47 protein-coding genes (2 of these 47 cut by a window edge) are annotated in these 57671 nt (G+C 53.1%); 25 read left to right on the top strand and 22 right to left on the bottom strand.

Annotated features, from left to right (window positions below):
* The 10 genes from CCY01nite_RS01370 to CCY01nite_RS01415 form a co-directional block, all read right to left on the bottom strand.
* Positions 1-452, bottom strand: partial view of a RagB/SusD family nutrient uptake outer membrane protein gene (locus tag CCY01nite_RS01370; RefSeq protein ID WP_146857511.1) — the 5' end (the start) only. Its footprint begins 1294 nt before the window's first position; only the first 452 of its 1746 coding nucleotides appear in the window; its start codon is at positions 450-452; its stop codon lies off the left edge, out of view.
* A gap of 9 nt (positions 453-461) precedes the next feature.
* The gene (locus CCY01nite_RS01375; RefSeq protein WP_146857512.1) at positions 462-3512 is read right to left on the bottom strand and encodes a SusC/RagA family TonB-linked outer membrane protein; all 3051 of its coding nucleotides are present in this window, start codon (positions 3510-3512) and stop codon (positions 462-464) included.
* A gap of 24 nt (positions 3513-3536) precedes the next feature.
* A complete protein-coding gene (locus CCY01nite_RS01380) occupies positions 3537-5228 on the bottom strand; it encodes a RagB/SusD family nutrient uptake outer membrane protein (protein ID WP_146857513.1) in 1692 nt (563 codons plus the stop codon).
* 10 nt (positions 5229-5238) lie between these two features.
* On the bottom strand, positions 5239-8016 hold the full coding sequence (locus tag CCY01nite_RS01385; protein ID WP_146857514.1) for a SusC/RagA family TonB-linked outer membrane protein: 2778 nt from the start codon (positions 8014-8016) through the stop codon (positions 5239-5241).
* A 219-nt stretch (positions 8017-8235) separates the two neighbouring features.
* Positions 8236-9432 (bottom strand): Gfo/Idh/MocA family protein, encoded by a 1197-nt coding sequence (locus CCY01nite_RS01390; protein WP_146857515.1) that lies wholly within the window; start codon positions 9430-9432, stop codon positions 8236-8238.
* Between the two features lie 238 nt (positions 9433-9670).
* A complete protein-coding gene (locus CCY01nite_RS01395; RefSeq protein ID WP_146857516.1) occupies positions 9671-10738 on the bottom strand; it encodes a LacI family DNA-binding transcriptional regulator in 1068 nt (355 codons plus the stop codon).
* A 298-nt stretch (positions 10739-11036) separates the two neighbouring features.
* Positions 11037-11933 (bottom strand): DUF5017 domain-containing protein, encoded by an 897-nt coding sequence (locus tag CCY01nite_RS01400; protein WP_146857517.1) that lies wholly within the window; start codon positions 11931-11933, stop codon positions 11037-11039.
* Between the two features lie 25 nt (positions 11934-11958).
* Positions 11959-13524, bottom strand: a complete 1566-nt coding sequence (locus CCY01nite_RS01405) for a RagB/SusD family nutrient uptake outer membrane protein (protein ID WP_146857518.1) — start codon at positions 13522-13524, stop codon at positions 11959-11961.
* A 14-nt stretch (positions 13525-13538) separates the two neighbouring features.
* Positions 13539-16964, bottom strand: a complete 3426-nt coding sequence (locus CCY01nite_RS01410) for a SusC/RagA family TonB-linked outer membrane protein (protein ID WP_246129818.1) — start codon at positions 16962-16964, stop codon at positions 13539-13541.
* A gap of 187 nt (positions 16965-17151) precedes the next feature.
* A complete protein-coding gene (locus CCY01nite_RS01415; protein ID WP_186830843.1) occupies positions 17152-18093 on the bottom strand; it encodes a FecR family protein in 942 nt (313 codons plus the stop codon).
* A gap of 149 nt (positions 18094-18242) precedes the next feature.
* Between CCY01nite_RS01415 and CCY01nite_RS01420 the strand changes: the two genes are divergently transcribed.
* From CCY01nite_RS01420 to CCY01nite_RS01435, 4 genes are all read left to right on the top strand, one after another.
* A complete protein-coding gene (locus CCY01nite_RS01420) occupies positions 18243-18773 on the top strand; it encodes an RNA polymerase sigma factor (RefSeq protein ID WP_146857520.1) in 531 nt (176 codons plus the stop codon).
* Between the two features lie 67 nt (positions 18774-18840).
* Positions 18841-19500: a (4Fe-4S)-binding protein gene (locus CCY01nite_RS01425; RefSeq protein WP_146857521.1), complete on the top strand. Its 660-nt coding sequence runs from the start codon at positions 18841-18843 to the stop codon at positions 19498-19500.
* Between the two features lie 69 nt (positions 19501-19569).
* The gene (locus CCY01nite_RS01430; protein WP_146857522.1) at positions 19570-20208 is read left to right on the top strand and encodes a type IV toxin-antitoxin system AbiEi family antitoxin domain-containing protein; all 639 of its coding nucleotides are present in this window, start codon (positions 19570-19572) and stop codon (positions 20206-20208) included.
* The gene (locus CCY01nite_RS01435; RefSeq protein ID WP_146857523.1) at positions 20205-21059 is read left to right on the top strand and encodes a nucleotidyl transferase AbiEii/AbiGii toxin family protein; all 855 of its coding nucleotides are present in this window, start codon (positions 20205-20207) and stop codon (positions 21057-21059) included. The genes CCY01nite_RS01430 and CCY01nite_RS01435 overlap by 4 nt, the downstream gene beginning before the upstream one ends.
* A gap of 83 nt (positions 21060-21142) precedes the next feature.
* Here CCY01nite_RS01435 and CCY01nite_RS01440 read toward each other — a convergent pair whose 3' ends face one another.
* The 6 genes from CCY01nite_RS01440 to CCY01nite_RS01465 all read right to left on the bottom strand — a co-directional run bounded on the left by CCY01nite_RS01440 (position 21143) and on the right by CCY01nite_RS01465 (position 29973).
* On the bottom strand, positions 21143-21724 hold the full coding sequence (locus CCY01nite_RS01440) for a hypothetical protein (protein ID WP_146857524.1): 582 nt from the start codon (positions 21722-21724) through the stop codon (positions 21143-21145).
* 38 nt (positions 21725-21762) lie between these two features.
* Positions 21763-23070 (bottom strand): DUF4302 domain-containing protein, encoded by a 1308-nt coding sequence (locus CCY01nite_RS01445; RefSeq protein WP_146857525.1) that lies wholly within the window; start codon positions 23068-23070, stop codon positions 21763-21765.
* A gap of 6 nt (positions 23071-23076) precedes the next feature.
* Positions 23077-23976: a zinc-binding metallopeptidase gene (locus CCY01nite_RS01450; protein ID WP_146857526.1), complete on the bottom strand. Its 900-nt coding sequence runs from the start codon at positions 23974-23976 to the stop codon at positions 23077-23079.
* Positions 23977-24070: 94 nt separating this feature from the next.
* Positions 24071-25519: a RagB/SusD family nutrient uptake outer membrane protein gene (locus CCY01nite_RS01455; RefSeq protein ID WP_146857527.1), complete on the bottom strand. Its 1449-nt coding sequence runs from the start codon at positions 25517-25519 to the stop codon at positions 24071-24073.
* A 10-nt stretch (positions 25520-25529) separates the two neighbouring features.
* Complete coding sequence (locus tag CCY01nite_RS01460; RefSeq protein ID WP_246129819.1) at positions 25530-28901, bottom strand: SusC/RagA family TonB-linked outer membrane protein; 3372 nt, start codon at positions 28899-28901, stop codon at positions 25530-25532.
* A gap of 205 nt (positions 28902-29106) precedes the next feature.
* Positions 29107-29973, bottom strand: coding sequence for an alpha/beta hydrolase (locus tag CCY01nite_RS01465; protein WP_146857529.1), 867 nt, complete (start codon positions 29971-29973; stop codon positions 29107-29109).
* A gap of 68 nt (positions 29974-30041) precedes the next feature.
* On the opposite strand from CCY01nite_RS01465, the gene CCY01nite_RS01470 reads away from it, so the two are divergent.
* On the top strand, positions 30042-31808 hold the full coding sequence (locus CCY01nite_RS01470) for an ABC transporter ATP-binding protein (RefSeq protein WP_146857530.1): 1767 nt from the start codon (positions 30042-30044) through the stop codon (positions 31806-31808).
* On the opposite strand, the gene CCY01nite_RS01475 is transcribed toward CCY01nite_RS01470, so the two are convergent.
* Positions 31805-32278, bottom strand: a complete 474-nt coding sequence (locus tag CCY01nite_RS01475; RefSeq protein WP_146857531.1) for a YbhB/YbcL family Raf kinase inhibitor-like protein — start codon at positions 32276-32278, stop codon at positions 31805-31807. The two genes, CCY01nite_RS01470 and CCY01nite_RS01475, sit on opposite strands and share 4 nt — an antisense overlap.
* 44 nt (positions 32279-32322) lie before the next feature.
* Between CCY01nite_RS01475 and CCY01nite_RS01480 the strand changes: the two genes are divergently transcribed.
* The 6 genes from CCY01nite_RS01480 to CCY01nite_RS01505 all read left to right on the top strand — a co-directional run bounded on the left by CCY01nite_RS01480 (position 32323) and on the right by CCY01nite_RS01505 (position 37534).
* Positions 32323-32694 (top strand): DUF2784 domain-containing protein, encoded by a 372-nt coding sequence (locus tag CCY01nite_RS01480; RefSeq protein ID WP_146857532.1) that lies wholly within the window; start codon positions 32323-32325, stop codon positions 32692-32694.
* Between the two features lie 70 nt (positions 32695-32764).
* Entirely contained in the window at positions 32765-33463 is a 699-nt protein-coding gene (gene pxpB / locus CCY01nite_RS01485; RefSeq protein ID WP_146857533.1) for a 5-oxoprolinase subunit PxpB, read from the top strand.
* A 39-nt stretch (positions 33464-33502) separates the two neighbouring features.
* Complete coding sequence (locus tag CCY01nite_RS01490; RefSeq protein WP_146857534.1) at positions 33503-34474, top strand: 5-oxoprolinase subunit C family protein; 972 nt, start codon at positions 33503-33505, stop codon at positions 34472-34474.
* Positions 34475-34487: 13 nt separating this feature from the next.
* Positions 34488-35231 carry a 5-oxoprolinase subunit PxpA gene (locus tag CCY01nite_RS01495; protein WP_146857535.1) on the top strand — a complete coding sequence of 248 codons (744 nt, stop codon included), beginning with the start codon at positions 34488-34490 and terminating at the stop codon, positions 35229-35231.
* Positions 35228-36403 (top strand): NRAMP family divalent metal transporter, encoded by a 1176-nt coding sequence (locus CCY01nite_RS01500; RefSeq protein ID WP_246129820.1) that lies wholly within the window; start codon positions 35228-35230, stop codon positions 36401-36403. The genes CCY01nite_RS01495 and CCY01nite_RS01500 overlap by 4 nt, the downstream gene beginning before the upstream one ends.
* A 48-nt stretch (positions 36404-36451) precedes the next feature.
* A complete protein-coding gene (locus CCY01nite_RS01505) occupies positions 36452-37534 on the top strand; it encodes an acyltransferase family protein (protein ID WP_146857536.1) in 1083 nt (360 codons plus the stop codon).
* On the opposite strand, the gene CCY01nite_RS01510 is transcribed toward CCY01nite_RS01505, so the two are convergent.
* The 3 genes from CCY01nite_RS01510 to CCY01nite_RS01520 form a co-directional block, all read right to left on the bottom strand.
* Entirely contained in the window at positions 37529-38032 is a 504-nt protein-coding gene (locus tag CCY01nite_RS01510; RefSeq protein ID WP_146857537.1) for an SRPBCC family protein, read from the bottom strand. The two genes, CCY01nite_RS01505 and CCY01nite_RS01510, sit on opposite strands and share 6 nt — an antisense overlap.
* Before the next feature lie 68 nt (positions 38033-38100).
* The gene (locus tag CCY01nite_RS01515) at positions 38101-38469 is read right to left on the bottom strand and encodes a nuclear transport factor 2 family protein (protein ID WP_146857538.1); all 369 of its coding nucleotides are present in this window, start codon (positions 38467-38469) and stop codon (positions 38101-38103) included.
* A gap of 14 nt (positions 38470-38483) precedes the next feature.
* Entirely contained in the window at positions 38484-38951 is a 468-nt protein-coding gene (locus CCY01nite_RS01520) for an SRPBCC family protein (protein WP_146857539.1), read from the bottom strand.
* 124 nt (positions 38952-39075) lie between these two features.
* Here CCY01nite_RS01520 and CCY01nite_RS01525 point away from each other — a divergent pair, with 124 nt between their 5' ends.
* A complete protein-coding gene (locus CCY01nite_RS01525) occupies positions 39076-40068 on the top strand; it encodes a GlxA family transcriptional regulator (RefSeq protein ID WP_146857540.1) in 993 nt (330 codons plus the stop codon).
* A gap of 62 nt (positions 40069-40130) precedes the next feature.
* Positions 40131-40709 (top strand): RNA polymerase sigma factor, encoded by a 579-nt coding sequence (locus CCY01nite_RS01530; protein ID WP_146857541.1) that lies wholly within the window; start codon positions 40131-40133, stop codon positions 40707-40709.
* Between the two features lie 15 nt (positions 40710-40724).
* Here the strand turns inward: CCY01nite_RS01530 and CCY01nite_RS01535 are convergent, their stop codons facing one another.
* Both CCY01nite_RS01535 and CCY01nite_RS01540 read right to left on the bottom strand, forming a co-directional pair.
* Entirely contained in the window at positions 40725-41048 is a 324-nt protein-coding gene (locus CCY01nite_RS01535) for a nuclear transport factor 2 family protein (protein WP_146857542.1), read from the bottom strand.
* A 78-nt stretch (positions 41049-41126) separates the two neighbouring features.
* A complete protein-coding gene (locus CCY01nite_RS01540) occupies positions 41127-41921 on the bottom strand; it encodes an SDR family oxidoreductase (RefSeq protein ID WP_222614292.1) in 795 nt (264 codons plus the stop codon).
* Positions 41922-42042: 121 nt separating this feature from the next.
* Here CCY01nite_RS01540 and CCY01nite_RS01545 point away from each other — a divergent pair, with 121 nt between their 5' ends.
* The 12 genes from CCY01nite_RS01545 to CCY01nite_RS01600 form a co-directional block, all read left to right on the top strand.
* Entirely contained in the window at positions 42043-42444 is a 402-nt protein-coding gene (locus tag CCY01nite_RS01545; protein ID WP_146857543.1) for a winged helix-turn-helix transcriptional regulator, read from the top strand.
* A gap of 168 nt (positions 42445-42612) precedes the next feature.
* Positions 42613-43776 carry a FecR family protein gene (locus tag CCY01nite_RS01550; protein ID WP_146857544.1) on the top strand — a complete coding sequence of 388 codons (1164 nt, stop codon included), beginning with the start codon at positions 42613-42615 and terminating at the stop codon, positions 43774-43776.
* 173 nt (positions 43777-43949) lie between these two features.
* A complete protein-coding gene (locus CCY01nite_RS01555) occupies positions 43950-47237 on the top strand; it encodes a SusC/RagA family TonB-linked outer membrane protein (protein ID WP_186830844.1) in 3288 nt (1095 codons plus the stop codon).
* Positions 47238-47252: 15 nt separating this feature from the next.
* Positions 47253-48737, top strand: a complete 1485-nt coding sequence (locus CCY01nite_RS01560; protein WP_146857546.1) for a RagB/SusD family nutrient uptake outer membrane protein — start codon at positions 47253-47255, stop codon at positions 48735-48737.
* Between the two features lie 10 nt (positions 48738-48747).
* Complete coding sequence (locus tag CCY01nite_RS01565) at positions 48748-49515, top strand: DUF4397 domain-containing protein (protein ID WP_146857547.1); 768 nt, start codon at positions 48748-48750, stop codon at positions 49513-49515.
* A gap of 14 nt (positions 49516-49529) precedes the next feature.
* Entirely contained in the window at positions 49530-50450 is a 921-nt protein-coding gene (locus CCY01nite_RS01570) for an ABC transporter ATP-binding protein (protein WP_146857548.1), read from the top strand.
* Between the two features lie 43 nt (positions 50451-50493).
* Entirely contained in the window at positions 50494-52863 is a 2370-nt protein-coding gene (locus CCY01nite_RS01575; RefSeq protein ID WP_146857549.1) for a Gldg family protein, read from the top strand.
* A gap of 1 nt (position 52864) precedes the next feature.
* Positions 52865-54151 (top strand): MutS-related protein, encoded by a 1287-nt coding sequence (locus CCY01nite_RS01580; RefSeq protein WP_246129821.1) that lies wholly within the window; start codon positions 52865-52867, stop codon positions 54149-54151.
* A 7-nt stretch (positions 54152-54158) separates the two neighbouring features.
* Positions 54159-55487: a MutS-related protein gene (locus tag CCY01nite_RS01585; RefSeq protein ID WP_146857550.1), complete on the top strand. Its 1329-nt coding sequence runs from the start codon at positions 54159-54161 to the stop codon at positions 55485-55487.
* 65 nt (positions 55488-55552) lie between these two features.
* Entirely contained in the window at positions 55553-56305 is a 753-nt protein-coding gene (locus CCY01nite_RS01590) for an HmuY family protein (protein ID WP_146857551.1), read from the top strand.
* Between the two features lie 7 nt (positions 56306-56312).
* Positions 56313-57293, top strand: a complete 981-nt coding sequence (locus CCY01nite_RS01595; RefSeq protein ID WP_146857552.1) for an SGBP N-terminal domain-containing protein — start codon at positions 56313-56315, stop codon at positions 57291-57293.
* 29 nt (positions 57294-57322) lie between these two features.
* Positions 57323-57671, top strand: the 5' portion of a protein-coding gene (locus CCY01nite_RS01600; protein WP_146857553.1) for an SGBP N-terminal domain-containing protein. Its footprint extends 608 nt past the window's final position; 349 of the gene's 957 nt are visible here — the first part of the coding sequence; the start codon lies at positions 57323-57325; the stop codon falls past the right edge of the window.

Consider the following 57671-nt stretch of genomic DNA (forward strand, 5'->3'; position numbering starts at 1 on the left):
TAGAACCATGCCCGTAAGAAGCGGGCTTCGGCTTTGGAGGAACGTTTCAGTGCGTCGGAGAGCGGCGACTGCCCTACTTTTGCGAGGTAGAGGTTGGCGCGGCGGATGTTGCGGTAGCCCACGGTCCAGGGATCGGTAATCGGCGGGGCCCAGATGGAGCTGGACAAAGCGCCGTTGATCGGGTAATGGAACGTCTGGTTGGAATACCGGTTCACCGATTCATCACAGGCGTCGGAGAATGACCCGCGTACCTGCGGGCGGCGGTAGTATTGCCAGTTGTGCGCGATATCGGCATAAATGCCGAAAAGAAAATCCACGGTTCGCGCACTGTCTGAAAAGACGGACTGTTCATTCAGGTCTGTATTGATCTTGGCGTCCAGCAGATCGGTCTGCCTGCAGGAGAACAATGCGGTGGCGCAAATCAAAACAGAATATATTACCAGCTTTTTCATATGCTTGAATTAAAAGGATACTTGTAAACCGAAGTTGTAGATCTTTTGCTGCGGGTACGTCATTTCCTGCGTAGCCGTGGGGCTTTCAGGATCCAGGTCGTAGATGTTCTCGTCCACGAGCATCCAGGTGAAAAGATTGTACCCGTTCGCGTACACACGCGCGTTGCTGATGCCGATGCGGCCGAACCATTTCGACGGCAGCGTGTAGGCGATCTCCGCATTCCGCAGGCGGAGGTAATCTCCTCTCCTGTTCCAGAAATCGGATACGCTGTTCCACGGGTCGTTGATGGTGCTCTTCCAGTCCGGGGACAAGCGCGGGAGCGCGGGACTGGTGTTTTCCGGCGTCCAGGTGTCTTTGTGTATTTCGCGGAGGTTGTTGGCGAAAGGAATGATCTGGATGCCGGTGTAGCGGAACGTGAACTGTGTGGCGGCCTGCAGGGAAATGCCGATGCTGAGGCCCTTGTAGTTCGCGCCTAGGTTCAGGCCGTAGACCATCGCCGGCACATTGGCGTAGGGCAGCAACATCTGGTCGTTGATGTTGATCACGCCGTCACCATCGAGGTCTTTGTATTTGAGATCGCCGGGTTTAACGGTAGTCGTGGGCTTCGGCACTTTCGGGTCCGCGATATCCGCTTCACTGTAAAATCCTTCGTATACATATCCTCTCGTCCGGCCGTACGTACCGCCGGTTTCAGCGAGCCAGGGGAAAGCCGGCGAAGGTTCGTCTATTTCCAACACCTTGTTTTTCGTCATGGTCATGTTACCGTTCACCGTATATCCTACCTGACCGATGCGGTCGCTCCAGGTCAGGTCAAACTCCACGCCTTTGTTGCTCATCCGGCCCATGTTCACCGGCGGTACGGCCACGCCGCTGTATTCGGGAACGCTTCTCCTGTTCAGCAGGATGTCATACCGGTAACGGTCGAAATAATCAGCCACCAGCTTCAGCTTTCCCTTGAACATGTTCACGTCTATGCCGAGGTCCATGGAGCGTTCTTTTTCCCAGGTCACGTTCAGGTTGGCGAGCGTTCCCTCACGGATGCCTTCCAGCGCGCGGTGGGCTTCACCTATGGAGTATACGCCGCCGCGCTGATAGATCTGTTCGTAGATGTAACGGCCGCCGCTGCTGATCTGGTCGCTGCCTACGATGCCGTAGCTGCCGCGGAGTTTGAACAGATTGATGAAGGGCAGGGCATTTTTGAAGAAGGGCTCTTCAGAGATGTTCCAGCCGGCGGATACCGCGGGAAAAAAGCCATAACGCTCGCTTGCCTTGAAGCGGTCGGTGCCGTTGTACCCCGCATTGAATTCCAGCAGATATTTCTGGCGGTAGTCGTAACCCGCGCGGAAGCTGTATCCCCTGAAATTTTCCGGTTCTCCGGCGCCTGCCGCATAGGTGAACTGGTTCATTAACGCCAGCGCATACACGTGATGCGTTTTGTTGAAAGTGCGGTCATAGTCGGCGGATACCTGGAAGTTGACGCGCTTCCGCATGCTGCCGGCGGAATAGCTCAGGCTGTAGGGCGGCGTTCTGTACAGGTCCGGTTCATACGGCGTATAACTTTCATCCTCCGGATCGTAGATGAAGGAGGGGAAGTTGGGACGGGTGAGGTCGCGGGAATAGCTGTTCAGGTTCGTATACCCTACCAGCGCCCGGACGGAAAGGCCCGGCGTGATGATGTCCAGGTCCTGTTTGGCTTTCAGGTTCAGGATCATTTCATTGGAAAAATCGCGGTTGTATCCTAGCATGGACAGGCGGCCGATGACGTTGCTGGAGCCTTGCGCCAGGGTGGACGTGCGGTTGCCGCCGAAAGAGCCGTCAGGATTGTAAATAGGATAAGCGTATGGCGGAAGGAAAGAAAAGTCGCTCAGCTCAAAGAAGATATTGCCGGTGCGGCCCTGCGAGTTCGGGATGTTCTGCTCCCCGAACTTCCCGGTAACATCCAGCGCCAGCGATAATGATTTGGTGGCCTGTACATCGATGTTGGAACGGAAATTATAACGTTTGTAATAAAAGTTGGTGTTCACATCGGAGGCGGCGGTGCTGAAATCCTTGATAATACCGTTCTGATAAATATATCCCAGCGACGCAAAGTACTTCACCTTTTCCGTTCCCCCGGAAATGTTGAGGTTATTGCGTTGCTGCACGGGCGTGCGGCGCAGCAGTTCTTTCGTCCAGTCGATGTTCGGATGGCCGTAAGGGTCGCTGCCGCTTTTGAAAAGCTCCAGGTCTTCGGCCGTAAATTCCTCCGGCAGTCCGTCGTTGACAAGCGCCTGGTTGCGCAGCTTGGCGGTTTCGTAGGAATCGAGGAATTCGAGCGGGTAAACAGGCGCCTGCAGTCCGGTTTCCGAGCGGAAAGTAATAGCAGGGCGGCCGCGTTTGCCACGGCGGGTAGTGATCACCACTACGCCGTTCGCGCCCTTGATACCATACACCGCGGTAGATGCCGCGTCTTTCAGTATCGTGAGGCTTTCTATCTGGTCCGCATCAATGTCGGAGATCACACCGGAATATTCCACATCATCCACAATGATCAGCGGCGAGCTGCCATTGAAGCTGCTCACCCCGCGGATGTTGAAGATCGCGCCATCGGAACCGGGTTGGCCAGAGCGCTGCTGCGAAATAAACCCCGGCAGGCGGCCCATCAGCGCGTTCTGCAAGCTGGCGCTCGGGCTCTGGCGGATCTTGTCGCCACTGATGGAGCTGATCGCGCCGGTATTGGTGATCTTTTTCTGTGTACCGAAACCCACGACCACTACTTCCTCCATGCCTCTCGCGTCCGGCTGCAGCTGCACTTCCAGGTTGCCGGAGGCGGGCACCGTTATTTCACGGGAAAGATACCCGATGTAGGTAACCACCAATGTGCGGGCGGTTCCCTGTAAAGTGAGGCGGAAGCTGCCGTCCGGCTCGCTGGAAGTACCATTGGCCGGCACTTCTTTTTCGTAGATGGTAGCGCCCGGCAGCGGCCCGTTCTGGTCCGTGACCTTGCCGTTGACGGCTTTCTGCTGCCCGAATACATGCAACGCACAGCAGCATATGATGGTGATGAAAATATATTTCATAAGAATTTCCTTTATTGGTTAGTACTACCAGCCGCTGTTCTGCAGGAGGTTGGCATTCTTTGATATCTCGCTGAAAGGGATCGGGTAGAGATACATGTGCGGTGCGAACATGACCTTGCCCGCCGTTACTCTTTCATAGGAGAACCCGCCGCCGTCCAGCGCGGTGATCTTCATGCCGGTCAGGTCTTTGTTCAGCTCCTGCTCCGCGGTCTTCCACCGGCGCAGGTCCCAGTAGCGGTGCTCTTCGAAAGCCAGTTCCCTGCGGCGTTCGCCGCGGACCGCTTCGCGCATGTCTTCCTTGCTCATGTTCTCTTCCAGGCCGTACATGTTGTCCGCCCCGGCGGTGATACCGCCGCGTTTGCGGATATCTTTCAGCTGCTGGTATACTTCATCAGAAGGCCCGGCAAATTCGTTCAGTGCTTCGGCGTAACCCAGTACCACATCCGCATACCGGAAAATGATGAAGTTGTGCGAGGTGTTGGCGTATTGCGTGGCGCTGGTGAAGTTGCCCATGAACTTGCGCAGGTAGTAGCTCGTCTTCGTCTGTATCACGTTCCTGTCCGGCTTGTCAAGCCCGCCGTCAAACGTTTCCAGCGGCCTGTTGAGCCATTTTACGCCGTTGTAAAGAACGGTGTGGCCTAAACGCGGATCGCGGTTCACATACGGGTTACCGGGATCGTAGTCCGCTGCCTCCGCGATCGGCGTACCGTCTTTCATCGGGAAAGCATCCACCAGCTCCTGTGTGGGGCTCGTACGGCCTTCACCGTTAGCCTGGTTCGCGAAGCCGATGGGGCCGTTGTTTCTTTCTACGTCCGTAGTGGAATTGCGCAGGAAGGCAAGGATCACTTCCGGCTTTGCGGCGGTGCTTCTGCGGGTGGTGAAAATGTTGAGGTAGTTGGATTCCAGTCCGTAGATATTCAGATCGATCACATCCTTGCAGGCTTTGGCGGCGGCATCCCAGCGGTTTGCGTCGTAGGACGGATAGCCCTGCAGCGCGGCCCGTTGCGGGTCGGTGGTCACCACGCCGCCGTTGAACAGCGGGCTGGCGGCGTACAGCAGCACTCTTGCTTTCAGCGTCATCACAATGCCTTTGGAGGCGCGGCCCCAGTCGTTAGTGCTCAATGGGTCGGGGCGCACCAGGTCTTTTATCGCATCACATTCCTGTACGATGTAATCCACGCATTCGGCGAACGTATTGCGTTCATAGCGGAGATCGTCTGTATAATTGAAAACAGTATCGCCTACCAGCGGTACGCCGCCGTAGCGTTTCAGCAACTCGAAGTAGAACATCGCGCGGAGGAAGCGGGCTTCGGCTTTCCAGAAGGAGCGCACTTCGGCGGCGTTGCCTGTTCTGTCTACTTTCGACAAAAAGAGGTTCGCTTTCCGGATGCCGGTATAATTTTTCGCCCAGGCGTCGTCAGGATGCGAACTGGCGCTCACCCTGCCTTTGGAGAGGTTTTCGATGCTGGTGCCGTCCTGCGAGGAAATGGCATCGTCTGTGGACGCATCCAGGAAATTGCCGCCGACCCTGTTAAAGCCGGTGGGCAGGCTGGAATAGATGCCGTTGAGGAATTGTTCGGCGTAGGTGCCGGACCTGTCCACCGGATCAAAGATCAGGTCTTCGGTCAGCAGTTCCTTTGGCTCTTGCTCTATATCTTTTTTGCAGGCTGCGGTAACGCATACCATGATCAACAAGATGTAGCTTATATTTTTCATGCCTTTGTATTTAGAGTTTGATGTGGATGCCGGCATTCAACACTTTCTGAATGGGATATAATGCCAGGTTAGACGCTTCCGGGTCCACGCCTTCCAGGGATGTGAGCGTAAAAAGGTTGGTGGCGTTGAAGAACACCCGCACGCTGCCCACTCTCACGCGGCGAACGAGGTGCGACGGCAGCGTATACCCCACTTCCAGGTTCTTCAGCCTCGCGTAGTCGCCGGACTTTATCCAGTAAGAGGAGGTCTGGTGGTTGTTGGGATTGGCGCCGATGGACAACCGGGGATAGGTGGCCGTTGCCGCGGTCCCGGGCGTCCATCTTCCGAGATGATGTGCGTAAGCCTGGCTCCTGCCGGCGCTCTGGAATTCCCACTGACCGTTGCCGGTGAGCAGCAGATCGCGGTTCTCCACGCCCTGCAGCAGCGCGCTGATATCAAAACCTTTCCAGCCCGCACCGATGGTGATGCCGTAATACATCATCGGTTTTGTAGTGCCGATAGCGGCCTGATCAAACTCGTTGATGATGTTATCGCCATTGAGGTCTTTGTAGCGGATATCTCCCGGCACCGGCGTGTAGCCGGCAGGTTGAGGTGATGAACCGATCTCCGCGTCTGACTGGTAAAGACCTTCCGCGATGTAGCCGAAGCGCTGCCCAACGGGCATGCCTGTACGCTCCATCCATCCATATGGACGGAACACTTCATCACTGAAAACAACTTTCGATTGCAGCAATGAAACGTTCGGCGCCACGAAATAGGTGAAGCTGCCTTTCCCGCCCTGGTAGAGCAATTGCAGGTCGACGCCGGTATAACGGTTGATGCCGAGGTTTTCCATGGGGAACGTCATACCCGCCATGGCGGCGGAAGCGCCGCGGGTTTGCAGCAGGTCGTAAAACTTGTTCGAGAAGTATTCCACGTTGAAAGAAAGGCGGTTGGAGAACAGCGCGCCACTGATGCCGGCGTTGAACTTGTCCGCTTTCTCCCAGGTGAGATAGGGATTGGCGATGTCGCCTTCCACAATGCCCGGCGCGGCGGTTTGCGTATTGCCGAAATTATAGGAACCGCCGCTGGCGTAATATTGATTATAGGCAAAGTACCCTGCGTCCAGCGCATTGCCGGTTTTGCCATAAGAAACACTGAGGCGAAGATCATCCAGCCAGGCAGCTTGCCTGGAAAGGAAGCTTTCTTTGGAGATCACCCACGACGCGCCTACTGCCGGAAAGAGGCCGTAGCGGCTGCCGGAAGGATAGCGGTTGGTGCCGTTGTAACCGGCTGCCAGTTCCGCGAGGTATTTACCGCGGAAGTTGTAGGATATACGGCCGGAAAGACCGCGGAAGTATTGCGGCAGCTCATTGCCGAAGCGGCGGTGATCGTTGTTCGCGAGCACCAGCACTTCGAGGCCATGTTCATTTATCTGCCGGGTATAGCCAAGGGCCAGCTCGGTATAAAACTGCATTTCACGGAAGCTGATGCTGCCGGAATTGCTCTGGTCGCCGGTGGTGCCGAATTGCTGGTACACGTCTTCGTGACCGGGCTCTGATATCTTCTGGTACACAACGAGCGCCTTGCTGCGGTTGATGGTTTCCGTCAGAAAGGTTTTATAGGAAGCCGTGCCCCTGATCCACAATCCTTTCACCACATTATCCAGGTTGCCTTTCAGGGCAAGGTCCGCTTTAAAATCGGTGGAAGTGGAAGGGCGGTAGCCGGATAAAACGGACTGGCCGTAAATGTTATTGGCGTAATCCGAGTTTCCGCCCAGCGATCCGTCGCTATTGAGCATGGGATAAGCGTTGTTCGGTGTGGCGAGGAAGTTGCTGAAGATGCTTTCCGTAGTAGCGCCGGGCTGGTTCATATTATGGATCTGCCCGAAAACATTGATGTTGGCGGTCAGCATTTTATGGAGGTCCATTTCCACGTTGGAGCGGAAGGTATAACGTTTGTAATCCGCGTTCGTATTGTATTTGTTGAACGATGCGGTTTTGAACATCCCTTCCTGGTCGAGGTAATCCAGGTTCACGAAATAGCGCGCGGCATCGCCACCGCCGGAAACGGTCAGGTCATAGCGTTGAAAGCTGGTCTGCGGTTTCAGTATTTCGTTTTGCCAGTTCACGTCCGGGTAGCGGGAAGGATCAGATTGCGTGCGGTAAGCGTCCAACGCTTCGGCTGAATACACCGGCGCTTTCCCGTCGTTGGCGAGCGCTTCATTGTAGAGGCGTGCAAAGTCATATGCATTGAGAAACTCCGGCTGGCGGATGGCCTGCTGTATGCCGGCCATTGCTTTGAAAGATATCTGCTGCTTGCCTTTCACCCCCCTTTTGGTGGTGATGTTCAGCGCGCCCCTTGCTCCGCGCATACCCAGCATGGCAGTTGCCAGCGCGTCTTTCAGCAGGGTGATGGATTCGATCTGCTCGGGGTTGATGTAGTTGATCTGTTGCGGTGTGCCGTCTACCAGAACAAAAGGCGTTTGCCCCCGCAGCAGGAGGCTGTACAGATCGTTACCGGGCTCGCCGGTGGATTGCGTGGCGTACAATCCCGCGAGGTGGCCTGCCAGCAGTCCGCCGAAAGAAGCGGAGGTCGTTTTTTCGAGTTGCGGAGTGCGTATCTCCGATGTGGATTGCACCAGGCGGTGCTGCTGTTGTGGTACGAATAAGACTTGGCGGAGGCTGTCCGTTTCCGGTGGAATAGAATCCGGAGCTGCGGGCGACTGGCTGTGGAGGCGGATTGGCGACGCCATCATCAACAGTAAGAGGACCGGCAGCATGCTCCATTTCAGGCAAAGCTGTTCCATAAAGAAGTGTTTGAATTTAGCGTTTCTTAAATCATAGATACTAACCCGTTTTCGTGGCGCCCGGGTGCGCGCAGATAATGGTCGTCCATATTCAACATTTTTAATTTTCTGGTTGATCTGTCATTCGTATTCAAAAAAAACGTGCACGTGCCCGTAATTTGTGTAAATGATAACGTGGATTTATTTTATCGATTAAAAAATTTGTTCTTATTGAGATGTTCAGGCCGAATATTCTGGCTTCCATAACTGCACCTGTCCTGTTTCCATAGCGGCATTGCCCATATGCACGGCAATCGCGGCATCCCTGCCGGTCTGCACGTTGGAAGCGGGTTGTTTCCGTTGCTGCACGCTGGTGGCAAAGCCGAGGAGCGCATGTGCGGTAGGATCTTTCCTGTCGTCCTGAAATGCCAGCAGTACGCCGTCCCCATGCGTCCATGCTTCCACGGTGGCGCCTGTTACGCCGTCTACTGTTCCCAGTTGCTTTTTACCGGCTTCGGAATATAAAAATGCTTTCTCGCGTTGTATTTCAATGGTGGCTTTCGAACCGAGGATGCGCATGGAATAGCCTTTGTATTCGTTCATCAGGAGAGATGTAACACTGGCTTTCACGCCGCCGGGGTATTCATAAAGCAGGCGTACGTTATCATAGGTTTCGCGGCCGTCTTTCCAGAAGTCGATGCCGCCGAAGCCCGTTACTTTTTCAGGATGCGCGTTCACGAGCCAGTTAACGATATCGATCTGGTGCGCGCAAAGCTCTGCCACCAGACCGCCGGAATATTCTTTATACATGCGCCAGTTGACCAGCCGTTCCTGCGAGGGATCGGCTACCGGCCTGCGCCAGTTGGCGTTGCGGTTATACTGGCATTCGAACTGCGTTACCTTGCCAAGCCATCCTTTGGCGATCACTTCGGCTACTTTATGGTAGAGTGCGTAATAGCGGTATTGGTGGCCTACCTGCAGGATGCGGCCCGAGGCATTGACCTTTTGCACGAGGTCCAGCGCCTGCGGGATATCGTAGGTCATTGTTTTTTCCAGGTACACGTGCTTGCCTGCGCTGATGGCGTCTACCGCCATGCTGTGATGCAGGTGCAGCGGTGTGGCGATGATCACGGCTTCTATGCGCTTGTCTTCCAGCAGGCGGCGGTAGTCGCTGTATGCTTTTGCGTTCTTTGCGGCGGACTTCATGCCGTTCTGCAGATTCTTTTCAATGATATCACAGCAAGCGGCCAGTTCCAGTTGCGGCAAGTCTTTCATCACGGAGGCTATTCCACCGCCCCTGCTGCCGCAGCCTATGAGTCCAACCCGCAAGGGGGCGTCTGCGGCGAACCTTTTCAATCCTGCGCCCATAGCGGCGTAGCCTGCGAGTGTGAGCGCGCTGGTGGTAATAAATTGTCGGCGGTGAAGTGAAGTTTTCATGTTGATTGAAAAATTACGTGCACGTGCCCGAAAATATATCTTATTATTTAGAACGGAAAGGATTTTGCGATTTTTTTTGAAAAAAAGGCGCCGGTTTACCGTTAATTCCGGAAAAGGTGACGGGAGGGTTAATTCAGTACCGGCTTGCGTCTTCGCCGGTTGGGCAAAAAGTGCGGCAGGGGCTGCCTGATGCCAGCCGGCATTCACCAGGCGTGCAAAAGCACGGCCGGCGTTTACATCAATTCTTATAAAAGGCGTAGTTCTCTCTTGTGAGGATGTCGATCGGCATGTGATATACCTTTTCCGGCGTGGCGCCCATGGCGAGGTGCTGATACAACGTCATCACGCCGCGGTAGCCTTGCTCCTGGGGTTTCTGGCAGATCAGGAAATCCACCGAGCCGTTCTTCAGGCAGGTAATGTTGTCTTCAATAAAGTCATACCCGATAAGCAGCACATTCCCCTTGCCGATGGTTTCCAGGTAATTTGCCACCACGGCCACTTTTGAGTTGGTCACGAAAATCACGCCGATATCCGGGTGCTTTTCCAGCAGCGGCGCCAGGCTCTTTTTCACAGCGGAATGATCGGCATTCCGGATCTCCACGGTAATGATCTCGTTATTCCTCCCGTTATCTTTAAAATACGTCCGGAAGCCTTCTTCCTTGCGGCGGATGTGGTGATTGTATTCAATTTCACGCGAGATGTTGAGCACCAGCACCTTGCTTTGAGCGGTCACCAGGTAGCTGACGAGGTGGCCGGCGAGGTAGCCGCTGCGGTAGAGATGGGGGCCGATGTAACACAGACTGTCACGGTCCGGTATGTCAGAGTTGATAAAAACGTAGGGGATCTTCTGCTGCTGGCAGATGCCGGTAAAACGGATGGATTCCTCGATAAACGAAGGGGCCAGCAGAATGCCGTCCACACCGCTTTTCAGGATCAGTTCCGACTGTTTTACGAAGGATGCCTTGTCATTCTGATCGAAGAAATATTTTTCGATCTTGATACCGAACTGGCGGATCTCTGTTTCGGCCTGCTGGATGCCGTTCAGCGGGGCTTCCCAGTAAGCGGTTTCGGTGGATACCTTGGGGATGAGCGTGGCGATGCGCCAGGTCTTGCCGGAGGCCAACTGCCTTGCCAGCAGGTTGGGCTGGTAGTCCAGCTCCTTGATGATCTTGTTGATCTTGTCGCGCGTCTTGGCGGAAACGCCTGGTCTTTTATGGATAACACGGTCCACTGTGGCGAGGGACACATCTGCCCTTCTTGCAATTTCCTTTACACCGTACAACTGTGTGCTGTTCTCTTTTTTCATGTCTGTATCCTGGAAAAAAACTTTGGATGAATAAAGGTAATGATAAAAAGTGCACGTACACGCATCGGCTGGTAAAAAAGGGTATTGGCGTATGTACGCATTTTGCGCGGCGGCGCCAGGGGCAAAAAAGGCTTGGGTTGTCTTTTGTGTGAAGACGCCAGCAAGGCACATAAAAAAGCCCTCCCGGTAAACCGGAAGGGCTACTCATCCTATATAGTGTTATCATAGCGGTCAGCGGGTGATGGAACAAAAGAAGCTTCCCATCTGCACCATAGCGGTCAGCGGGTGAAACGCGCCGTCAGGGCGTAATCGTCACCGGTACTTCCTTCACCGAAGTTTTGCTTTCATACACCGTTGTGTTCGATACTTCGAAAGTGGCGGTGTAGGTACCCGGGTTGGCGTAGATATAATAATGGGACGCCAGTGCGTTCGCAGCCATGTTCTTGATGGGCTTGCCCTTATCGGGTGTAGCCTTGTTCAGCACCAGTGCTTTGGTGATCACCCAGCTTTCGGCCTCTTCGCTACCCGCCGCGCCGCCGGTGACCTTCAGGTTGGTTGCGGATATTTTCCATTGCACATTCGCGTTTTTTATCTTCACCACGGCCCAGGCGGCGTCCGCTACACTGGCAGCTACCGGCATCTTCCGGTCGTCCTCTTCCAGCACATTGGTAACGGTGAACAGCGGGATCGTCCAGGTGCGCTGTGCCACGTTGGTGTTCTGGCCGGTGTATTTGTACGCGATGTATACGGGCTTCCCGTCGTTCAGAAAATCTGACAGGTCCACAACGCCGGATTTCGTGTTGTTCGAACCTGTGGAAAGGGTCGCGCGGTCTGTGATGTCCGTCCAGTGGGTGTTTTCACTGTAAACGCTGGCGGAATCATAAATACCGGGGAAGTCCGTAGAGATCATCAGCTGCAGGGAATTGTCCTGGTTGCCGCCCTGGCGGTAGGAAGTAAATTCGAGCTGCGGCGTGCCGGCGGCGGTGATCCTGTTACGGTACCGGTACTCGGCGCCCTGTTCACCGGAATAGAAGGTGATGTAATACGGGTTGCCGGTGAAATAAAAGAAGGAGGAATCGCCCAGCGCATAGTTTTCGCTGCGCGGGGTCACGGCAAATTCCGGCTCTGGCACGTCTTTCGTGCTGCAGGCCGTTATAAAAGCCATCCCTGTCAATATATAAAGTAGTTGCTTCATAAAAGTATTTTAATGTTCTGGAGGGTTACCATCCGGGATTTTGTACCATCGCTTTGTTCAAAGACATTTCGCCGGAGGGCACGGGATACAGCAGGTGCCTTGATGCTGCGCGGCCCGCGGCCTGCGCGGCGTACTGGAAGGTGGTACCGCCATGCGCCTGGATCTCCAGCGCCTGATCAGCCATCTCGTCCAGGTAAATTCCCCAACGGATCAGGTCCTGCTTGCGCAAACCCTCGAAGCAAAGCTCCCGCGCCCTTTCGTCGCGGATGGCCTGGCGGAAGGACAGCTGGTCCAGCCCCGCAAGGTCCACCGCCGCATCGGGCGTATTTACCGGAAGGCCGTATCCCCTTCTTCTTACCATATTAATATATTGATAAGCGTTAGCCGGGCCTGCCACTTCATTCTCCGCCTCCGCCAGCATCAGCAATACATCGGCATACCGGAGAATGGGAAAACCGGTGGGCGTGTAGTTCTTGTTCAGCGGGCGTACCAACTCATATTCGCGGCGCCATTTGGCACAGTTCCTTTCATAGATCTTTGTGGCGGCGAGTTGCGTTTTCACACCGGCGGCGTTCATGGTATATGTGGAGATCGCCCAATCCCGGCGCAGATCGCCATCTTCATACAAATGATACAATTTATAGCTGGTGCTGATAAAACCGTAAGCATAACCCAGGGTGGTAGGATCGCTGGCGGAGCACTTCACGCCGTTTTCGTTGCCGATACGGCCGCCGATGCGGTTGGCGTCGTTGTTATTGCCCCAGTTGCCGGTTTCCCAGATGCATTCTTTCCATTCGCTGATGTCCTGGCATTCGTTGATGTAGATCTGGCTGTAATCGGGATTCAGCTCGTGCACGTTCGGCTCCAGCACTTTCAGCGCCCAGGTGCGCGCTTCGTCATATTTGGAGGCATCTTTGAACGGCTCGCCGGCCCATTTGAGATATACTCTCGCGAGGATACCGCGCACGGTGGATTTGGAGATGCGTTCCGTGTTGTTGATGTCGGTTACGTCCTGCACCAGGGTTTCCGCTTCCTTCATGTCCTTTTCAATCTGCACGAGCACGTCCAGCGCGCGTGTTTTGGCAATGTCCACATTATTCACCGAAGCGGAAGGCGTGAGCTTCAGCGGCACGTCGCCCCAGTATTGCACGAGCGTGAAATAGTAGAAGGCGCGGAGGAAAAGTACCTGTCCTTTCACGATGGACCTTTTCGCGTCGTCCAGGTTGGCTTTATCGAGATTGGAAAGCAGTACGTTCGCCCGCTCAATGCCCGCATAGAGCAGCGTCCACATCTCGGTGACCAGCGGATCGGAGGCATCGTAATTGAACCAGAACGGCCCTGTGGGAAAGCTTTTGTAGGACAGAAAAGATTCGTCCGTACTGGCATTGTGACGGATGGGGATCCTGCCGCCCCACATAAACTCGCTGCTGAGCGTGCTGTATACGCCGGCCAGCGCGGAATTTACTTCGGCTTCATTATTATAATAGTTGGAAGGAGAGACAGTGGAAAGCGGTTCCTTATCCAGGAACTTGCTGCATCCTGATACCAGTACCAGTGCAGTAAGGCAGGTGATGGAAAATATATGTTTCATACACTGATATTTAATTATAAGGAAAGATTAAGACCGAGCGTAAGGGTGCGCGCCCTCGGATAGGAAGAGTAGTCGAACCCGGGCGTGAGCGCCGTATAACCGATGCCTACTTCCGGATCGGAGCCGGTGTATTTCGTCCAGGTGAAGAGGTTCTGTGCGGACGCATATACGCGCAGATTCTTGATCTTCGCTCTTTTCAGCATGGCAGACGGCAGGTTGTATCCCAGCGCTACGGTCTTCAGGCGCAGGAAAGAACCATCTTCCAGCGTCCTGGTGGAATACACGTAACCGAACTGGCCGCCGGCGCGGGGCATGGTGGTGTTGGTATTTTCCGGCGTCCACCTGTTCTCGAAGCTCTTGTACTGGTTGAGGTACACTTTATTCCCGTTCTCGAAGTTGATGCGGTTGGCGTTCATCACCTGGTTGCCGTAAGACCACTGGAAGAAAACGTTCAGATCGAAATTCTTGTAGCGGAAGTTGTTGGAGAAGCCGCCGATATGCACGGGCAGGCCGCGTCCGATCACGGTACGGTCGTCAATGGTCACTTCCCCGTCTCCGTTGATGTCGCGGTACCTGATATCGCCGGGTTTGATGTTCGCGCGGGTGTTGCCGTTCGTGGGCACGTCGTCTTTCAGCAGGTAACTGCCGTTGGGGAGCTGGTTGAAGTCGTCGTACTGATAAACGCCATCCCAGATATAGCCGTAGAATTGTCCGAGCGGTTCACCGATCCGGGCGATGTACATCGGCACGGAGGCGTACCAGGAATCCCAGCTCATGGAAGAGGTGAGCGCTTCCTGGTTCTGTGTGAGGCCGAGCACTTTGCTCCTGTTGAAGGAGATATTGAAGGAGCTGCTCCAGGTGAAGCCGCTTTTCGTTTGTACGTTCACGGTATTCAGCACCAGTTCCAGCCCTTCGTTGCTGGTCTTGCCCACGTTCTTGTAAGCGGAGCCGTATCCCACGGTTGGCGGGAGCCTGGCCAGCAGCAGCAGGTCGGAGGTGGTTTTCTTGTAATAGTCCACGGCCAGGGATATCCTTGATTTAAAGAAGGAGATGTCCAGCCCAACGTCCGTTTGCGCGGTGTTTTCCCATTTCAGGTCTTCACTCGCGAGCGTGGTGGGGATGGCGCTTTGCTGCAGTTCGTTGCCGAATGAATAGTAGGTATTCCTGGTGGAGAAGTCCAGCAGCGCATAAGTAGCGTAATCGCTTACGCGGTTGTTGCCGGTGATGCCCCAGCTGGTGCGGATCTTGGCGTCGGAGATGAATTTGATGCTTTTCATGAAAGGCTCGCTCTTCAGCCGCCATGCGAATGCGCCGGAGGGGAAGTAGCTCCACTGGTTGTTGCCCCTGAAGCGGGAAGATCCGTCTGAACGGAACGACGCGGTGAACAGGTATTTTTCCCGGAAGGTATAATTCACTCTCGCGAGGAAAGACGCCAGCGCCCATTCTGATTCAGAGGATGTCACCGGCTGCGGTACGCCCTGGCTCAAACCGTTCAGCCCGAGCTTTTCGTTCGGCAGCTGGTTGGCGGACATGCCGTGCACCTTGCTGTTATTTCCCTGCAGCGTTAAGCCGCCGAGCACGTTGATGCGGTTGTTTTTGTTGAACTTCTTGTCGTACGTAAGCGTGTTCTCGTTCAGCCAGGTGCTGGATTCGTAATAGATGATGGAACCGTTCACACCGTACACTGTGTTGGGATTTCCACTGCGGGTCTGTGAGTTGTTGAATGCATCGTTACGACGGATATTCTGGTTCAGGCCGCCGCTGATGCGGAGCTTCAGTTCCGGCATAATGGCATACTCCGCATATCCGTTCACGATGAGATTGTTTACGTTACGGAGCCGGTATTCGTTCGTTGCGGTGAGATACGGGTTGATGCGGTAGTCCGTGCCGGAGTTCACCATGTCATCGATCAGATCTTCTTCCCAATCCTGGTTGACGGGTTTGGATGAATTGAGCGGAGAAACAGGCCGGTAGCCCCATGCGCTGTACAGCAGGTTGTTCATGGAAGATCCGCTGAGCGATGAAGGGGAAGTACCGGAGGTCTGTGTATTGGTGTACATGAGGTTGCCGCCTACCTTCAACCGCTCGCCGATCAGCTGGTCCAGGTTCATTTTGCCCTGGTAGCGCTTGAATGCGGAGTTGATGATGGTGCCCTGCTGGTCCAGCAGCTGACCGGATACGGAATACTTTGTTTTTTCCGTGCCGCCGCTCATGGAAACGGAGTGGCTTTGCATGGGCGCGGTGCGGTACAATTTATCCTGCCAGTCGATGCTTTCCACATTTTTGTAGTCGTCGAGCGTAACGCCGTTGGCGAGATAGGTCTCATCCAGGTCGCCCACGTTGATCTCCTGCTGGAGCTTTACAAATTCGTAGGCGTTCATCACCGGTATGCGCTGGATGTTTTCCTGCAGGCCATACCAGGCGTTGTAGCGGATCACGGGCGTGCCTACCTTTCCTCTTTTGGTGGTGATGATGATCACGCCGTTAGCGCCCCTGGCACCGTAGATCGCGGTGGCGGAGGCGTCTTTCAGCACGTCGATGGATTCGATATCATCGGGATTGAGCACGTTGTTATCGGCATTCTCTATCGGGAAGCCGTCGATCACGTAGAGCGGATCATTGTCCTGCGTGAGGGAGTTGTTGCCGCGGATCACGATCTGCACGGCGGCGCCGGGCTGGCCTTCGCGGGAAGACACCTGCACGCCGGCCACGCGGCCGGCCAGCGCTTCATCGAACGAGGTGACGGGCGCTTTGCTCATATCTTCCATGTTCACGCTGCCCACGGAGCCGGTGAGGTCTTTTCTTTTCTGCGTGCCGTAGCCTATTACAACGGTTTCGTTCAGGTTGCTGGCGGTGGCTTCAAGGGATACCTGCAGGTTCGTTCTGCCGCGCAGTGATTCTTCGTGCCGGCTGAAACCGATGATGGAAAACACCATTACGGACTGCGGTGGAACGCCGGCCAGCTCAAATTCGCCTTTGTCATTGGTAGACGTACCAAGACTGGTGCCTTTCACGCCTACGGTAACGCCGGGCAACGGGGCACCGTCGTCGTCCGCTACCGTTCCTTTTACGCGCAGCAGCGACTGGGAGAAGGAAGAGGTGGTGGATGGTTTGTTTTTTTCGATCAGTACTTTACCGGCGACCAGCTGGTAGTGCAGCTGCAGGGGGGCCAGTATATTTTTGATCACGGCTTCCACGCTTTCGTTGGTGGAAGTATGGTTCACCGGCGCTTTGAATGCCGGATCATTGGAGGTGTACACGAATGCCACACCGGATTTTTGTGTGATTGTTTTCAGCGCGTCTTTCAGCGGCGTGTTCTTAAAGCTGACACTGATCTTTTTGGTTAAATCGGACTGGCCCATGCCGGCGGTGGCGGTGGCCATGACCAATACAAGGGCAAGGCTGAAGAATCTCTGCGCCCAAAGTAATTTTTTCCACATAAATTTGTTGATTGTATTCATACAAGAAATAGCCTGTTGTACCAACAGTTGAAGGTTATTTCCAGGTTGGGTGCACTAGCCCTGCATCCAACCTTCATTTCCCCCTCGCTTGCGCATTATGGAGCGCTCACATTCATAGATCATCAGGATTTTTTTTCATGGCAGAATTTTAAAGGTGAATAAATAATTAGCATCCATTTCCGGAGAGCGCTATTGTTGTGCCCTCTCTTTTGATTTTGGTTTGTGTCAGTGTAGTAATGATCTTGAGAATATCTTCCAGCGATTCATGCTCGAACTCGCCGTTGAAACGGCAATTTGCAAGCTGCTTGTTGACCAGTACGATGTTTACGCCATACCGGAATGACAATCTCTCTACAACTTCCGCCAGCGGCGTATCTTCGAAGATGAGCTTGCCTTCGCTCCAGGCGATGGACTGTTCCGGCCTTTCCACCACGGAGGTGGTCATTTCCGCGGTAGTGGTATTGAAAGAAACACGTTGCTTCGGCAGCAGGGTGACCTCCTTGCGGGAAAGCGTATCCATCACCGCCACTTTCCCCGTGAGCACCGTGATGGTGAATTGTTGCGCCAGCTTATAGGCCATTACATTAAAGGTGGTGCCCAGCACCGTGGTATTCAGACCGCCGGCGTGGATGATGAAGGGTCTGGACGGGTCGGGCGTTACATCAAAGAAGGCTTCTCCTTCCAGGGTGATCTCGCGGGTACTGCCTGCAAACCGCTCCGGGTAAGTCAGCGTACTGCCGGCGTTGAGGGTGATGGAAGAATGATCCGGCAAAACGACCCGCTGTGTTTCATTAAAAGGCACTTTCACCTGTACATTGGCTACAACGGCGGTACTGCGCTGGCTGAGCAGGTAATAAACGGCGGCGGACATGACCAGCAGGCCGGTGAACATGGCCGCTACGCGCAGCGCCTTCCTGATGAAGGAACGGCGGGGGATCCTCTCTTCCAGGGTTGCGCGGTATGCGATCTGTGCGATCTTCTCCGATCTCGCGGGTTCCTCCATGGCGGGGGCCGCATCGTTCCAATGCTCGTCCATGAACCGGTCGAGCCAGTCTTCCGGCTGGTTTTCCAGCCATTGCAATACCTGCTCGCGTTCAGCGTCAGTCACTTCCCCCTTTAAAAATCTGCTTAATAATTGATGGTCTATCATAATATATTGATCCCCCGTCCATTTAAAACACGTTTTTTTGAAATTCTACCTATACAAGCTTTCATTTCTTAACATTTCCTTAACTTTAGCTGCGTAGATTTGTCTAAATGATGCAGATCCGTAACATATCGCAAGAGAGGTTCAGGGTAATCGTGGAAGATACCTTCGACCGGCTGTATGCATCATTATCTTTGTTGTGCAGGGACAGGCAGCAGTGTGAGGACATCATGCAGGAGGCTTATATCCGGCTCTGGAAGAACATGGAGCAGGTGAAGGACGATCATGCGGTGCTGGCCCTGCTGAAATGTTACGCCAGGAATATTTTCCTCGACGAAGTGCGCAAGGCCGCGCGCAGGCAAACGTCGCTGTCGCTCGACGCGGCGGAACCGGTAGCGGATGTTCCGGAGAATTACATCGAGAACCGCGAACTGCATACCGCGATACAAACGGCGATCAACAAGCTGCCCCGCCAGCAGCAGATCATCTTCCGCCTGCACAAGGAACACGCCATGAGCTACAAGCAGATCTCCGCGGAAATGAATATCGGCACCGGCACGATAGAAGTGCAGATGAACAGGGCACTGAAATCATTGAAAAATAATCTCGCGCATTTGCAGCCGCGGCGGGAGGAGGTGTAGGGCCGGACCAGGTTCGCGTGATAAAGTAGCTTTGCTTACCTTTAAGTGGCTACAAAAAGGTCAGATCATGCGATACAAACTGGAAAAACCTGTTCATGGCGCTATTGGCATGGAGAAATACCAGTGCACCATAGAATGGCGCAACGGTACTTTCATTACGGACGAACCGGCCACTTCCGGCGGCAAGGATACCGGTCCGGACCCATTCACGCTCCTTATTTCGTCACTGGCTTCCTGCACGTTGGTTACCCTGCGCATGTACATCGACCGGAAGGGTTGGGATATTCCGCAGATCACGGTGAATGCCAACTTTTACCAGGAGGAAAAAGACGGCAAGATCATCACCATCTTTGACAGGGATATTTCCTTCGCCAGCCCCCTCAGCGAAGAGCAACGGGCGCGGCTGCTGGACATAGCGAAAGCCTGTCCGGTTTCCCGCATACTGGAAGGGGATATTCAGCTGCGGACTTACCTGTTCCGCGAGGAGGACGTGCAAAAGAAGGTGCTGTACAGCAACGGTGAGGTAACGGTGGTGTGGAAGCCTGAATTCTGCAAGCATTCCGCGCGGTGTGTTTCGCAGCTGCCGGAGGTGTTCAATGTGAACGCGAAGCCGTGGATAGATGTGAACGGGGCTTCCACGGAGCGGATCGTGGAGCAGGTGAAGCGGTGCCCGTCGGGGGCGTTGCGGTATTTTTATGATGGGAAGGGGGAAGATGGTATTTTTTAGCGTAAATATGTTAAATTTGACATAGATAATGGGATATTTTTCCATTATCTATCTTAAAATTTACAAAATATGCGATTTGAGCAGTCAATACAACGCTTTGCCGGGCAGCCGCTCACCCAGCAAATACTAATGGAGGTGCTTAGCGAATATAACTGGCCGCATAATAAAGTCCGGGAACTGGAAAAGCAGCAGATGCTGACTCCAATAAAGAGAGGACTTTATATTACAGGGAAAGCTCTTAATTTACCACAGCCGCCGCTGGCATTACTCGCCAATCATCTTTATGGTCCAAGCTACGTTTCTCTTGAAGCGGCGTTAGCTCATTGGGGAATGATCCCTGAAAGGGTTTGGGCTATCGGATCAATTACCACCGGCTTGTCAAAAACATTTCATACATCTGTTGGCAGGTTCACTTATATCCACGCTGACCTGCCTTATTATAGCTTTGGCATCCAGCAGGTCAGGTTTTCTGACTCACATACCGTCCTTATGGCATCGCGGGAAAAAGCACTTTGTGACAAAATAGTAACGACAAAAGGATTGCTTTTGCGCAGTATGCAACAAACTCGTGAACTTTTAGAAAACGACCTGCGGATAGACCTTTCTGAATTAATGCGGCTCGACATCTCCGCAATAAAAAGTTGGCTTAGTGCTGCTCCCAAGAGAAACAGCCTGGAAATGCTAATTAAAACTTTGGAAAATCTATGATCAAAGAGTGGATTGAAGAATATGGACCGGCGAACCTTGAACAAGCTGAGCAAGCATTAAGGGAGATTATGCAGGAAATTGCACTGGCTGGCCTTCAGCGTAGCGGTTTTTTTGAAGTAGCTGCATTTTATGGAGGCACTGCATTGCGTATTTTTCATGGGATAGACAGATTTTCTGAAGACCTGGACTTTTCTTTGCTGGAGTCCGATCCGGATTTTTCCCTTGCGCCTTATCTTAAAGGTATGCAGAAGGAATTTGCAGCGCTTGGGATGGAAATCAGTATTAAGGAGAAGATAAAAACAAGGCAATCTCAAATCGACTCCGCATTTTTGAAGCCGGACACTACCTGGCAGGAACTTACCCTAAAGGCCATCATTCCGCAGGAAGGATTGAATTACCTGCGTTCATCTATCAAGATCAAGCTGGAGGTTGATAAAAAACCTCCCCCGGGATTTACAACGGAAGAAAAACTATTGCTCAAGCCTTTCTCCTTCTACACAAAATGTTATGTGCTGCCTGATCTGTTTGCCGGGAAAATGCATGCTCTTTTGTTCAGAAAATGGATTAATCGGGTAAAGGGCAGAGATTGGTATGATATGGAATGGTATATTAAAAAAGGCATACCTCTTCATCTGCCACATTTGGCGTTGAGAGCCCGGGATAGCGGTAACCGGGATCAGGCTGAAATGTCTGTCGAACAGTTTAAAGATTTGCTGCGTGCCAAAATTGATGCGGTATCAATGGATCAAATAAAGCAGGACGTTCTTCCTTTTATACGGGACGATAAGAAACTGAATATTTGGTCCTCCGCGTACTTCAAAGATCTTGTTGACAAAATAAAATATAAATAAGAAAAGCAGCTGGAGGACAAAACCGCCAGCTGCCTGGTATTCTAGCCCGACTATCAGATTAAATCGGAACTTTCCATCTGGTTTCAATCCTTCAACCCAAGATACGCCTGCACTTCCTTATAATTCCCCCAGTTAACCGCTTTTGACGAACGGGCGGTCTGACCACCAGGGATCAGGATATACCGGTACTGAAATTGCTTCCCGTTAGCATCGGTAAAGGTGCTCATATCGAAGTTGGAAAACAGGTATATCTGTTCCGCAGAAAATGTAGTGGTAATGCTGAGGCCCCCTCCGAGATAAATATCAAAAAGAGGCAGCGGGTCTACCGTCATTTCGGCGGCTGTTCCCCAGTTGAAATAAACTTTTATCTCACCAGTAGATAATATCTCGTTCGTCAGTTTCGGGGCGTCCATGAAGGCTTCAAAAGCGACCGTATCGCCGGCTTCATTTGTAACCGCGTCGTAGGTGACATCCAGCCAGTCTGAATAAATAACATTCGCAGTGCCGGGCTCACCTTGCGGGCCGCCGGGGCCCGCGGGGCCGGCCGGACCGGGAGGGCCTTGTTCACCTTGCGGGCCGGTGTCGCCATCTTTGCTGCAGGATGAAACAAATACTGCCGCAGCCAGTAGTAAAACGTATGAGATGCGGGTTGTAATCCTTTTCATAAAACAAAATTGATTTTGGTTATTAAATAGGTTGTTAGTTACTCCGTCCATGAAATCCAGGTTTTAGCATCGCTCGCACTGACCATGTCGTAGCTGGCAGGGCTGGTCTGTACGAGGTAAAATCCACCGGGATCATTAAATTTTATAGCAGTATTGAGATAGGCATCTTCCGCATCAGGCGGGATATTGCCAAGACCTTGCAGATAGTCGAAGATGATTCTTCCATTTGAAGTAAATACCGGCGGTGTCCTGAAAGCAGCCCCGAAATTGAGGGACAAGCCGCCATTCTCAAGGAAAACATATCCTCCAAGATCAAAATCGGCACCGTACGCCGGCCAGAAAAGCAAAAAGTAAAAGTTGGGAAGGTCCCGGACGCCAAATGCATCGTCCACTCCATCCACATGAAAGCCGTTGAATGATATCCAGTAAGAACCAATAGAAGCCTGCGTTAGCCACCATCTTTGCGGCGCATCCAGGTCCACGTTCACCGGCGCATTCGCGCCCCGCATGCTGGCGGTTGAAGTGCCGTTCACCTGCGCGCGGAATGCGGTTGATGCGGCATCCCATGCAATGTTGGCGATAAAGTTAATAGTAGTGCTGCCGTCTGTGAGGGGTGTTTCCAGTGTGAGGCCGTCGCTGGTATAATAGTAATTGGTCGTATGCTGCTGTACGTTGCCGTTCGTGCCGATCCATGTAAAACGGATCGTTCTGGCGGTATGGTCCACCGTCATTTCATAGTTGCGTGTACCGATCACCAGCCGTTTGAAATAATGAAGAATGTACTGGCTGAAGTATTCAAACTGCATCGCCTTTTTCCACTGGCCGTTCACCCAGTTCTGTTCATCCTGCTGCGTGGCTTTTGTCAAAGTCATTTTGCTGCCTTTGAAGCGGCCGGTGAGCCGGATGCTTTCCGCTGTCAGCGTATCGAGCGAAAACTCGAAATCCGAATTCAATCCTTCTCCGTACGCGCCGCCATTTACGCTACCGTCGGGGTCCGCGAGGATGTGGATGTAGGAATAGGTGTCGAAGAGCAATGCGGGTTGCTGCAATGCTTTGAGGCGGAAGCTGCTTTCTTTCCGTACGCCGGCGGTGGTGGAGTCGATATCCGCAAACATCTGCACCCTGTTGGCGTCGTTGAAGCTGAAATGAAAATGATATACCACGCTGTCGGCCGTTATCAGTTCTCCGTTCCAGCCGTATTGCGAACCGGCCAGCGCGGCCTGGTAGGCGGCGAGCGTTTCGTTGATCCGCTGGTCCGGCGACTTGTCAAAGATCGGGTCGTCGTCTTTCCGGCAGGCGGAGAGCGTGGTGATGACGGCGAGTATATATAATAGCGTTCTTTTCATCTGTCGTTATTTTATCAATGCATTGATGGAGGCCCGGGTGCGCGCTTGCAGGCTGTAAAAATTGATGCCCCAGGTGTCGTTGAAATAGGCGACTACCATCGCTTCTTTCTGCCGGAGCTTTGCTTTCGCCTCTTCGGGCGTGGTGCCGTTCGGACCGGGCTGCGTGATACCGTTGATAATGTTTTCAAATCCTCCCCTGCCTTCCACCAGCATCATCGAGATCATTTCCACAAAATCCTCATCCGCGCGGGACATGGCGTAAGCAGTGATGAAACCGTCCCGACGGGCCGCATCGTCGGTCACGTTGTTCCAGTTAGAGGTATAATCGCCTACGGATATACGTTTGTAATCTTCGGGATACATCACCGTCTGGTGCAGGATATGACCGAACTCGTGCTCGATGGTGTGGAACATCATCTTCACATTGTTGGAATCACTGGGTACATAACCAGGCATGCCCTTGATGCGGAAGTCGTTCAGCACGTACAGCAATATGCGGCGGCCTCCTTCGGCGGTACCGAGGGTGATGGTGCCGTCTGTATTATAACTGGCGCTGCCTACCAGCACAAAGAACTTGGGACAATACCGCTTCATGAACAGCTCTCCCGCTTCCGCGATGTAATTATCGAGCCATACTTTTTTGATGGCACTCAATACGGGGATGATCTTTTCTTCTTTGGGCGGCACCAGCGTTCTGTTGAAATCCAGCTCGCCCTGGTCCCATTTGTATTTGACGGATACGTTCAGCGGCGTGGTGAGGCTGTCCCTGATCCAGAAATCGATGGGACCGTGCACCCAGGTGTCGCCATCGAGGTCGATGTCGTCTACATTTCCCAGGGCGTCTTCCCTGTTGCAGGCCGCCAGTGTGCCGCAAAGCAGGAGGATCAATATGGTAAGATGTTTCATCTGCTAATATCTGATTTTTTACGGGCCAGATGGAACCTCGCATTAACGTGGCCCTGGGTGACAAAATGTATTATGCTCGGTTTCATATGCATGATTAACGGGGATTTTGTTCGATGCCTGCTACGGTGGCGGCTTCGGGTATCTGGAATAATCTGCGCGGATCGTCTCCGGGCAGTGTGAATATGTCGCCCTCGCTGGTGGTGTGGGTAATGGGAATGCGGTACCGCAGGATGTCCAGCCAGCGCATGCCTTCCTGCACAAACTCCGCGCGCTTGAAATCCAGTACGGTCAATATCAGTCCCGTTTGCAGGTTGGTGCCGTAAAAGGCCTGCACTTTCTGGGGAGTGATGCGGTGCGCAGACAGGCTATAATCATCGATGCGGGTGGAGGCATAGGTATTGAGATCGTTGATAGCCGCGGTGGTGGCATTCAGGTAGGTGTTGGCCTCCGCCCTGTTGAGCAGCGCTTCCTCGGCGGTGAACAGCGGCACCACCACATATCCCACGCCGATGTTGGCGTTGACGTTGTTACGCACAAAATGCTCGTTGATCTTGGGGATCAGGTAATTATCCGTACCAACGGTATACACATGATTCTGGAACGCCCAGTCTCCGCCGGTAACGTTGTAGAACAATATTTCATCGCGCTTGCGGGCGGTGAGGGCATAGCGCAGGGTGTAATAATTGCGGCCCCACCAGGATGCGGTTTCCGTTAGCAGCAGGTTCGCCGGCTCCGTTGCGCGGGCGTATGCGGCGAACAGTTCCTGGTAGGTCATATTCTTATACGCGGTATTCCAGGGGCGCAGCATGCTGGCGGCATTGTTGGTGGGGAATACCTGGTTGACGTACTGCACTACCTGCTGGTAATCGCGTTTGAAAAGATAGAAGCGGGCCGCGAAGGCGTTGGCGGCGGCGCGGTTGAAATGGTAACGGGGAACGGAATAGGACTTGTCGTCGATGAGCGGCAGGCCGGTGAGGATGTCTTTTTCGATCATCTCGTACACATAAGCTACCGTTTTCCGCTCATAATCCTTGAACACTACTTTTTCCGGTACGGTCACATAGGGAATGCCGGGATCGGAGGAAGCGGTAGTGGGATTATACGTTTCCGCGAAAGTGGTCACCAGCATGAAATGCGCGTATGCTCTCGCCAGCAGCGCTTCGCCTTTCTGCGCGCGGTAGGCGTCCGGATCGGGCGCGTTGGCGATGGTTTCCAGTGCGAGGTTCGCCGCCGCTATCGCGGTGTAGCAGGCGTTCCAGTAGTACTCGGGGGAGTCCTGCTGATCGTCCTGCACGTCACTGAACTTGTACACGTCTACATTGAAATTTTCGATGGTGCCCGCGCCTTTGTCCGCCACATTATCCGAAGCGGATTCAAAGAAGCCCATGTAATTGGCCTGCGGATAGGCGGTGCCCAGCAGGCGGGACACCTGTTCCGGCGTATGCAGTTCCGCCCTGTTGTCCGGCGGCTGCTCCAGGAACTTCTTGCAACTGCTGGCTGTGATGGCGAGGAAGACTGCTGTGTATAGTGATAATTTCTTCATGTTGATCAGATTAAATACCCACTTTCAGCGAGAGTGTAAATTGTTTTTGAATGGGCATGGCCACACCGCCGGAGTTGAAGAACTCGGGGTCCTGCCCTTTCAGCTTTTTATCTGCGTAGATCAGCCATGGGTTGGTGGCGGCGGCCGTAACGCTGGCGCTGTTGAAGCCGATCCTGTTCAGCAGGGAAGGTTTCAGCTGATAGCTGAGCGATACGGTTTTCAGGCGGATGAAATCGCCTTTTGCCACTCTTTCCGTTGAATAGTTGTAGTTGTTATAAGGATAGTTACCGCCTTGCTGCGACAACTCATAGGCGCCCAGGATGGAGGGCACGTAGGTATAGCGCTCATCATTGGGGAATATAAAGCGGTCGTAAAATTCCCTCGGCATCGCATCCAGGTCCGAATAATCCGTTTTGAAAGCGGTATACTGCCGGATCTTGTTGCCTGCCTGATAGGTCACGAATACATTCAGCGAAAATTCCCGGTATGTAAATGTATTGGAGAAGCCGCCGGTATAAATGGGGTCTACCGGCCCTTCGTATTTCAGATAGGCGATCTCCTGGTCCTGCAGGAATACGCCGCCGGATGATTCCCCTTTCTCGTTGATAAAGGTGGGTTCGCCTGTGCGGTGCTCCAATCCTTTAAAATCGAGGGAATAGAGGCCCCGCACCGGGTACCCTTCCCTGTTGCCGCCTTCCGCGATCACGAGGTCGAAAATGCGCGGGCGGTTGCGGGCGTTGGTGATCTTGTTCTTGTTATATCCGAAAGTAAGGTTCGTGCGCCAGCTCCAGTCCTGCTTCCTGATCACGTTGCCGCCGATCAGCAGGTCAAGGCCGTAGGAATCCATGTCCGCGTAGTTCGCGGCTTTCTCTGATTCCCCACCGATACCGGAGGTGCGGATCAGGCTGATGAGATCGAAGCTTTTACGCTGGTACACGTCCAGGCTGAAATTCACTTTTTGTCCGAACAATCCGCCGTCCAGCCCGATGTTGCTGGTGTAGGATTTTTCCCAGGTCAGCTCCGAGTTCTCGAGGTTCGCCAGTTGTATCACGGATTCCACTTCTGTGAGATACGGACGGTTTGTATTGATGTTTCTTAACACGATGGTGGAATTGGTGGCGGGGCCCATGCTGGCGGTCAGGCCGTAGGATGCGCGCAGCGTCAGGTAGTCCGCCCACGTTACATTTTCCATGAAGGGCTCGCGGTCCACATTCCAGGAGCCCGCCAGGCTCCAGGTGGGCAGCCACCGCGCATTGCGCGATTTGCCCAGGCGGTTGGAACCATCGTACCGCACAGTGCCGGTGAAATTATATTTCTGGTCGTAAGAATAACCCGCCGATCCATAGAAGGCTACAAAACGGTCATAATCCTTACTCATACCATAATACGGGAAATTGCTCTCAATGGTTTGTTTGAGGATGCGATAATCCACGAACGGAACACCGCCGTTATCGTACTGGTACCCGTAACCGGTGTTGGAAAACTGCTGCCGGTCCGCCGACTTCACCTGCATGCCCACCAGCGCATTCAGGGAATGTACGCCGTTGAAGGTTTTCATATAGTTCAGGCTGTTCCTGAAATCATAGTTCACCAGCTGGTCTTCCGTGCGGTTGTAGAAGCCGCCGTAAGGCAGCACTACCACGGGCTGCGCTTCGGGATCGTCCGGGTCGCGGTACAGGAAGCGGTTGTTCGCTTCGATAGTGGATGTTTCATTTGCGCGGTAGGCGTTGGCCATGTTGGAGTTTTCCGTGATCTGGTGCTCGCGGGACGATTTCACGTACCGCAGCGCGCCCACGAACTCGTATTTCAGCTCGTCGGTGATCTTGTAGGCCAGGTCGCCCTGCAGGCGCAGGTCGATCACATTGATATCGATGTAATTATTTTCCAGTTCAGTGAGGATGTTGAACGGCGCAAAATTGCGGCGGAAGTACTCCCGGTTGCCGCTTTCATCGAAGGCGGTGAGGGTGCGGCTGGTATTGAGCGCGAAGCTGAAGGGGTTGATGTCGAAGTCGCGGTCGAACTTCCCTTCCACCGGGTTGGTTTCGCGTGTTAATGCGCCGGGGGCTTTCTGCTGCCGCACGGAAGCGAGGGTGGAAAAGCCGACGGATAAACGGTCGGAGAACTTGTAGTTGTTCCGGAAGTTGAGGGTGTAGCGGCTTACGCGGTCCGCTATCGTCCATCCGTTATCGCCGTAGTAGCTGGTGGAGAAATAAGATTGCGACTTGTCCGTACCGAAGGAAACGGCGAGCGAATGCTCCTGCATCAGGTTGTTTTTGAAGAGTAGATCGAACCAGTCCGTATTTGCGCCGGCGTACCTTCTCAGGAAAGCGGCCATGCCTTCGGGGGTGTTGGGCACCGGGAAGCTGCCGTCCTCTCTCGCATTCACCAGGTCGAAGTACTTGCCGTACACGCCGTAATCAGGTTTGTCCAGCAGCGAGGGAGTAATAATGCTTTTGTTGTACAATTCCGCGAGTACAGACATTTGCTGCACGGAGTTCATGATATTATAATCGGCATACGCGGGTTTCAGCTGGGTGCTGAAATTACCGGTGTAGGTCACCAGCGGTTTGCCGATCCTTCCTTTCTTGGTGGTGATCACCACTACGCCGTTCATGGCTCTGGCGCCATACAGCGCGGTAGCGGCGGCGTCCTTTAATATTACAAAGCTTTCGATGTCGTTCGCGTTCAGACCGGCAACGGCGGAGCCGAGCAAGGTGGTGGGGTCGCCGCTGGACAGCTGGTCGTTGGAAATATTGATGATATCTTCGAGTACTACGTTGTCTACCACCCACAGGGGTTTGTTATCCCCGTTGATGGAAGTGGCGCCGCGGATGCGCAGCTTGGGTGCAGAGCCGAAGGAGCTGGAAACGTTCTGCACGGATACGCCGGCGGCACGGCCTTCCAGCATGCGGCTCACGTCTATCACGCCGTCCATTTTCACATCGTCTGCTTTCAGGGTTACGGCGGCGCCGGAGAACTTGCGGCGGTCGAGGTCCTGGAACCCTGTTTTCACAAATTCTTTTAGCATGCCGCCCTGGCTTTCCAGCTCGATGTTCATGGACTGCCCGCGGAATACAGCTACTACCGGCGCTTTCCCGATGTAGGAAAAGCGGATGCTGTCGCCCTGGCGGGCGTCAAGGACGAATACGCCGTTAACATCCGTCAATACGCCTTTGTGATTTACGAGGTTTTCAACGGTCACGCCGGGAAGGGCAATCTTCTCTTCGGCATCCATCACCCGGCCACGGGCTTTGGTGCCCACGCTGTCCTGGAAAGCAGCCGCTTTCAGTGAAAGCGTCATCAGCAGGGGCAACAAAATAACGGCTGCCGGCGAGCTTTTCAGCCATTTCCGGGCAGCGCAGCACTGTACAGATAAATACATAGGCATGATTGTATTTTGAGTCTAATGATCCTGGTTGACATTGCCGGTGGCTCTGGCGATTTCATCTATGTGCTCCTACACGATCGAGTTTAACAGACAATTTCAGGGGTGTTTTTTTCGGGCACCCGACACGGTATTTAAGTTACGATTAAAAATCAATGTTTTTCTAAACGGGCGCCGCTTTTTTAATTCGCAGCGGCCGGTTTTAATGAAGATAAGTTTGCAGGAACGCCGTCACCCGGCTGTTCACATCCGCGGCCACACCTCCCAGCGTATGCCCTTCCCCGGGGTACAGCTTGTATACATGCTGCACGCCATGCTGCTGCAATCTTTCATGCAGCTGCTGCGCCTGCTGGTACGGCACAATATCGTCCGCCGTGCCGTGCAGGATCAGGGTAGGCGGACTGGCGGCACTTACATATTGCAGCGGGCTGGAACTTTTGTACAGCACCGAATCGCCCGTTTCCGGGTCGCCGATCAGTGCTTTCATCAGCGCCTTCAGCTCCGCATTGGCCAGCTGGCCGTACATGGATTTCATATCCGTTGGCCCCACCTGGTCGATCACGGCCAGGGGTTTGAAGGAGCTGCTGCCGTATTTGTAGGCGTATAAAGCGGCCAGGTGGGCGCCGGCGCTTTGGCCCCACAACACGAACTTCCGGGATATGTGGTATTTGGCATTGTTCTGCATGACCGTTTCGATACAGGCTTTTACATCTTCTTCCTGCGCCGGGAAGGGGTTGCTGTGGTTCACGGTGTTGAACAGGCGGTAATTGACCAGCACAAAGGCGCTGCCGGGGAACAGCTGCCGCAGCGTGGGAATGGCGGACACATAGTCGTTCTTGTTACCGGCGCTCCAGCCTCCGCCGTGAATGAAGAACAGCACGGTGGTGGCGGTATCGTTCCGGTTTGCGGGCAGGTAGATGTTGAATTTTTGCCGTGGACCGGGACCGTAGGATACGTCCGTCAGGGATTCCTGGCGCGAGGGGTCGGTGGGGCGGTCTACATCCGCTTTTGAGCAGGACAACAGTAAACAGATCGTGATCAGGCATGTGCAGGCTTGCAGTGTTCTCATAAGCGGGGCTTCAGCTGTTTAAAATTAATCATTTTAGAAAACGGCGGAAAAAAATTAATATTATATGTATGCAGACATTATGGAAGTATTTCAGAGAGCAAAAATGGTGGGTGGCGCTGGCCCTGGCGCTTGCGGGAATTGCCCAGCTACTAAGCCTGACGGACCCCATTATCTTCGGAAAGATCATCGATGATTACGCATCCAACCCGAACGGGCTGGAAGAAACGGCGCTGGTAAAAGGCGTGCTTTTCTGGCTGGCCATCGCCATCGGCATCGCCATTGCCGCAAGGATCGCCAAGTCATTCCAGGAATATTTCACCCGCAAGGCGGTGCAGCTTTTCGGCATGCAGATCTTCAACGACGGGCTGAAGCAGACGCTGCGGCTTTCCTTCCAGGAGTTCGAGGAGCAGCGCAGCGGCGAAACCCTATCCATCCTTCAGAAAGTCAAAACAGACACCGAACGGTTCGTCAACGCCTTTATCAATATATTGTTCTCTTCCGTGGTAGGCATCGGCTTCCTCATCTGGTACAGCATTACGAAGAACTGGATGCTGATACCGGTGTTCGTGATCGGCATACTGGTACTGGGATCGCTGACGGGACTACTCAGCAAAAAAATCAAAACGGTACAACGAACGATCAACCGGGAAACGAACAAGATGTCCGGCATCATCACGGAATCACTGCGGAATATAGAACTGGTGAAAAGCCTGGGGCTTACTTTCCCGGAGATCCGCCGGCTGCGGCAGCAAACGCAGGAGATCTTCGACCTGGAAATGCAAAAGACCACGCGGGTCCGCACGCTTTCCTTTTTACAGGGCACCACGCTGAACATCCTGAAGCAATCCATCCTTTTTATCCTGCTCTGGCTGATTTTCCGTAACGTGTTAAGCACGGGAGAGCTGATCGCCATGCAATTCATCTCTACTTCTATTTTCGGGCCGTTGCAGGACCTCGGCAATATCATCCTGAACTACCGGGAAGTGGAGGCGTCTATCCAGAATTTCGATCAGCTGATGCAGAAGCCGGTGGAACAGCGGCCGGAAGAGCCGGTAGAAACCGGGCCGCTCGAAAGCATCCGGTTCGATCATGTGGTGTTCCGCCACAAAACGGCGCGCACCAATGCGATCGATGATATTTCACTGCGGGTGGGCCTGGGCGAAACCATTGCTTTCGTGGGGCCGTCCGGTTCGGGAAAATCTACCATGGTAAAGCTGCTGGTGGGCTTATACCGTCCCGTAGAAGGATCGATCCTTTTCAACGATGTACCGGCAACGGACATACGTTATAACGCCTTACGCCGCCAGATCGGCTTCGTAACGCAGGATACGCAGCTGTTCGCCGGCACGATCCGTGAGAACCTGCTATTCGTAAAATCCGACGCTACTGATGACGAGATCATGGACGCGCTGGAAAAAGCCTCCTGCACACAGCTGCTGGCCCGCTCGGAGAAAGGCATCCACACCGTTCTCGGCGAAAGCGGGATGAAGCTCTCCGGCGGCGAGAAGCAGCGCATTTCCATTGCGCGCGCATTGCTGCGGAAACCGCGCCTCCTCATTTTCGACGAAGCTACCTCCGCCCTGGATTCCCTCACCGAAGAAGACATCACCAACACGATCCGCGACGTATCCATGAGCCGGCAACAGATCACCGTGCTGATCGCCCACCGCCTGTCCACCATCATGCATGCGGACGTGATCTATGTACTCGAAAAAGGCAGCATTTCCGAAACCGGCTCGCACGAGGAGCTGCTGGCGCAGAAAGGGTTGTACTACGCCATGTGGCGGCAGCAGGTGGGCGAACGGAGGGATAGCCAGTCCTTCGCGACAAGTTAGGAATTGGCAGGTTCACCGCTCTTTTTATAATATCCCATCAATTCCCCCGAAGCCAGCACATGCCCCTGCATCGCTGCATGCAACGCCTTTTTGTCGGCACCCGCCAGAAGGTCCAGATCGCCGTCCAGCGCAAATACCCTGAAGAAATACCGATGCTGGCCGGAAGGCGGACAAGGACCGCCATAGCCGGTATTTCCAAAGCTGTTACGCCCGCTGATGCCCGGCACGCTGTTCTCCGCAACCGGTTCATTCGGAGGAATATTCCACACCAGCCAATGATCAAAGGTACCACCGGGCGCATCCGGATCTTCCATAATGATCGCCAGCGACCGCGTTCCTTCGGGAAAATCACTTATGATCAGTGGCGGATTGATATTTTCGCCTTCGCAGGAATATTGCCGGGGAATATGCCCACCCTGGCTGAACGCCACGCATCGCACCGATAAAACAGCATTTGTTGTAGATTCCATAACAATATTTTACTGAACTGGCACCAAATTTTCGGCCGGAAATCATGCTTCATTTGTTAGATATCCTGTTCACACTGCTGCATTTACTGATCATCGGGTTCAATTTATGCGGCTGGATATTTCCGGCCACCCGGAAGCTTCATTTCATTTTCATAGTGGCCACCGCATGCAGCTGGTTCATCCTCGGCATCTGGTTCGGCATGGGCTATTGTCCTGTAACCGACTGGCAATGGCGGATAAAGGAACAGCTGGGAGCGCGCAATTTACCGGATTCCTTCATTACCTATTTTGTGAACAAGGTTTCCGGGCGGGCATTCAGCGATGCCTTTATTAATATATTGACGATGCTGTTCTTTGTGCTGGCAGCCGGGCTTTCCGTTTATTTTAATTTCTTCCGGCGGAAAAAACAGGGTTGATCAGGGAAACATTGTGTGGCAAAATGTATACACTGCCGGGTTTATCTTATTTTTAACGAGCGTTTCGAGCATGAAGAAAGATTACAGCATTGGTCCGCTGGGCGACCGCTCCATTATCATTGAATGGGAACAACAGATAGATCCTGCTGTACACCGGCGGGTCATGCGCGCCTACAATTCCCTGCAACGCCTGCAATTACCTTACATCCTCGACCTGATCCCCGCATATGCGTCCCTCACGGTAGTATACGATGCCGGATCGATGCGCAGGCAACATCCCCTGCCCGCCGGGCAGCAAATCCGCACGATCGTAACGAAGGTGCTGGAACAGGAAGCGGAGGAAGTCAATGCCGCATCGCGCTTACTGGAAATACCGGTATGTTATCATCCTTCTCTCGGGCCGGACATTGAAGCGCTGGCGGCGCAAAAGAACCTGACCGGCAGTCAGCTCATCGATTTACATACATCGCAAACCTATACGGTTTATATGCTCGGCTTTTTGCCGGGATTTCCTTACATGGGAAAGGTGCCGGATAAGCTGGCGGCTCCGCGTTTGAAGCAGCCGCGGCTAAAAGTACCGGTGGGCAGCGTGGGGATCGCGGGCGCGCAAACGGGCATCTACCCGATGGAGTCCCCCGGCGGATGGAATATTATCGGGCGCACGCCGCTGCGGTTGTTTGATCCGGCGAAGGAGGAACCCTGCTATTGCCGGCCGGGAGACCAGGTGCGGTTTGTAGAGATCGGGCTGGAAGAATTTAACGGAAGATGATTTTGCGTTGATGCAGATAAAGAGAACAATTCAGCATATTTGATACAGGTAGTACAACAAGGATTACTGGACACCATACAGGACGCGGGCCGGTACGGTTATCAGCACCTCGGCATCAACCCCGGCGGCGCGATGGACCGTGCCGCATTATACGTGGCTAACAGCCTGGTGGGCAATGCCGGCGCGGAAGCGGCGATAGAATTGCACTTTCCGGCCTCCGCTTTCCTGTTTGAGGCGGATGCGCTGGTAGCCTTGTCCGGCGCGGATTTCGGAGCGATGGTGAATGATCAGCCCTTTCCGTTGAACCGGCCGGTGCAGGTATCCCGGCATGCGGTACTGCGCTTTACAAAACCGGTTTCGGGCGCACGGTGCTACCTCGCCATCGGCGGCCGCCTGGCGCTCACACCCTGGCTCGGCAGCTACAGTACACATCTGAAAGCCGGGGCCGGAGGCTTTCATGGCAGAGTGCTGCAAAAAGGCGACCGCATCCCTTTCCGGCAGGAAGTCATTTTTCATTCGGACCAACAGGCCACTCCCCTGCCGTGGACGGCCGATGTCAGCGATCTCTACGAAGCCGGTTCCACGATCCGCATCCTCCCCGGTCATGAATGGGAACTGCTGGAAGATGATACTTTACTGCATGCCGCCTTTTTATTAACAGAGCAATGCGACCGCATGGGATTTCGTTTACGCGGCCCCGTGTTAAAAACGCATGACCGCGGCGAACGGCTTTCCGCGGGCGTCAGCCGCGGCACCATTCAATTACTGCCGGGTGGACAACTGATCATTCTCATGGCAGACCATCAAACTACCGGCGGCTACGCCCGCGTTGCCCACGTGATCACAGCGGACATGCCCGCACTCTCCCAACATACGCCGCACCAGCAGCTTCATTTCACGGCGGTGGATGAAATAACCGCCGGGAACCTCTTGTGGCAGCAGGAACAACGTTTGCAAATACTGCAAAATGCCTGTAAATTACGGCTGGAGGAATGGTATCTCCGCTATTAATCAACAAAATCTAATGCTTACCACCATCGACCTGAACTGTGATATGGGAGAAGGGCTGGATACGGATGCCGGTATCATGCCCTTCATCAGCAGCGCAAACATCGCCTGCGGATATCATGCGGGCGACCATGACACCATTACACGGACCATCGCGCTTGCGCAGGAACACCAGGTTGCCATTGGCGCGCATCCCGGCTTCGCCGACAAGGCCAACTTCGGCAGAACGCCGCAACATCTTTCAGACGATGCTTTATATGACCTCATTGCCGGCCAGCTGCAGGTGATGCAGTCCGCCTGCCGCACACTTGGCGCCGTGATGACGCATGTAAAGCCGCACGGCGCGCTCTACAACATGGCCGCCGTTGATCCCGTCATGTCCCGCGTGATCGCAAAAGCGGTGAAGGATACAGATCCGGCGCTCCGCCTGTACGGCCTGAGCAGCAGCTGGCTGATAAAAGCCGCCGCGGAAGCCGGTCTGCATACCGCCAGCGAAGTGTTTGCCGACAGAACTTACCAGGACGATGGCACGCTCACGCCCCGCAGCCAGCCCGGCGCGTTGATAGCCAATGAAGAGCAGGCCATACAGCAGGTCCTGCAAATGGTCACGCAACAAACGGTGACCACGCTCAGCGGCCGCAGCATCCCGCTGACCGCGGAAACTATTTGTCTGCATGGCGACGGTCCACATGCCCTGCCCTTTGCCCGCGCCATACACGCCGCCCTACGCCGTCATCACTTTTCAATACAACACATTTGAGCAAGCAAAGAACCTCCATTCTCCTGGGCGCCGCGTTCCTGATGGCCACCTCCGCCGTCGGCCCCGGCTTCCTTACGCAAACCACCGTATTCACGCAACAGCAGGCCGCGGCCTTCAGCTTTGTGATACTCGTATCTATTTTGCTGGATATCGGCGCGCAGCTGAACATCTGGCGCGTGCTCACCGTCACGGAGTTCCGCGCGCAGGACCTCGCCAACGCGCTGCTGCCTGGCCTCGGCTACCTGCTGGCCGGGCTCGTGGTGCTCGGCGGATTTGCTTTCAACATCGCGAACATCGGCGGCTGCGGGCTGGGCCTCCAGGCATTGTCGGGCATGGAGCCGGTATATGGTGCGGTATTGAGTTGCGGCGTCGCCCTGTTCATTTTCTGGTTGAAGGAAGCCGGCAAAGCGCTGGACCATTTTACCCGCTGGTTAGGCATACTGATGATCCTGCTCACGCTGTATGTGGCCGCCAGCTCACATCCTCCGGTGGCGGAGGCGCTGCGGCAAAGCGTCTGGCCCGATGTGATCGATACTACGTCCATTGTTACGCTGGTAGGCGGAACGGTGGGCGGCTACATCAGTTTTTCCGGCGCGCACCGCCTGCTGGACGCGGGCATCGGCGGGGCCGCACAGGTGAAGTTCGTCAACAGGAGCGCCGTCAGCGGAATTGTGATTACCGGAGTGATGCGCACTTTGCTGTTCCTCGCTGCTTTAGGCGTAGTAACGCAAGGCGCGCTGCTGGATGCCGGCAATCCGCCCGCATCTGTATTCCGCATCGCAGCCGGAGAGACCGGGTACCGCTTTTTCGGCATGGTGATGTGGAGCGCGGCGATCACGTCCGTTGTGGGCGCGGCTTACACCTCCGTTTCTTTTCTGAAGACATTCCATTCATTTATCGCCACGCATGAAAAATGGTTCATCAGCTTTTTTATCGTTTGTTCCACGGCCGTGTTCGTGGTGGTGGAGCGGCCGGTGCAATTGCTGATCACCGCCGGCGCATTGAACGGCATCATACTGCCGGTGGCACTGGCAGTAGTGCTGTTGGCGGCCCGGAAGAGCCGGCTGATGGGGGAATACAGGCATCCGGCGTGGATGCAGGTGGCGGGATGGATCGTTGTGGGGGTGATGGCGTGGTTGAGCGGGGTGACGTTGTGGGATTGGGTGAGTTGATGTTGCGTATGCCGGGAATGTTGCTAGTTTTGCAGATTTATATTACGCATGAACCAGACACACCTTAGCGCCCAACTCCTTCAAACCAGACAGCACTTTAAAATATTGGACGGCCTCCGGGGAATAGCGGCGGTGGCGGTGCTCATATTCCATTTCATGGAGTTTGTTACGCCGGATTATAAAGATAATTTCATTGCGCATGCTTACCTGGCGGTGGACTTCTTCTTTTGCCTCTCCGGTTTTGTGATCGCCTATGCGTATGATGGCAGACTGGGGAAGATCGGGTTGATGTCATTCTTCAAGCTACGGCTGATCCGCCTGCATCCGCTGGTGATGATCGGGGCGGTCATCGGCCTGCTGGCCTTTGTTTTTGATCCGTTCAGCGATCTTTATGCGCGTTATGCCGGTCAAACATTGGGCATGTTCATTTCGTCCTGCCTGATGGTCCCTTATCCGGTGGTGCAGGAGCGTTACTTCAATATCTTCCATCTGAACCCGCCCAGTTGGTCGCTGTTCTGGGAATACGTCGCCAATATCGCCTACGCGGTGGTGCTGGTGAGGCTGCGCAACAAGGTATTATGGGTGCTGCTGGTGATCGCGGCGGGAATACTTTGCTACGAGGCTTACACATCCTCTTACCTTGGTGTTGGCTGGAGCGGCGATACTTTCTGGGGCGGGGGCGTGCGCGTCTTTTATTCCTTTTTAGCGGGCATGCTGGCCTACCGGTCCAACTGGATCATCAAAAATAATCTCGGGTTCGGGGCCATCGGCGTGTTGCTGACATTGGCTTTCCTGGTTCCTTATTCCGAGGCGGTGAACTGGTGGATAGATACACTGATCGTGGTCTTTTACCTTCCTTTCCTTGTTGCCCTGGGCGCCGGAGGAAGGCTGAACACAGGGCTTGAAGGAGTTTGCAAATTCCTTGGGAACATTTCTTATCCCCTGTATATGATCCATTATCCTTTTTTATGGATACTCTACAGTTACATCCTGACAGAAAAGCCAACGGCCGGGCAGCTTTGGGTGATCATTCCTATTTGCGCCGTTTTGCTGATATTGCTATCCTATGCGATCTTGATCTTCGTGGATGCGCCGGTTCGTAAATGGCTGAAAGACCGCATGCGGTCATAGTACGGTTTGATGCTGATGCGGCCAGGGCCTCCCCTTACCGGTTTCACACAGCAGCTTCAGGCTTCTCAGGAAACGCGCCCAGGTGTAGCTGCACTCGGCGAACATCGGCGTGTAATCTTTCCAGTTATCATGCTTCAAGGTCAATAGCGTGGCTTTATCGCTATTCTTTAATTGCCGCATCTGATCTCCCATTTCGGGATGAAATGCGAGTAATGTTACCGGATCACCGGATTCCAGCGTGAAAGAAAGCGTGGTTCCGATCCACTCGTCCGCTCCCGCGATGCAATCCCATTTTACCAGTTCAAACGGTTTCAATTCGATGACCTTCATTTCCTTGAAGTACCCGGAACCAAAAGGGAAACGCGCAATGCTGCCGGGCTGAGGCTTTGCTTCCGCATCAGGTGTCCACCATCCTGCCAGCCCCTCGCGGGTAGTGATCGCCTGGTAAATTCTTTCCGGGGGAGCACCGATCATGAGTTGGTGATAAATACCCGCCATAGAAGTGGTTTTTACTTTCTGCAAAGGTAGTGAAAGACCGTACCTGAACCAGTATGGCAGAAAAAGCATTAATAAAAAAACTGCTCCACGATAATCCGCCCATCTTTCACTTCATACAACATGATCTGATCCATCTGGATCCTCCCATGACCTTCTACTGTAATATCCACTTTCCTTCCTACAGCGAAATGACGGCCGGCCACTACCGGTGCTGACGTAGAAGCGCTGTGAAAGGCGGTGATACGGCTCACAAAGTCCTCTCCTTTTTTGCGGACCGCGGCTTTGCCTTCGGCATATCCGAAATACGGCGAGCCCGGCGGATCGATGCTCTTTACATTATCCGCAAAGAATTCATCCTGTATCTCAAACCATTTTTCCTGCTGCGCAAGCTCATGGAAACGGGCGGCGATTTCAGCGGTTGTCATTACTTTTTTCATCGTTATCAGTTTTATTATTTGATGGCCTTGATCCTTCTTCCTTCCAGGTTGGGATCGCCTTTTCCGGTGGTGATCAGGTTGAAGAGGCTATGCTGCACGTACTCGGTCCACGCCGGCGAACACATTTTATAACATTCCACTTCGGGGAGCAGCCCTTCATGGGTGAAAACGAGTTTTGTTTTGTTACCGGCTTCAGATATCTCAAAAATGGCCTTTGTGCCCGTCCATTCGTCTTTGTCTTCGAGGAAGCTCAGGTGGCTGTCCGTCACCAGCCAGACTACCTTTTTGCCGGGGATCACTTCCGTCAGTTTTTGTTTCGAGTAATGAACATCCTTTACCTCAAAGGTAAACTCGTCGTTGAGCTGGCTGGAATTGCCCTGAATCCCTTCCGACCACCAGCCGCGAACATTGTTGACGGCGTTGAAAACTTCGAGGGGCGATTGGTCAACGATGATGGTGGTTGTGAAATGTTGATGATGCATATCCGTTCGTTTTATACAAAAGTACCATCACGCCGCAGGCGTTAAAAGTGGCTAAACTGACAATAATGAGGTTGATAGTGACAAATCCGGTAATTTAGCGTTATTACTTAAAACAGCGCATTTCATGCAAATCGGTATCCTGAATTACAATTATGCCGTGCCCACCAGCGTAAGCGGCCCTGCTGATATCTTTGCGGCATTGATGAGGACCTATCCGGTTGTGAGCGGGCGGGAGCTGGAGGCTGATTTTAAAATTGATTTTGTTACGGAGAAGAAAGGCGTTTTCCGCAAACAGCCCTGGGGCGAAAAAGTGCAGCGGGAAATAACAAAGAACGATACATACGACCTGATCATCATCCCGGCCATGTTCTCCAATAAAATAGAAGAGGTGGTGCAAAAAGAGCAAAAGATCATCGAATGGCTGAAGCGCCAGCACAAAGCAAACGCTGAGCTGGCCAGCATCTGCGTGGGAAGTTTCCTGCTGGCGGCCACCGGCCTGCTCGACGGAAAAAAAGCGACCACCAACTGGATGTTCGCCGGCCTGTTCCGGCAGAAATACCCGCGGGTAATGCTGGAAGACGACAAGATCATCGTTGACCAGGGGAAAATATACTCCTGCGGAGGGGCTTTCAGCTTCACCACCTTCATTATATACCTGATTGAAAAATACTGCGGGCATGAAGTGGCCATTACGGCCTCCAAAATATTAATGATCAACATGCACCAGCAGCCTCAAACCAGCTTTTCCATATTTCAGTTCCAGAAGAATCATGCGGATGATGAAATCACCCGGGTGCAGCAATACATGGAAGCGAACTATGATAAAACCATCACGGTAGCGGAAATGGCCGGCATCAGCAACATGAGCACCCGGAACCTGATCCGCCGGTTCGAGCAGGCCACCGGCAACACGCCGCTGGAATACCTGCAGCGCTTCAGGATAGAAAATGCGAAAAAGATGCTGGAAGATAAACATTACGGCATTGAGCAGATCGCGATGAAATGCGGTTATGAGGATATGAGCTTCTTCAGAAAGGTATTTAAAAGGCATGTGGGCATGACGCCGCGGGAGTATAAAGACAAATACGGACGCGGAGCGCTTAAAACTTTGCAATAAATTATGTATAATTGACAGCCACTACAGCGCTACTTACTGGGATATCAGCCAAATAGTTTGGATTGCCGAGCTTTCACACATATACGGATCTGCAGCTTGTTGAGTCTTTGAAATTCAGCGACGAAGGGGCTTTTACGGAAATCTACCACCGGTATTGGGAAAAGCTATATAAATCCGCCTATATCAAACTGAACGACAGCGAAGACGCCAAGGAAATTGTCAATGACGTATTGCTGGATATCTGGAAAAGAAGAGCTGACCTGTCCATAGCATTTTTACCCGCCTACCTGGAAAAAGCCGTGCGGTTCCGGGTGATCAATCATATCAACAGGAAAAAAAGCACCGCGCTGCTGGATTCGTTCGAAACCGTGCTGCAATCTCCTTTTAAAGCGGACAGCCAGGTGAACATGAACGAATTCATCAGCCTCCTGGAAGCATGGATCGCCGTGCTCCCCGAAAAGCAACGCCGCATTTTTGTCAAATACTATTTCGATAATCTTTCCACCCACGAAATAGCTGTCGACATGAATCTCTCCCGCAAAACCGTCCAGAACAACCTGAGCATGACCGTACAATACCTGAAAACAAAGCTCAAACACCTGCCTGTTTTGTTAATCATGCTCTCCCATACCCCCCGCTGAAAAGTTTGTTATAAGCTACAAAGTTATTTTTAATGATTTAATCAGCCCTTCCTCAATTTCAAGATTGTATTTCAATATAACAGGACTCGCCGGAAACGTTCCCGAGTTTTCTGCAGTCAAAATACTGGTTTCCCCCTTTTCTTTGAAGCTTAAAGGTTTCATTACCGTTTTGTACTTTTCATTAGCATTAGCAATCCATTCTTTAATTTCTGCCCTCCCTTTATGCGTTTTGCCTTCGTCATATACCTCTGCAGTTTCGGAAAAACAATTAGCATAAGCTAAACTATCGAAACTATCCTGTGCTTTTATCAAATCAGTTATTACTTTAGGTAACTTCATTGTTTGTTATTTTATGGTTATCCAATTCTATGTCCCGCCGCCTTTTAAATATTACATATACGGACGTAATTCCGGTATCTAGATTGTAGGAACTGTTCCACCATCGATTACGTATTCAGTTCCCGTCAAATAGCCGGCTCTTGGCGAAACAAGAAAACCGACCAATTCAGCAATTTCTTCCGGGTGGGCCGGCCTCCCCCCGGGAATACCACCCAATGCATCCATTACGCTCTGAGTAGCTGCGTCAATAGAGATACCGGCACTTTCCGAGATGCGTTCCATCATCCTTTTTGAAGCATCCGTCATGATCCAGCCCGGAGAAACGGTCAGAACACGTACCCCTTTTGGCGAAACTTCTTTCGACAATCCTTTACTATAATTAATCAATCCCGCTTTTGCGGCTGCATAAGGAAGCGTCGAATCGTACAGGGGTAATTTTCCCTGAATAGATGCAATATGGATAATTACACCGCTTCCTTTTTCGAGCATTTGGGGCAGAAATGCCTTATCCACCCGTACCGGGGCCAATAAATTGGTCTGGATTGTTTGTTCCCAATCCATATTGGTCAATACTGCAAACCCTCCTCCAGGAGTTTCTGAGCCACCAAGATTGTTTACGAGAATATCGAGTTTACCGTACTTCTCAAATACTTCAGCAGCAACTTTACCGGCATCTTCCGGTTTACTGAGATTTGCCGGTATGAAGTATAAATCTTCGTCGGGTGATTCCGGGTGGTTTCTTGCGGTAATAATCACTTTAGCACCTGCATTTTTTAACCGTTCAGCAATAGCCTTTCCAGCTCCTTTTGTTCCGCCGGTTACCAGTGCGATTTTTCCTGATAGTTCATGCTGATAATCCATTTTTTGTTTCATTCGATTTCTTTTGTGTAAATTTCAGAAGTATAGTACTTCCTAACAAGTACGGAGTTATGAATCATATAGGGATAAATTATTCCCTATTGCGCAAATTGGAACATAGGTTTACTTTTGCGGTATGTATGAAAGAAAAATAATACCGAACTTAAATTGCGGACTCGACCTGATGGGTGAAGTATTATATGGCAAATGGAAGATGCGTTTGCTTTGGTTTATAGGCCAGGGCCATAAAAGACCTAGTGAATTGCAACGCAAAATACCGGATGCTTCACGCAGGGTTCTGAATGTTCAGTTGAAAGAGTTGGAAGAGCATGAACTTGTACTCAGAAAGATTTACCCTGTCGTTCCCCCAAAAGTAGAGTACAGTCTTACTGAATTTGGAAAGAGTTTAATCCCGGTGATAGGTACTATGGGGCAATGGGGAGATGACAACGCAGAAAGATTACGGGAAGTAATAGCCAAAAGATTACCCTCCCCTGGTATTGCGGACGAAATCCTACATTCAAATTCAGGAGAATAAGATGCTGAACACTCCTGCCCCGAACCCATTTTATAACCTACTGTATAATAACGGTCTTTGACCGTTTTGCCTGTTTTTTGCTTTCCCTGATATTTTTTTGAAAAAAATCCGCCTTCTTTCGGGAAGAAAGCGATCCTTTCGTGACTATAACACCAAAGGACGCATTGCATGCTCACAGAAAAGGATAAACAATACCTGCAACAGGTGCTTGAAAGGTACGAAAAGGGCCAGGCTACACCGACCGAGAGCCGTTTTGTGGAAGCCTGGTTCGATTACCTGGACGGGCTTAACCAGCAGGCTGATCCCTTTCAGCACCTGAGCCCGGAAGCGAAACAGGGGCTTGAAGCGGAGATCAGGGAAAAGCTGCTGCATAGCATCCGCAATGAAGGCAATGCGGCGCAGGAATTTACCATTCACCGCAGCAAACGTTTCAACTGGCAGGTGGCCGCTGCCATCCTGGCCGTTGTGCTGGGAACCGCAGCTTACCTGCTTTTCCTGCAACCGGATCATCATACCATGGTGCAAAACCAACTGGAACAGGGCATACAACCCGGCTCGGCACGCGCTACATTGCAACTGGCGGACGGAAAAATCATTACGCTGGATACCAGCCTCGGCAAGATCGTGCAGCGCGGCGGGCTGACCGTCAACAACGACAGCGGTTCACTGAATTATAACGGCAAGGCCGACAACACGGAGTACCACACCTTATCCGTGCCCAGGGGCGGGCAATACAAACTGGCGCTGCCGGACGGCACCAACGTATGGCTGAATGCCGCGTCTTCCATCACCTATCCTACCGTTTTCGCCGGCGCTGACCGCGTTGTGGAGATCACAGGGGAAGCCTATTTTGAAGTGGCCAGCATGAAGCAAAAACCATTCAAGGTGAAGGCCGCCGGCGGCGCTGAAATAGAAGTACTGGGCACACATTTCAACGTCAATGCCTATACGGACGAGCCAACGCTCACGGCCACGCTGCTGGAAGGCGCCATTAAATTCCGCAAGGACGGCAAAGATTACCTGATGCAGCCGGGCCAGCAGGCCAGCGTAAACAAAGCCGGAACGGTTAAAATTATCGCTGATGCCAACCTGGACGCTGTAACCGCATGGAGGAACGGGTATTTCTATTTTGACGGCACCGACCTGCAAACCGTGATGCGGCAAATAGCCCGGTGGTATGATGTTTCCGTTGCGTATGAGGGGAAAATTCCGGACATGAAGTTCAGCGGCGAAATTTCAAAAAGCAACAACGCATCTCTTGTGCTGGAAATGCTGGAAGCCCAGAAGGTCCGGTTCGAGATCGAGGGAAAGACCATCATTGTCAAACCATGAACAAGAGGGTTCGATTATAAATATCGTATAACACAATGTATCTGAGAGGAGCGCCTTCCGCGCTCTTCAATGCCAGCCATCGCGATGCTATGTCATCGCGCGGGAGCGTATTGTTCTTAAAATCATGTGATCAAAACAAGTTCGAAAATTCAACCAAAGTTAAAATTAGGCAAATGAGGCTTACAGTCGTATTGTTACTTGCCGTCTGCTTATCGCAGTCCTTTTACGTATTTGCGCAACAACCAGCAAAGAAAATCACACTATCGGTAAAAAATCAGCGGCTTGAAAATGTATTCAAAGAAATTAAACAGCAAACGGGCTTTACCGCCTTTTACAAGGATGAGATCGCGGAAAGAATAAAGTCCATTAAGGTTTCCCTTTCGGTCAGGAATGCGGACGTAGAAGCAGTGATAAAGCATTGCCTTAAAGGCCAGCCGTTCAGCTTCAGGCTGATAGGCAACGCCATCATCATTACGGAAAACACCAGCCAGGACAAGGAGCAGCCGGATAAAACCGATCCGCGTGTGGCTGTCAGGGGCGTGGTATTAAATGGCCGGGGGGAACGGATGGACAACGTGAACGTTATTGTAAAACGTTCCGGGAAAGGAGCGATTACAGACAAGAACGGCGAGTTCAATATCAATGATGTTCTGGCGGACGACATTCTGGTTTGCAGCATGATCGGTTATACCACGCTGGAAGTTCCGGTGGGCGGGCAGCCCACGATATATGTGGCGATGACGGAAGCGACCAGCCTGCTGGACCAGGTGGTGCTCCAGGGCTATGGCAAAACGAGCCGGCGGCTTTCAACGGGGAATATCCACCGCATTTCCTCGAAGGAAATAGAAACGCAGCCCGTCGCCAATCCGCTGCTGGCCTTGCAGGGCAGGGTGCCTGGCCTGGTCATTACCCAAACCAACGGGTACGCCAGCGCGCCGGTCAATGTATCGATAAGAGGGGTCAATTCTCTTACATTGAACACAGAGCCGTTATATATCATTGACGGTGTGCCCATCAGTGTAACCGGGCCGAAAGGGATATTGTACGGCAACAGCTTTACCGGCGGCCAAAGCCCGCTGTTCAATATCAACCCGAAAGACATCGAGAGCATTGAGGTGCTGAAAGATGCGGATGCTACAGCGATCTACGGATCGAGAGGAACGAACGGCGTGATACTGATCTCCACCAAAAGAGGCAAGCCGGGTCCTACGAACGTCCATTTTAACATCACGCAGGGCATACAGAAGATCACCCGCTACTGGGACATGCTCAACACGCCGCAATACCTGGACGCGCGCCGCGAAGCCCTGAAAAATGACGGGCTTGCTCCTACTACATCCAATTCACCGGACCTGCTGCTGTGGGACCAGCACCGGTATACCAACTGGCAAAAAGCGCTCTGGGGCGGTACCGGTAGAAATACGAACATATCCCTGGGCCTTTCGGGCGGTGAACGGCAAACCACCTTCCGCGTGAACGCCAACTATTTCCGGATCACGGATATTACCGCCATCTCGGGAGCCACACAACAGGGCACCATGGCATTCGGCCTCACGCACAATACAATAGACCAGAAATTTTCCGTCAACCTGTCCATGACCTACGCCTACAGCCATGTGGACGTGGTGAGCGGCGCCGGTAACTCCACGCTGGCGCCCAACGCGCCCGCCATTTTCGATAAGGACGGTAACCTGAACTGGGCGGAATGGAATGCCGATGGCCTGGTAGACCTGTTCCAGTTCGGGTCCATGCTGCAATCGAATCCGCAGAAGACCAATTCGCTCAGTTCCAGCCTCAGCCTGGGCTACAGACCATTTAAAGGGTTTTCTTTCAACACCGTTCTCGGCTACACGTTCAATCACAATAGCAACAACTTCTTCAACCCGATAAGCTCCCAGAACCCTTACCGGTCGCCCGTCGGGTATGCGAGCTTTAACACGAACCGGGTAACCGGCTGGAATATAGAGCCACAGGCGAACTATCATTTCCTCTTAGGCAAAGCCTCCGTAGACCTGCTGCTCGGCGCCACGCTGACTTCCTCCTCCGGCATGGCCACCGCCATATCCGGCAGCGGGTATACGGACGACAACCTGCTGTACTCCATCACCAACGCGCCCGTTATCGACAGACCGGGAGATGCATACAACTACTTCAAATATGCGGGAACGTTTGCGCGTATCAGTTATAACCTGAAAAACAGGTACCTGGTGAACCTGAACGGCCGCCGGGACGGCAATTCCAACTTCGGGCCGGGCAGGCAGTTCGGTGATTTCGGTTCCGTCGGCGTGGCCTGGATCGCATCGGAAGAAAAATGGGTCAGCGCCGCACTTCCTTCGTTTATCAGTCTTGTTAAACTCCGGGGCAGCTACGGCACCACCGGAAGCGCGGGCGGAGGGCCATATCAGTACCTTTCGCTCTGGGGGTCTTCCGCATCTTTATCAGAACCCTATCCTTCTTATGACGGCGTGCTGCCCTACATTCCCCAAAACCCGCCCAACCAGAATTATCACTGGGAAGTGAATAAAAAACTGGAAGGTGCGCTGGAAGCAGGTCTTTTAGGCGATGATGTTACGCTTTCCGTTTCGTATTACCGCACCCGCACCGGCAACCAGATAACAGGCTACCCGCTGCCGGATTTCACAGGCTTCATTTCCATCATCACCAACCTGCCGGCCACCATACAGAACAGCGGCTGGGAAGGCATGATAAATGCGCAGCTGCTGAACCGGAAAGACATGTTCTGGACCGTCAACTTCAATATCAGCACCAACAAAAATACCCTGGTATCTTTTCCGGGACTCGCCACCTCTCCTTACGCCGGCAGGTTCGAGATCGGCAGGCCGCTCACAGCGCGGTACTTCGTGCATTACCTGGGGGTAGATCCCATGACGGGCCGGTATGCGCTGGAAGATCGTGACGGGAACGGCGTGCTGACGACCAGCACAGCGCCCGGCAATCCGGACGCCTATATTGTCCTGGATGCAGCCCCGAAATACACCGGCGGTTTTGGCACCGGTTATCAATACAAACGAATACATCTCACTGCCCAGTTCAGCTTTAGAAAACAGTTAGGGGTGAATGCGCTCTTTATGTCCGGATCATACGGTCAGTTCAACCAGAACCTGCCGGTGGAAGTATATGATCAAAACTGGAAAAAACCGGGAAACATCAGCCGCTATCCTGTATTCTCAACAGGCTATCATCAGAGCAACGCCGATTTCGGATTCTCGGACGGAAGCTTTACGGATGCTTCTTTTATCCGCCTCACCAACCTGTCGGTTTCTTATTCTTTGCCGGAAGCCTGGATGAAAAAGATAGGTGTGAGGGACTGCGGCATAGGCATCAACGCACAGAACGTTTTCACCATTACCCGTTACAAGGGGCTTGACCCGGAAACGCAGAATTTCGGCGGGATGCCGCCTGTCAAAACCTATGTTTTAAATCTGCAATTAAGCCTTTAAACCTAAAAGCCATTTATGAAACGGACTTCGTTATTCCATCCTTTCAAAACCGGGCGGCTTTTCATGGCGGCCGGCGTTCTGGCACTGCTTTTCTGCAGCGCCTGCAAAAAATTGTTGACGGTGCCGCCGCCGGTGAACCAGGTGACCGCGGAGCAGGTATTCAGTACCGATCTTCAGGCCAACTCCGCGATGGCCGGCATATATGTAAGCATGCTCGGCCCGGGCGGTGCAACGGATAATTTTGCGAACGGGCTTACCACCCGGATGGCGGCTTTATCGTCAGACGAGCTGATCACCATCTACCTTGGGCTGAATATTCCTTTCGCCCTTTTCAATACCAACAAGATTACGGGTGAGGGAAGCGTGGAATCCAACATGATATGGTCATCGCTGTATGCCACCATTTATGGCGCCAATGCTGTCATAGACGGTGTGGCCACCTCTACATCTTCCCGGTTAACGGAGCCTGCGCGAAAACAGTTCGCTGCCGAGGCCAAATGCATCAGGGCCTTCTGCTATTTCTACCTGGTGAATTTCTTTGGGGATGCTCCGCTCGTATTGGTGGCCGATCCGCTTACAGTAGCCGCCATGCCGCGCACACCCGTGCGGCAGGTGTACGAACAGATCATCCGGGACCTGGAAGATGCGCAGGCAGATCTTCCGCCGGATTATTCCGTCAGCGGCGGCAAGCGGATACGTGTGAATAAATGGGCGGCCACCGCTTTGCTGGCAAGGGCCTACCTGTTCCTCGGGGATTACGGCAACGCTGCCGCGGAGGCAACCAAAGTTATCGACAATACGGCCCTCTATGAACTGGAAGACGATCCCAACAGATCATTCCTGACAGACAGCAGGGAAGCCATCTGGCAACTGGCGCAAAACGTCAACGACGGCCTCGCTGGTAATGCCACGATGGAAGGCTACAATCTTTTGCCATTTGGGGTTGCCGGTGTTGCGACCTATCTCTCCGATCAGTTACTGACCGCTTTTGAACCGGGCGATCAGCGCAGGGAGAAATGGGTGGACACTATCCGCTTCGGCTTTACCGGTCCACCTGCGCTGTACCACTATCCCGCCAAATACAAAACAGGCCCTGTGAACCGCGTTATCGGCGGTGTTGCCACCGAATATTACATGCTGCTGCGTTTAGCGGAGCAGTACCTGATACGTGCCGAAGCGAGGGCGCACGGCGCACCGGGAGGACCGGCCGGAGCCATTGCAGACCTGAACATCATCAGGGATCGTGCGGATATACCGGACCTGCCGGAAACCCTGGCAGACACAGCGCTGCTGGATGCCGTCGCCAAAGAATGGCAGACGGAGATGTTCTGCGAATGGGGGCACCGCTGGTTCAACCTTAAAAGGACCGGCAAAGCGCGGGAAGTGTTGTCCGCCATCGCCATGAAGCAACCCTGGGAAGGCGACTACCAGCTGCTTTATCCACTCCCCCGCCAAAATACCCACGAGGCAGGGAGACTGGTTCAAAATCCTGGCTATTAAAATCAATCGCATGAAAAAAACAAAAAGAGCGTTCTTTCCTTCCGCTATACGTTGGCTCTGCCTGTTCTGGGGAGCCGGCGTATTCAGCGCTTGTTCCAAAACGCCGGTGCCGCCCGGAGCAGTGTCGCTGACGATCGTTAATACATTAACAACTTCCCTCATTGTCAATTTCAATGAACAGGATTCCATTATTTATCTCAACAGGGGAACCAACCAGATCATTGAATGGAACAAGTCCCTCGCGTACAGCCTTCACGGCGGCAGCCAGATCGTGAACCTCCGGGAAATATATCCTGCCTGGCCGGGCCACGAATGGGAAGACCATTCCCTGTTGAAGCTGCTGTTCGCGCTGCCGGCCGGAACCATCGGCAGCCTTTTCATAGCCGGAACGGTGGATAACCCGGATACCTTGTTCGTAAAAGATGTTCCGCCCGATATTCCACTGGCGGACAGCAGCATGGGCATCCGTTTCGTGAACCTGTCCGGCGGAAAAACGGCCATTCGCGTGAACCTGCAGGGCGAGCCTGACGGCAGCGAAGCGGACAACCTGCCATATAAGGGCGTGACGGATTTCAGGAAGTATCCGGCCGATGCTTCCGCACAAAGCTATGTATTCGAATTCCGCGATGCCGCGGACGGTGCCCTACTGGCAACCTGCAGCATCCCCAATCCCGGCACGGCCGGGCCTCCCAATCCCTGGCGGTATAACAATTTCACGATCGTCTTCAGCGAAGCGCCGGGATCATCGCCGGCGGCTTTTATCGTCAATAATCATTGAAACAAACTATAACCATGAATAGTATATTAAGAACGGAAGGGCTGTCACATAAATATTCCAGCTCCTGGGCCATCAGGGATATCAATATCGAGATCGGGCAAACCGGCATCACCGGCTTGCTGGGCTCCAACGGCGCCGGAAAGTCCACCACCATGAATATCATCTGCGGCGTGCTCAATCAAACGGAAGGAAAGGTGTATATCAATGGAACAGACCTGCAAAAAGAACCTGAAGCGGCGAAGAAAAACATCGGCTTCCTGCCGCAAACGCCACCGGTCTATACAGACCTGACCATTGACGAATACCTGACCTACTGCGCGGAGCTGCGGTTCATAGCAAAGGAAAAGATCAAACCCGCTGTGGAGGAAGCAAAGGAACGGTGCGGTATTGCGCATTTCAGCAGCCGTCTGATAAAAAATCTTTCCGGTGGATACCGCCAGCGCGTAGGTATCGCACAAGCCATTATTCACAAGCCAAGGCTGGTGGTAATGGACGAGCCGACGAACGGACTGGACCCCAACCAGCTGCTGGAAGCAAGAAAGCTGATCCGGGAAATCTCCCGCGACCATGCCGTATTGTTATCCTCCCACATCCTCTCCGAAATACACCTGCTTTGTAAAGACATCATCATGATAGAATCCGGGAAGGTGGTATTTGCCGATACGATGGATGCTTTTGATAATTACCTGCAACCGCAAAGCATCCTCGTAAAGATGGAAAACCCGCCCGCGAAAGAAGACCTGCTGAACGTGCCGGGGGTTACCGGCGTAGTGTTCCTGAGCAACAAGGAATTGCGGATCGATTTTGACGGCGACCTGGAAATATCTGAAAGACTGGTAGCGGCCAGTGTGCAGCACAACTGGCGCCTGCGGGAGCTGAGCCTCGAAAAGAAGCTGCTGGACGATACATTCAAACAGCTTTCCTCCAATTCCTGAGCAGCAGGCGAACGACTGGATTTTTGACATCAAACTTATTTAAATGAACATCATTTTCAAGATAACAAAGAATGAATTGCGCAACCTTTTCTATTCGCCGGTTGCCTGGTTTTTACTGATCGTATTCCTGGTGCAGTGCTCGATTGTTTTCACGAGCCTCCTGTATCCCGTCGCACATGCGCAGGATATCTACAGGGAGAGCAACCCCAATTTCAGGAACTGGGGGGAATTAAACTCGTTCACCCGCATGTTGTTTGTTGAACAGGGTGCGCTTTTCACCCACATCCTGCGAAACCTGTACCTGTTTGTCCCTCTGCTTACGATGGGGCTTGTCAGCAGGGAAATCAATAACGGCACGATCAAATTATTATATTCTTCCCCTGTTACCATCCGGCAGATCGTGCTGGGAAAATACCTTGCGGTGGTGGCTTATAACCTGCTGCTGCTCTGTACGCTGGGGATATTCGTAACAACCGCCGCCCTGACCGTCAATACCATCGAATACGGGCTGCTGATGTCCGCCACCCTCGGGTTCTTCCTGTTGATATGCGCCTACTCGGCCATCGGGCTTTTTATGAGCAGCCTTACCACTTACCAGATCGTTTCCGCCATCAGCACCTTTACGATCATACTTGTACTGAGCTACATCGGCGGCCTCTGGCAGCAATACGACTTCATCCGTGACCTGACCTGGTTCCTTTCGCTGGTAGGGCGGACGGACAAAATGCTGGTGGGGCTGATCACCACGAAAGACGTGATATATTTCCTGGTGGTGATATTCATGTTCGTCGGCTTTACACTGATCCGCCTCAAATCGGGCAGGGCATCCAAACCCTGGTACGCCAGGGCAACCGAATATCTGACCGTGCTGGCCATTGCGCTGGCGGTGGGCTATATCAGCTCGCGCCCGCGTTTTACCGGTTACCTGGACACTACCTCCAACCAGATCAACACCATCCACCCGCGCATACAAAAGGTCATTAAAGAGCTGGGAGACGAGCCGCTGGAAGTGACTTTGTATGGAAATCTCCTGGACGACGCCGCTCCACGGGCGTTCCCGGATCAACGAAATGTATATCTCGACTACCTGTGGGAAAAATATGTACGGTTCAAGCCGGACATCAAGTTCAGGTATAAATACTACTATGATTACGACGAAAGCATCCAGGGGCCGTCGTTGTTCCGCAGGTTTCCGAACAAGACCCTGAAGCAGATCGCCGAAAGAATGGCGGATATGTATGGCGTGGACCTATCAGATTTTATGCCTCCGGAAGAAATGAAGCAACTGCTCGACCTGCGGCCGGAAAACCTGCGAACGATCATGCAGCTCAAATACAAAGGGCAAACACAGTTCCTGCGCACTTTTCCGGATACGGAGTTCTGGCCGGATGAAACGAATGTATCCGCGGTATTAAAACGGTTGTTACAGGCGAAAATACCCAAGGTCGTTTACATCACCGGGAACCTGGAGCGGTCCATCTACAAGTCCGGGGAAAGGGAATACGAAAGCATGACTTCCGACAAAAGAAACAGAGCTTCCCTCATCAACATCGGTTTTGATATCGATACCGTTTCGCTGGACCACCAGGATATTCCCGCGGATGCTTCCATAGTAGTGCTGGCCGATCCCAAAAGGGACCTAAGCCCGGTGGTGGTTGAAAAGATCAGGACCTATATCAGCAATGGCGGCAACATGCTCCTGCTCGGGGAACTGAAAAAACAGCATGTACTGAACCCTGTTCTGCAAACATTAGGCGTACAATTACTGCCGGGCACCATTGTACAGCCGAGCGAAAACGAGATGCCGCATATGGCCACCCCCATACTGACAGGGGCAGGCATCAACCTCTCCGACGATAACCTGCTGTGGGCGGTAAGGAAACTGCGGAACCAGAAAAAAGCGGACCCCGCACTGGAACTCTTTGGCACGGATACCATCACCGCGCTGATGCCGGGGGTTACGGGTATTTCCCACACGCCGGACAGCGGATTTACCATGCAGCCGCTGGCGCTCACGCTGGAATCGCAAGGCTGGCTGAAAATGGGGCCGCTGGTAACGGATTCCGCCGCTCCCGTATTCACGCCGGCGGAAGGCGACATAAAAGGCAACTTTCCCACGGCCATACAGCTTACCCGGAAATTGTCCGGAAAAGAACAGCGTATAGTCGTTTGCGGTGATGCGGATTTTGCGAGCAACCTCCGCAAGTACGTGTCCTATTTTACGATCTCCATGTATAGCTGGCTGGATGAGAACAGGTTCCCTATATATACGCCAAGATCGGGACACCAGGACAACCTGTTGACGATCAGCGGCAAGAGTGCGGCTGTTTTGAAGATCGTGTACGTGTGGGTAATACCGGGCATCCTGGCGTTATTCGCTACCATATTGCTCATCCGGAGGAAAAGAAAATAATATGATGATTTTACAAACCGACGAACAAACAATCGGCGACCTGGGCATTTTCGGGAAACACGACAGCAGGAGCATTTACGATATTTACAACCGCACCCATACCCGTGGCGGCGAATCGCTGCTGGAAGAAATGTTCCGCAATCCGCTGTCGGACAAAGCGGAGATCAACAGACGCAGTAACATCATAGAGAACTTTGCGAGGCTGAACATTCCCTTTCCGTACAACGGTTCCTTATTTGACGTGGTGGAAAAATACCTCCTGCATGGCGCTGAAAATCATAGTAACGGTAGCCAGTCCGTACTCGGAGAAAAGGAGATACAGAACGGTGTTGCCGGGGTCATTGAGCTGATCAGGCTCACCAGCGGTTTCGTGAAGAACAGCGCATTGGGGGAAATAGACGCATATGCAACAGAATATGACAGCATTACTCACCTGGTGGAAGATCCGGCGTTCAGCCCCGTGCTTCGCCTGCCGCAAAAAGAGAAACCTTCCTATGCGGCGATCACCGCTTTCGACGCGCTGTTCAGGAACAGTGAAAGACACAAGCTGGAAGCACTGCTGCGGCATATTTACCTGCTGGATGTGTACATGTCCGTAGCACAGACAGCCGCTGAAAGAAAATTCGTTTTCCCGCGGGCGCTGGATAAAGGGCAGTGCTTGCTTACGCTGGAGGGTGTATACTATCCGGGGCTGCAACAGCCGGTGGGGAACAATATTTCCATCGACTCCGCATCGAACGTTATCTTTCTGACCGGCGCCAACATGGCCGGCAAGTCCACTTTCCTCCGCGCGCTGAGCACGGCGCTGTACGTGGCGCACATGGGGTTTCCCGTTGCGGCGACCGCCATGTCGTTCTCCGTCATGGACGGTCTTTACACCACCATCAACCTGCCGGACAACCTGGGGATCGGGGCCAGCCATTTTTATGCGGAAGTGACAAGAGTGAAAAAAATGGCGACGGCATTAAGCAGCGGCAAATCGTACTTCATCCTGTTTGATGAACTGTTCAGGGGCACCAACGTAAAAGACGCGCATGAAGCGACCGTAGCCGTCATGAAAGGATTTGCCACGAAGGCCAACAGCATCTTCATCATCTCCTCCCATATTGTGGAAGCGGGCGAATCGCTGCAGCAGCAGAAAAACGTTTCGTTCCTGTACATGCCTACCAGAATGAACGGGCATACACCAACGTATACGTATAAACTGGAACGCGGCATTACAGACGACCGGCACGGCATGGTCATTATCAGAAATGAAGGCATACTGGACATACTGAAGAAAAACTGATCAAAACATGAGTTTCAATATAGACAAACAGACCCTTGATGAGCTGAACCTGATGGGGAAATTCCGGCAGGGCTCGGTGTATCATCTGTTCAATCGCACTAAAACACGCGGAGGCGAACAACTGCTCGATAAAATGTTCCGCCACCCGCTCGGCAGCAGCGATGCCATCAACGAGCGCAGCAGGATATTCCATTTCTTTCAGCAGGCGGGGCATACTTTTCCCTTTGACGCATTGCAGGTGACTTTCATGCACGAGTACCTGGACACAGGCGGAAGCAGGAACGCCGCCTTTACCATGGCCTCGCTGCTGGTTATAAAGAGCCTCGCGGTGCTCACCAGGGATGAAAGGTACAAGGAGATCATTCAGCGGATGCACGCCACCATCATCACGCTCAACAAATGCAGGGCCTTTGTGGCTTCGCTCCGCCATGCGCCGGAACCTTATGCCGGTCACATCGCTGCTATACGGGACATCCTGGAAAGCAGCCAGGTAAAAGACCTGTCCAACATCGACATATACCAGTCCATTCCCATGAAAACCCTCTCCCATTACGACAGCCTGCTCAAGGGCAAGCTCCGGCAAAAAATGGGGTCCGTCCTCGCCTTCATCTATGAAACCGATGTTTACATCGCTGTTGGCAGCGTAGCCGCGGAAAAGAACTTTGGCTACGCGGCCGCGCTGCCTCCCGAAGCGAATGTTTTCTCCGCGAAAGACCTGCGCCATCCCTGCCTCTCAAAGGCGGTAGGCAACAACGTGATGATGGAAAAAGATTCCAACGTATTGTTCCTGACCGGCGCTAACATGGCCGGGAAGTCCACGCTGATGAAATCCATCGGCATCGGCTTTTACCTGGCGCATATGGGTTTTCCCGTTGCGGCATCCGGCATGGAGTTTTCGGTGCGCGAGGGTTTGTATTCTTCTATCAATGTGGCGGATAACATCGGTCTCGGCTACAGCCATTTCTATGCGGAGGTTGTACGGGTAAAACAGGCCGCCCTGGCGGCAGCCAGCGGTAAAAGGCTGCTGTTGATGTTTGACGAGCTGTTCAAAGGCACGAATGTAAAGGATGCTTATGACGGGACGCTCGCGGTAACGGAAGGGTTTGCGGGCTTCAGGGAATGTTTGTTCATCGTTTCCACGCACATCATTGAAGTGGGAGAAGCATTGAAAGAACTGGACAATATCCGCTTTGCCTACATGCCCACGATCATGGAAGGCGCGCATCCGCGGTATACTTACCGGTTGCAGGAAGGTATCACGGAAGACCGCCAGGGTATGATGATCATCCGGAATGAAGGGATACTGGAGCTGCTAAATTTCTCTGTATCTGGCTAGTATTTCTCCGTTATTGGTATGCGGAATCATCGAATTTTGCAGCTGCAAACCAAACGCATTAGAGAATGAGAAAACAACTGCGCATACAATGGATATGGGCCGCGGCAGCTATTGTATTGCTGGGCATGAGCGCTTGCTCGAAAGATAATGAGAAAGACAACCAACCGGAACCTTCAGGAGAAGCAACCATCTACAACAAGCTGATCACCGTCAGCAACTTTACCGGCGATACCAGCTCCCTCACCGCGCCGGACGCCAACAGGGAAGTGATCTTCTACAGCCTTGAGCTGAACAAACCCTGCCCGGAAGAATACCTGCTGACCAACCGCTGGGACGTATCTTTCAGCGGCGTGTATAATACCTCCATCGGCGGTAACTACGGCGCGGACCCTTCACCTTACGCTTCTTTAGGAAAAGGCGGTCCGGGCAAAGGCGGCGTGATGATCATCGACACGCCATTTTCCAAACTTACCAGCGTACCGGCCAATGTTACCTTCAGCACAAGAATGGCCGGGTTCGGGCTGGATGCTGATGGCGCCTTTGGGGAAGGGCTGGGCTGGGCGATCTATGACTGGAACGGCGATCTGCGGTCTACTGTGGGCATCGGTGGTGCTGGCCCCGATCAGGCACATACCTGCTGGGCGCGCCCCGACCGTACGATCATCGTACGCACCGCCCTGGGCAACTATGCCAAGCTGCGCATCATCAGCCTGTATAAAGATGCGCCGGACGAGCCGAAAACAAAAGACCCGGCTCCCTACTTCACTTTTGAATATGTCATTGCCGCTCCCGGCACTATGGATTTTACGATCAAATAAGCCACCCATGAAGATTCATATCAAGCTGTTATCCGGCGCCCTGCTCGCGCTGATGACCATCGCGTCCTGCACCAAAACGGAAGACCTGCCCGCGCGTACGCAAAGCAGCATGCTTTCGTTCGCCGTTACCAACCTTCCGGATACCCTGATATACGGCGTTGTTGACCAGACGGACCACACCATCACCGTATACCTGCCGTTTTATTACAACCTCAACATCATCGATCCGCAGATCAAAGTATCCGAAGGCGCAAGCGTGCTGGAAGAACTGCTGCCGGTAAACGTGAACGACTCTACGCAGCAGTACACCGTAAAAGGAAAAGACAGTTCCGTCACGGTGTACAAACTGAAAATATATGTGCAGCCGCCGGGCGTACCGTTCGTGCTCACCGAAATATCCACCGCAGACAGCTATTATGAAACATGGCCGGGATACGGCCAGTTCAGCATCACGGGGTCATTCTACACCCTGAACGCCAAGATCGCAGATGCGTGGCTGGTAGATAAGAGCGGCGCCGAACATCCGCTGACGCTGACCGCTATCAGCTCCAGCGGCGATGCTTCCACCGGCACCGTACAATACTGGCTTTCCGGCATCCCGGTTCCCAGCACACTGGATAGCGGGCTGTATCATGTGAAAGCGGCCATTTACGGCAGAACGGCGACCATGCAATATCCCATAAGAGTAGCGTACCGTCAGCCCGATTTTGGATACTTCACCACCCGCGAAGTGAAGCAGGGCGATAAATTCACATTGGTGGCCCATGTGTCTTCCGGCAAGGTGTTCACCGGCGTAAAATCGTTCGCCATGTCCGCAGACGGTGTGAACTGGCTGCCGCTGATCGTGGAATCTTACAACCGCGAAGAAGCCGTTATTAAAGTGCCGGAAGATTTTCCCACCGGCGCATACCAGCGTTACCGCATGGAGTTCGACACCTGGGACCCGATCGTGCGTTCAGGTTCATTCACTACCATCACCGCCAAATAATGCCTTCACTACATTAAACCGCATTCAGCATGTTCATAAAATATATTCTGCCCGCAGCCGCGCTCTGCCTCGCTTTGCTTGGCTGCACCAAGAAACAGCCTGATTATCCCTATACCGACCTGCTGCAGTTCTCCGTACAGGATGCCGCGGGCCAGCCGTTGAAAGGCGTGGTGGAAAACAACGAGATCATTCTCTACTGGCCGCCGCATCAGATGGTGCCTGATTCCATTACGGCCAATATTACCGTTGCCGAAAGGGCTTCCATCAGCCCCGCATCCGGCGCCAAAGTGCCCTTTGACGCACAGACCGTATTCACCGTTACCGCGCAGGACGGCTCACAGCAGTCGTACCGCCTCAAACCGGTGATCAACCAACCCA

The sequence above is a fragment of the Chitinophaga cymbidii genome (genome assembly GCF_007992715.1).
Taxonomy (GTDB): Bacteria; Bacteroidota; Bacteroidia; order Chitinophagales; family Chitinophagaceae; genus Chitinophaga; species Chitinophaga cymbidii.

What these genes read in the sequence shown, in the direction of transcription:
- CCY01nite_RS01380 (WP_146857513.1), bottom strand. Translation starts at nt 5,228, where the DNA reads ATGAAAAATATAAGCTACATCTTGTTGATCATGGTATGCGTTACCGCA.
- CCY01nite_RS01390 (WP_146857515.1), bottom strand. Translation starts at nt 9,432, where the DNA reads ATGAAAACTTCACTTCACCGCCGACAATTTATTACCACCAGCGCGCTC.
- CCY01nite_RS01440 (WP_146857524.1), bottom strand. Translation starts at nt 21,724, where the DNA reads ATGAAAAGGATTACAACCCGCATCTCATACGTTTTACTACTGGCTGCG.
- CCY01nite_RS01410 (WP_246129818.1), bottom strand. Translation starts at nt 16,964, where the DNA reads ATGTGGAAAAAATTACTTTGGGCGCAGAGATTCTTCAGCCTTGCCCTT.
- CCY01nite_RS01540 (WP_222614292.1), bottom strand. Translation starts at nt 41,921, where the DNA reads ATGAAACAAAAAATGGATTATCAGCATGAACTATCAGGAAAAATCGCA.
- CCY01nite_RS01525 (WP_146857540.1), top strand. Translation starts at nt 39,076, where the DNA reads ATGCAAATCGGTATCCTGAATTACAATTATGCCGTGCCCACCAGCGTA.
- CCY01nite_RS01570 (WP_146857548.1), top strand. Translation starts at nt 49,530, where the DNA reads ATGAATAGTATATTAAGAACGGAAGGGCTGTCACATAAATATTCCAGC.
- CCY01nite_RS01575 (WP_146857549.1), top strand. Translation starts at nt 50,494, where the DNA reads ATGAACATCATTTTCAAGATAACAAAGAATGAATTGCGCAACCTTTTC.
- CCY01nite_RS01495 (WP_146857535.1), top strand. Translation starts at nt 34,488, where the DNA reads ATGCTTACCACCATCGACCTGAACTGTGATATGGGAGAAGGGCTGGAT.
- CCY01nite_RS01465 (WP_146857529.1), bottom strand. Translation starts at nt 29,973, where the DNA reads ATGAGAACACTGCAAGCCTGCACATGCCTGATCACGATCTGTTTACTG.
- CCY01nite_RS01545 (WP_146857543.1), top strand. Translation starts at nt 42,043, where the DNA reads ATGTATGAAAGAAAAATAATACCGAACTTAAATTGCGGACTCGACCTG.
- CCY01nite_RS01455 (WP_146857527.1), bottom strand. Translation starts at nt 25,519, where the DNA reads ATGAAGAAATTATCACTATACACAGCAGTCTTCCTCGCCATCACAGCC.
- CCY01nite_RS01460 (WP_246129819.1), bottom strand. Translation starts at nt 28,901, where the DNA reads ATGTATTTATCTGTACAGTGCTGCGCTGCCCGGAAATGGCTGAAAAGC.
- CCY01nite_RS01470 (WP_146857530.1), top strand. Translation starts at nt 30,042, where the DNA reads ATGCAGACATTATGGAAGTATTTCAGAGAGCAAAAATGGTGGGTGGCG.
- CCY01nite_RS01395 (WP_146857516.1), bottom strand. Translation starts at nt 10,738, where the DNA reads ATGAAAAAAGAGAACAGCACACAGTTGTACGGTGTAAAGGAAATTGCA.
- CCY01nite_RS01565 (WP_146857547.1), top strand. Translation starts at nt 48,748, where the DNA reads ATGAAAAAAACAAAAAGAGCGTTCTTTCCTTCCGCTATACGTTGGCTC.
- CCY01nite_RS01475 (WP_146857531.1), bottom strand. Translation starts at nt 32,278, where the DNA reads ATGGAATCTACAACAAATGCTGTTTTATCGGTGCGATGCGTGGCGTTC.
- CCY01nite_RS01505 (WP_146857536.1), top strand. Translation starts at nt 36,452, where the DNA reads ATGAACCAGACACACCTTAGCGCCCAACTCCTTCAAACCAGACAGCAC.
- CCY01nite_RS01515 (WP_146857538.1), bottom strand. Translation starts at nt 38,469, where the DNA reads ATGAAAAAAGTAATGACAACCGCTGAAATCGCCGCCCGTTTCCATGAG.
- CCY01nite_RS01400 (WP_146857517.1), bottom strand. Translation starts at nt 11,933, where the DNA reads ATGAAGCAACTACTTTATATATTGACAGGGATGGCTTTTATAACGGCC.
- CCY01nite_RS01375 (WP_146857512.1), bottom strand. Translation starts at nt 3,512, where the DNA reads ATGAAATATATTTTCATCACCATCATATGCTGCTGTGCGTTGCATGTA.
- CCY01nite_RS01445 (WP_146857525.1), bottom strand. Translation starts at nt 23,070, where the DNA reads ATGAAAAGAACGCTATTATATATACTCGCCGTCATCACCACGCTCTCC.
- CCY01nite_RS01425 (WP_146857521.1), top strand. Translation starts at nt 18,841, where the DNA reads ATGCGATACAAACTGGAAAAACCTGTTCATGGCGCTATTGGCATGGAG.
- CCY01nite_RS01405 (WP_146857518.1), bottom strand. Translation starts at nt 13,524, where the DNA reads ATGAAACATATATTTTCCATCACCTGCCTTACTGCACTGGTACTGGTA.
- CCY01nite_RS01520 (WP_146857539.1), bottom strand. Translation starts at nt 38,951, where the DNA reads ATGCATCATCAACATTTCACAACCACCATCATCGTTGACCAATCGCCC.
- CCY01nite_RS01450 (WP_146857526.1), bottom strand. Translation starts at nt 23,976, where the DNA reads ATGAAACATCTTACCATATTGATCCTCCTGCTTTGCGGCACACTGGCG.
- CCY01nite_RS01435 (WP_146857523.1), top strand. Translation starts at nt 20,205, where the DNA reads ATGATCAAAGAGTGGATTGAAGAATATGGACCGGCGAACCTTGAACAA.
- CCY01nite_RS01585 (WP_146857550.1), top strand. Translation starts at nt 54,159, where the DNA reads ATGAGTTTCAATATAGACAAACAGACCCTTGATGAGCTGAACCTGATG.
- CCY01nite_RS01420 (WP_146857520.1), top strand. Translation starts at nt 18,243, where the DNA reads ATGATGCAGATCCGTAACATATCGCAAGAGAGGTTCAGGGTAATCGTG.
- CCY01nite_RS01555 (WP_186830844.1), top strand. Translation starts at nt 43,950, where the DNA reads ATGAGGCTTACAGTCGTATTGTTACTTGCCGTCTGCTTATCGCAGTCC.
- CCY01nite_RS01560 (WP_146857546.1), top strand. Translation starts at nt 47,253, where the DNA reads ATGAAACGGACTTCGTTATTCCATCCTTTCAAAACCGGGCGGCTTTTC.
- CCY01nite_RS01535 (WP_146857542.1), bottom strand. Translation starts at nt 41,048, where the DNA reads ATGAAGTTACCTAAAGTAATAACTGATTTGATAAAAGCACAGGATAGT.
- CCY01nite_RS01430 (WP_146857522.1), top strand. Translation starts at nt 19,570, where the DNA reads ATGCGATTTGAGCAGTCAATACAACGCTTTGCCGGGCAGCCGCTCACC.
- pxpB (WP_146857533.1), top strand. Translation starts at nt 32,765, where the DNA reads ATGAAGAAAGATTACAGCATTGGTCCGCTGGGCGACCGCTCCATTATC.
- CCY01nite_RS01385 (WP_146857514.1), bottom strand. Translation starts at nt 8,016, where the DNA reads ATGGAACAGCTTTGCCTGAAATGGAGCATGCTGCCGGTCCTCTTACTG.
- CCY01nite_RS01510 (WP_146857537.1), bottom strand. Translation starts at nt 38,032, where the DNA reads ATGGCGGGTATTTATCACCAACTCATGATCGGTGCTCCCCCGGAAAGA.
- CCY01nite_RS01590 (WP_146857551.1), top strand. Translation starts at nt 55,553, where the DNA reads ATGAGAAAACAACTGCGCATACAATGGATATGGGCCGCGGCAGCTATT.
- CCY01nite_RS01480 (WP_146857532.1), top strand. Translation starts at nt 32,323, where the DNA reads ATGCTTCATTTGTTAGATATCCTGTTCACACTGCTGCATTTACTGATC.
- CCY01nite_RS01580 (WP_246129821.1), top strand. Translation starts at nt 52,865, where the DNA reads ATGATGATTTTACAAACCGACGAACAAACAATCGGCGACCTGGGCATT.
- CCY01nite_RS01550 (WP_146857544.1), top strand. Translation starts at nt 42,613, where the DNA reads ATGCTCACAGAAAAGGATAAACAATACCTGCAACAGGTGCTTGAAAGG.
- CCY01nite_RS01595 (WP_146857552.1), top strand. Translation starts at nt 56,313, where the DNA reads ATGAAGATTCATATCAAGCTGTTATCCGGCGCCCTGCTCGCGCTGATG.